General features: G+C 64.7%; 42 protein-coding genes, 1 tRNA gene and 4 pseudogenes. 22 read left to right on the top strand and 25 right to left on the bottom strand.

Annotated elements, in window-relative coordinates:
• Nucleotides 1-84: 84 nt before the first annotated feature.
• Entirely contained in the window at nucleotides 85-561 is a 477-nt protein-coding gene (locus QJT78_RS28560) for a hypothetical protein (protein ID WP_157790046.1), read from the bottom strand.
• Between the two features lie 224 nt (nucleotides 562-785).
• On the bottom strand, nucleotides 786-1,094 hold the full coding sequence (gene rpmB, locus QJT78_RS28555; protein ID WP_028151385.1) for a 50S ribosomal protein L28: 309 nt from the start codon (nucleotides 1,092-1,094) through the stop codon (nucleotides 786-788).
• 509 nt (nucleotides 1,095-1,603) lie between these two features.
• Here rpmB and QJT78_RS28550 point away from each other — a divergent pair.
• The 5 genes and pseudogenes from QJT78_RS28550 (at nucleotide 1,604) to QJT78_RS28530 (ending at nucleotide 8,484) form a co-directional block, all read left to right on the top strand.
• Entirely contained in the window at nucleotides 1,604-2,461 is an 858-nt protein-coding gene (locus QJT78_RS28550) for a DUF3108 domain-containing protein (protein WP_028151384.1), read from the top strand.
• A 794-nt stretch (nucleotides 2,462-3,255) separates the two neighbouring features.
• Entirely contained in the window at nucleotides 3,256-6,645 is a 3,390-nt protein-coding gene (locus QJT78_RS28545; RefSeq protein ID WP_028151383.1) for a helicase-related protein, read from the top strand.
• 10 nt (nucleotides 6,646-6,655) lie between these two features.
• Nucleotides 6,656-6,937 (top strand): annotated as a pseudogene (locus QJT78_RS28540) (RNA-binding S4 domain-containing protein); the annotation flags it as partial.
• A 132-nt stretch (nucleotides 6,938-7,069) separates the two neighbouring features.
• Nucleotides 7,070-7,408: a ferredoxin FdxA gene (gene fdxA, locus QJT78_RS28535; RefSeq protein WP_014490375.1), complete on the top strand. Its 339-nt coding sequence runs from the start codon at nucleotides 7,070-7,072 to the stop codon at nucleotides 7,406-7,408.
• Between the two features lie 146 nt (nucleotides 7,409-7,554).
• Nucleotides 7,555-8,484, top strand: a complete 930-nt coding sequence (locus QJT78_RS28530; RefSeq protein WP_085965208.1) for a CarD family transcriptional regulator — start codon at nucleotides 7,555-7,557, stop codon at nucleotides 8,482-8,484.
• Nucleotides 8,485-8,677: 193 nt separating this feature from the next.
• On the opposite strand, the gene QJT78_RS28525 is transcribed toward QJT78_RS28530, so the two are convergent.
• The 7 genes from QJT78_RS28525 to cyoA are packed head-to-tail and all read right to left on the bottom strand — an operon-like array spanning nucleotide 8,678 to nucleotide 15,573.
• On the bottom strand, nucleotides 8,678-9,211 hold the full coding sequence (locus tag QJT78_RS28525; RefSeq protein ID WP_028151379.1) for a response regulator transcription factor: 534 nt from the start codon (nucleotides 9,209-9,211) through the stop codon (nucleotides 8,678-8,680).
• The gene (locus QJT78_RS28520; protein WP_028151378.1) at nucleotides 9,201-10,580 is read right to left on the bottom strand and encodes an ATP-binding protein; all 1,380 of its coding nucleotides are present in this window, start codon (nucleotides 10,578-10,580) and stop codon (nucleotides 9,201-9,203) included. Before QJT78_RS28520 ends, QJT78_RS28525 begins: the two co-directional genes overlap by 11 nt.
• Nucleotides 10,552-11,400 (bottom strand): SURF1 family protein, encoded by an 849-nt coding sequence (locus tag QJT78_RS28515; protein WP_028151377.1) that lies wholly within the window; start codon nucleotides 11,398-11,400, stop codon nucleotides 10,552-10,554. The genes QJT78_RS28520 and QJT78_RS28515 overlap by 29 nt, the downstream gene beginning before the upstream one ends.
• A complete protein-coding gene (gene cyoD, locus QJT78_RS28510; RefSeq protein ID WP_028151376.1) occupies nucleotides 11,397-11,777 on the bottom strand; it encodes a cytochrome o ubiquinol oxidase subunit IV in 381 nt (126 codons plus the stop codon). Before cyoD ends, QJT78_RS28515 begins: the two co-directional genes overlap by 4 nt.
• Nucleotides 11,774-12,403 carry a cytochrome o ubiquinol oxidase subunit III gene (gene cyoC, locus QJT78_RS28505; protein WP_028151375.1) on the bottom strand — a complete coding sequence of 210 codons (630 nt, stop codon included), beginning with the start codon at nucleotides 12,401-12,403 and terminating at the stop codon, nucleotides 11,774-11,776. Before cyoC ends, cyoD begins: the two co-directional genes overlap by 4 nt.
• Nucleotides 12,404-14,401: a cytochrome o ubiquinol oxidase subunit I gene (gene cyoB / locus QJT78_RS28500; protein ID WP_028151374.1), complete on the bottom strand. Its 1,998-nt coding sequence runs from the start codon at nucleotides 14,399-14,401 to the stop codon at nucleotides 12,404-12,406.
• An 11-nt stretch (nucleotides 14,402-14,412) separates the two neighbouring features.
• A complete protein-coding gene (cyoA, locus tag QJT78_RS28495; protein WP_028151373.1) occupies nucleotides 14,413-15,573 on the bottom strand; it encodes a ubiquinol oxidase subunit II in 1,161 nt (386 codons plus the stop codon).
• 182 nt (nucleotides 15,574-15,755) lie between these two features.
• Between cyoA and QJT78_RS28490 the strand changes: the two genes are divergently transcribed.
• Both QJT78_RS28490 and QJT78_RS28485 read left to right on the top strand, forming a co-directional pair.
• Entirely contained in the window at nucleotides 15,756-17,084 is a 1,329-nt protein-coding gene (locus tag QJT78_RS28490; RefSeq protein WP_028151372.1) for an MFS transporter, read from the top strand.
• Nucleotides 17,085-17,156: 72 nt separating this feature from the next.
• Nucleotides 17,157-17,552 (top strand): cytochrome c family protein, encoded by a 396-nt coding sequence (locus QJT78_RS28485; protein WP_193375954.1) that lies wholly within the window; start codon nucleotides 17,157-17,159, stop codon nucleotides 17,550-17,552.
• Between the two features lie 180 nt (nucleotides 17,553-17,732).
• Here the strand turns inward: QJT78_RS28485 and QJT78_RS28480 are convergent, their stop codons facing one another.
• Nucleotides 17,733-19,124 (bottom strand): M48 family metalloprotease, encoded by a 1,392-nt coding sequence (locus tag QJT78_RS28480; protein WP_028151370.1) that lies wholly within the window; start codon nucleotides 19,122-19,124, stop codon nucleotides 17,733-17,735.
• A gap of 133 nt (nucleotides 19,125-19,257) precedes the next feature.
• A complete protein-coding gene (locus tag QJT78_RS28475) occupies nucleotides 19,258-20,031 on the bottom strand; it encodes a thermonuclease family protein (protein WP_080586663.1) in 774 nt (257 codons plus the stop codon).
• 414 nt (nucleotides 20,032-20,445) lie between these two features.
• Here QJT78_RS28475 and QJT78_RS28470 point away from each other — a divergent pair, with 414 nt between their 5' ends.
• The 3 genes from QJT78_RS28470 (at nucleotide 20,446) to QJT78_RS28460 (ending at nucleotide 23,334) form a co-directional block, all read left to right on the top strand.
• Complete coding sequence (locus QJT78_RS28470) at nucleotides 20,446-21,654, top strand: ABC transporter substrate-binding protein (protein WP_028151369.1); 1,209 nt, start codon at nucleotides 20,446-20,448, stop codon at nucleotides 21,652-21,654.
• 136 nt (nucleotides 21,655-21,790) lie between these two features.
• Nucleotides 21,791-22,579 (top strand): enoyl-CoA hydratase, encoded by a 789-nt coding sequence (locus tag QJT78_RS28465; RefSeq protein ID WP_038943861.1) that lies wholly within the window; start codon nucleotides 21,791-21,793, stop codon nucleotides 22,577-22,579.
• A gap of 2 nt (nucleotides 22,580-22,581) precedes the next feature.
• On the top strand, nucleotides 22,582-23,334 hold the full coding sequence (locus QJT78_RS28460) for a hypothetical protein (RefSeq protein ID WP_028151367.1): 753 nt from the start codon (nucleotides 22,582-22,584) through the stop codon (nucleotides 23,332-23,334).
• Between the two features lie 202 nt (nucleotides 23,335-23,536).
• Here the strand turns inward: QJT78_RS28460 and QJT78_RS28455 are convergent, their stop codons facing one another.
• Genes QJT78_RS28455 through QJT78_RS28445 form a run of 3 tightly spaced genes read right to left on the bottom strand, consistent with a single transcriptional unit; the run spans nucleotide 23,537 to nucleotide 26,610 of the window.
• Complete coding sequence (locus QJT78_RS28455) at nucleotides 23,537-24,349, bottom strand: enoyl-CoA hydratase/isomerase family protein (RefSeq protein WP_028151366.1); 813 nt, start codon at nucleotides 24,347-24,349, stop codon at nucleotides 23,537-23,539.
• Nucleotides 24,350-24,366: 17 nt separating this feature from the next.
• Nucleotides 24,367-25,527: an acyl-CoA dehydrogenase family protein gene (locus QJT78_RS28450; RefSeq protein ID WP_008133127.1), complete on the bottom strand. Its 1,161-nt coding sequence runs from the start codon at nucleotides 25,525-25,527 to the stop codon at nucleotides 24,367-24,369.
• 18 nt (nucleotides 25,528-25,545) lie between these two features.
• Entirely contained in the window at nucleotides 25,546-26,610 is a 1,065-nt protein-coding gene (locus QJT78_RS28445) for an acyl-CoA dehydrogenase family protein (RefSeq protein ID WP_028151365.1), read from the bottom strand.
• 260 nt (nucleotides 26,611-26,870) lie between these two features.
• On the opposite strand from QJT78_RS28445, the gene QJT78_RS28440 reads away from it, so the two are divergent.
• Entirely contained in the window at nucleotides 26,871-27,656 is a 786-nt protein-coding gene (locus QJT78_RS28440) for an SDR family oxidoreductase (RefSeq protein WP_028151364.1), read from the top strand.
• Nucleotides 27,657-27,836: 180 nt separating this feature from the next.
• On the opposite strand, the gene QJT78_RS28435 is transcribed toward QJT78_RS28440, so the two are convergent.
• Nucleotides 27,837-28,109: a GlsB/YeaQ/YmgE family stress response membrane protein gene (locus QJT78_RS28435; protein WP_080586664.1), complete on the bottom strand. Its 273-nt coding sequence runs from the start codon at nucleotides 28,107-28,109 to the stop codon at nucleotides 27,837-27,839.
• Nucleotides 28,110-28,151: 42 nt separating this feature from the next.
• A complete protein-coding gene (locus QJT78_RS28430; RefSeq protein WP_028151362.1) occupies nucleotides 28,152-28,754 on the bottom strand; it encodes a YidB family protein in 603 nt (200 codons plus the stop codon).
• A gap of 167 nt (nucleotides 28,755-28,921) precedes the next feature.
• Here QJT78_RS28430 and QJT78_RS28425 point away from each other — a divergent pair, with 167 nt between their 5' ends.
• On the top strand, nucleotides 28,922-29,929 hold the full coding sequence (locus tag QJT78_RS28425; RefSeq protein ID WP_038943862.1) for a 2-dehydropantoate 2-reductase: 1,008 nt from the start codon (nucleotides 28,922-28,924) through the stop codon (nucleotides 29,927-29,929).
• A gap of 29 nt (nucleotides 29,930-29,958) precedes the next feature.
• Nucleotides 29,959-30,174, top strand: a complete 216-nt coding sequence (locus QJT78_RS28420; protein WP_028151360.1) for a hypothetical protein — start codon at nucleotides 29,959-29,961, stop codon at nucleotides 30,172-30,174.
• A gap of 76 nt (nucleotides 30,175-30,250) precedes the next feature.
• Here the strand turns inward: QJT78_RS28420 and QJT78_RS28415 are convergent, their stop codons facing one another.
• Nucleotides 30,251-30,886 carry a hypothetical protein gene (locus tag QJT78_RS28415; protein WP_028151359.1) on the bottom strand — a complete coding sequence of 212 codons (636 nt, stop codon included), beginning with the start codon at nucleotides 30,884-30,886 and terminating at the stop codon, nucleotides 30,251-30,253.
• A gap of 208 nt (nucleotides 30,887-31,094) precedes the next feature.
• Here QJT78_RS28415 and QJT78_RS28410 point away from each other — a divergent pair, with 208 nt between their 5' ends.
• From QJT78_RS28410 to QJT78_RS28390, 5 genes and pseudogenes are all read left to right on the top strand, one after another.
• Nucleotides 31,095-32,123: an alpha/beta hydrolase gene (locus QJT78_RS28410; protein ID WP_028151358.1), complete on the top strand. Its 1,029-nt coding sequence runs from the start codon at nucleotides 31,095-31,097 to the stop codon at nucleotides 32,121-32,123.
• 96 nt (nucleotides 32,124-32,219) lie between these two features.
• Nucleotides 32,220-33,736 (top strand): annotated as a pseudogene (locus QJT78_RS28405) (AMP-binding protein).
• 23 nt (nucleotides 33,737-33,759) lie between these two features.
• Nucleotides 33,760-34,398 (top strand): RraA family protein, encoded by a 639-nt coding sequence (locus tag QJT78_RS28400; RefSeq protein WP_028151357.1) that lies wholly within the window; start codon nucleotides 33,760-33,762, stop codon nucleotides 34,396-34,398.
• Between the two features lie 27 nt (nucleotides 34,399-34,425).
• Complete coding sequence (locus QJT78_RS28395) at nucleotides 34,426-34,797, top strand: cupin domain-containing protein (RefSeq protein WP_014490346.1); 372 nt, start codon at nucleotides 34,426-34,428, stop codon at nucleotides 34,795-34,797.
• Nucleotides 34,798-34,843: 46 nt separating this feature from the next.
• Nucleotides 34,844-35,800, top strand: a complete 957-nt coding sequence (locus QJT78_RS28390; RefSeq protein ID WP_028151356.1) for a tripartite tricarboxylate transporter substrate-binding protein — start codon at nucleotides 34,844-34,846, stop codon at nucleotides 35,798-35,800.
• Nucleotides 35,801-35,857: 57 nt separating this feature from the next.
• Here QJT78_RS28390 and QJT78_RS28385 read toward each other — a convergent pair whose 3' ends face one another.
• Together QJT78_RS28385 and QJT78_RS28380 are read right to left on the bottom strand one after the other, a co-directional pair.
• Nucleotides 35,858-36,151, bottom strand: coding sequence for a GYD domain-containing protein (locus tag QJT78_RS28385; RefSeq protein ID WP_028151355.1), 294 nt, complete (start codon nucleotides 36,149-36,151; stop codon nucleotides 35,858-35,860).
• Nucleotides 36,152-36,233: 82 nt separating this feature from the next.
• Nucleotides 36,234-36,629 carry a VOC family protein gene (locus QJT78_RS28380; protein ID WP_049807740.1) on the bottom strand — a complete coding sequence of 132 codons (396 nt, stop codon included), beginning with the start codon at nucleotides 36,627-36,629 and terminating at the stop codon, nucleotides 36,234-36,236.
• 142 nt (nucleotides 36,630-36,771) lie between these two features.
• On the opposite strand from QJT78_RS28380, the gene QJT78_RS28375 reads away from it, so the two are divergent.
• Nucleotides 36,772-36,848: transfer RNA gene (locus QJT78_RS28375), tRNA-Arg, on the top strand.
• A gap of 231 nt (nucleotides 36,849-37,079) precedes the next feature.
• Here QJT78_RS28375 and QJT78_RS28370 read toward each other — a convergent pair.
• Nucleotides 37,080-37,595: a BA14K family protein gene (locus tag QJT78_RS28370; protein WP_028148346.1), complete on the bottom strand. Its 516-nt coding sequence runs from the start codon at nucleotides 37,593-37,595 to the stop codon at nucleotides 37,080-37,082.
• Between the two features lie 367 nt (nucleotides 37,596-37,962).
• Here QJT78_RS28370 and QJT78_RS28365 point away from each other — a divergent pair, with 367 nt between their 5' ends.
• Complete coding sequence (locus QJT78_RS28365; RefSeq protein ID WP_028148345.1) at nucleotides 37,963-39,102, top strand: amidohydrolase/deacetylase family metallohydrolase; 1,140 nt, start codon at nucleotides 37,963-37,965, stop codon at nucleotides 39,100-39,102.
• 42 nt (nucleotides 39,103-39,144) lie between these two features.
• Here QJT78_RS28365 and QJT78_RS28360 read toward each other — a convergent pair whose 3' ends face one another.
• The 4 genes and pseudogenes from QJT78_RS28360 to QJT78_RS28345 form a co-directional block, all read right to left on the bottom strand.
• On the bottom strand, nucleotides 39,145-40,755 hold the full coding sequence (locus QJT78_RS28360; protein WP_281460376.1) for an ABC transporter substrate-binding protein: 1,611 nt from the start codon (nucleotides 40,753-40,755) through the stop codon (nucleotides 39,145-39,147).
• 165 nt (nucleotides 40,756-40,920) lie between these two features.
• Nucleotides 40,921-41,349, bottom strand: a complete 429-nt coding sequence (locus QJT78_RS28355; RefSeq protein ID WP_240537643.1) for a TlpA disulfide reductase family protein — start codon at nucleotides 41,347-41,349, stop codon at nucleotides 40,921-40,923.
• A gap of 169 nt (nucleotides 41,350-41,518) precedes the next feature.
• Nucleotides 41,519-41,979: pseudogene (locus tag QJT78_RS28350) on the bottom strand (hypothetical protein).
• A 19-nt stretch (nucleotides 41,980-41,998) separates the two neighbouring features.
• The gene (locus QJT78_RS28345) at nucleotides 41,999-42,427 is read right to left on the bottom strand and encodes a DoxX family protein (RefSeq protein WP_028148343.1); all 429 of its coding nucleotides are present in this window, start codon (nucleotides 42,425-42,427) and stop codon (nucleotides 41,999-42,001) included.
• A gap of 103 nt (nucleotides 42,428-42,530) precedes the next feature.
• Between QJT78_RS28345 and QJT78_RS28340 the strand changes: the two are divergent.
• Nucleotides 42,531-43,414: pseudogene (locus QJT78_RS28340) on the top strand (LysR family transcriptional regulator).
• Between the two features lie 29 nt (nucleotides 43,415-43,443).
• Here QJT78_RS28340 and QJT78_RS28335 read toward each other — a convergent pair.
• Complete coding sequence (locus tag QJT78_RS28335) at nucleotides 43,444-44,169, bottom strand: alpha/beta hydrolase (protein ID WP_028148342.1); 726 nt, start codon at nucleotides 44,167-44,169, stop codon at nucleotides 43,444-43,446.
• Between the two features lie 158 nt (nucleotides 44,170-44,327).
• On the opposite strand from QJT78_RS28335, the gene QJT78_RS28330 reads away from it, so the two are divergent.
• A complete protein-coding gene (locus QJT78_RS28330; protein WP_028148341.1) occupies nucleotides 44,328-45,308 on the top strand; it encodes a helix-turn-helix domain-containing protein in 981 nt (326 codons plus the stop codon).
• Nucleotides 45,309-45,532 lie beyond the last annotated feature (224 nt).

The following is a 45,532-nucleotide window of genomic DNA, read 5'->3' as shown; positions in this document are numbered from 1 at the left end:
CGATTGTTCCATCGCCTTCAGTCTCCTCTCGGCTCTCTGACAAGCCAAGGATCGCAGAGCGAAAGCCGAAGCGAAACCAGTCAATCAAATGGGAGAAAAGCTCCGCTTACGATCAAATAGGTCGAGATTGTTGCGGGAGTATCCCTCTTTCCAGCGGACAAGTTGTTGAACTCGTTCGTGCAATTCGACGAACTTCTTCTCTGCCTTCTTCAACTGTTTGGTGGCTTCAGGTGACCGAATGTATGCGTCCAATATTGATGTTAGCGTTTGAGAGGAGAGTATGCTCATAGGTAGATCGACGGAATTCAGGGCCGCTTCGATTCTTGAATCTAAGTCTGCAGATATTCTCGACAGAGCGATCTCGTAACCGTCAACCTTGAGCCAGTCGCTAAGCGATACAACAGGGGCGTAGTTCAAGACGTTGTATTTATCTTGCTCAAGATCGCACCGTGCAGTGAGTACTACGCCGTGCACTATGCAGTTCGGGTACCGATCGGCTTTGGCACACGAAAATATCGACCCTTGATTTATCTGCCCCAAGAGGGGCTCCTTGATCGTCATCCCATCCCACTCAAAAATGCGGCTTTGAAAATAGTACTGATTGGCCGACACAACTTAAATGATCAATAGGGTGTAATTGGATGCGATCCTCCGGATCATTGGCTTACGAAGATATCCCCCACAACAAAAACGGCCGGATCTTTCGATCCGGCCGCAACGCAACTCTACTGGCTAAGACTACGCCACGCGACGCAACTTAGCCCCCGCCCGATTCCAAAATTGGATTAGCTGGCCTTCTTCGCCGGCGCGGTGTCGCCGACCTTCTTCTGGATGGCGCGCTTCAGCTCGAGGGCGCGCGGCGACAGGACGTCGGCCTTGGCCTTGAGCAGGAAGGGGTCGAGGCCGCCATTGTGGTCGACGCTCTTGACCGCGTTGGTGGAGACGCGCAGGCGCACGTTGCGACCCAGCGCTTCGCTGATGAACGTCACGTTGACGAGGTTCGGCAGGAAGCGGCGCTTGGTCTTGATGTTGGAGTGGCTGACCTTGTGGCCGACGAGGGGGCCCTTGGCCGTCAGTTCGCAGCGGCGAGACATGGTAGAAATCCTCTTCTGTCCCCCAAACGATTTGCGGCCGCCATTTTGGGCGCCACGGGGGCTAATTCTGTGTCCTTGCAGGGAGCGGGCGGACGTATAGGGGGGAAGCGACGGGACGTCAAGGTTTTGGGCTGGGATTCATGCTCCGCGGCATCCCCCACAACAGGTGTCATCGCCCGGCTTGACCGGGCGATCCAGTACTCCGCGGCGGAGCGGCTGGAGCCGAGGGGCTACGGCGTACTGGATGCCCCGGTCAAGCCGGGGCATGACGGCGGAATGGGCGGGGCGAGGTGCGCGTCCCTGACACACCCCCGATCACCAAAACGGCAATGATTGAAATGCCTTACCATCACATAAAGGGCGTATTCGCACCCGAAGTATCAAATGGAGTTCCGCAAGCCTCCGCGCCCGGACACATTGTTTACCGCGGTTTTTGGCTTAAGTAACAACCGTTCGCGCCCCGATTGGATTGTTTCGTGCTCGCATCCCCCCGACTTCGGCTCCAAGGCTTGGTCAGTCACGGCTCAGCCAGTCCGCGCTCTGCCGGCCGGCTGGCCTTCGCGGCCCTTTGCGGGCTCGTCGTGGCGTGGGGGGCGGAGCCCGTGGCGGCGCAGGGCAAGCTCGAGGCGCAATATGAGGCAACGCTGGCCGGCATTCCCGTCGGCAAGGGCGCCTGGAACATCGACATCGGGGACGACGTGTTCGCGGCCGCGGCCTCCGGCGGCACCACGGGGCTGCTGAAATCCTTCGCGGGCGGGTCCGGCACCGGCGCCTCGCAAGGCAGGGTGGTCAACGGCGCGCTGGTCGCGACCGGCTACCAGGCCTCCACCACCACCTCGAAGAAGACCGAACAGATCCACATCACGCTCGACAAGGGCAATGTGAAAGAGTTCGGCATCGTGCCGGAGCCGCCGGTTGATGCCGACCGCATCGTCGTCACCGACGCGCATCGCCGCGGCGTCTGGGATCCGATGACGGCCTCGCTGCTGCGTGTGCCCGGCACCGGCGATCCCGTGACGCCGGACGCCTGCCACAACGCCGCGCCGGTGTTCGACGGCCGCATGCGCTACGATCTGAAACTCGATTTCAAGCGCATGGAGAGCGTGAAGGCGGAGAAGGGCTACAGGGGCCCGGTCGTGGTCTGCGCGCTCTATTTCGTGCCGGTGGCGGGCTACATCCCCGATCGTCCCGTGATCAAATACCTCGCCGCGCAGCGCAACATCGAGATCGCCTTCGCACCCGTCGCGGGCACGCGCATCCTGGTCCCGTTCTGGCTGAAAGTGCCGACGCCGCTCGGCCCGGCCATGCTGGAAGCCACCAGCTTCATCACGTCAGCCCAGCCGCCAAAGGTCGCCAAGACGCAGTAGGCGCCGCTGCGCATTCCCCCTTAGAGACCGTCACCCTGAGGTGGCCGCTTCTTCAGCGGCCCTCCAAGGGCGACAGCCCGGCTGTTCCCGCAGGGAATATCCGTGCATGCCCGCCACATCCGGGCCGTCCATCCTTCGAGGCTCCCGGCGCGATGCTGCGCACCGCGCCACTCGCACCTCAGGATGACGGGGAGGCAATTTGGCTGGAAAGAAATGTAATCCTTTCAACGGCATGCCTACTGTGCATGGGGTTGTTTTCGCGAAAATGAGTTTGGGGGTCGTGATCCGGGAATCCATTTGACTCCTTCCCGATTCTGATTCGACTCCGCGCCGTCCCCAATTTTAAGGAACCGGTCATCGAAACGCCGCTTGTGCGGCAGGGCAAAACTCCATCTAGTGCACAACCAATAAGAGTCCCGCGACATGTGGCGTGAACGGAACAGGCTTCGGCGGGAGTCAGCGATTCGGCCGCGATTCGTTCTAGAGTCGTTCCGAAGCTTAAGGCCAACGGGAAAAGCGTCGCAAAGTGAGACAGTTCCGCGAGGTTTGGGGAGTGTTGCCGCATTCTCCGCTGTCATGCCCCGGCTTGACCGGGGCATCCAGTACGCCGCGGCTTCTCGGCATGAGCAGTGCCGTCTCTGGAATACTGGATCGCCCGGTCAAGCCGGGCGATGACAGCAGTGGGTTCGGCAGCCGCGTAGCGTTCGGAGACATGGCCGACACCTCCCAGCCTCCGGCCCGCCCCAAAGCAGCACTGACATTCGCCCAAATCGCCACTACCTAATCCCCCAGACATGGCTTTCTCCTCCTCCCCCTTCGCCTCCGAGCGCGCACCTGGCGCGGGCGTCACTGCGGTGCTCGGGCCGACCAACACCGGCAAGACCCATCTCGCCATCGAGCGGATGCTCGCGCATCCCTCGGGGCTGATCGGGCTGCCGCTGCGGCTGCTCGCGCGCGAGGTCTACAACAAGATCGCCGCACGGGTCGGCAGCGAGGCGGTCGCGCTCGTTACCGGCGAGGAGAAGATCAAGCCGAAGAACCCGCGCTATTGGGTCTCCACCGTCGAGGCGATGCCGCGCGACCTCGACGTCTCCTTCCTCGCCGTCGACGAGGTCCAGATCGCCTCCGATCTCGAACGCGGCCACGTCTTCACCGACCGCATCCTCAACCGCCGCGGCCGCGACGAGACGCTGCTGTTGGGCGCCGCCACGATGCGCCCCATCATCGAGCGGCTGCTGCCCGGCGTGTCCATGATCACGCGGCCGCGCCTGTCGCAGCTGGAATTCGCCGGCGACCGCAAGATCACGCGCCAGCCGCGCCGCACCGCCATCGTCGCCTTCTCGGCCGATGAGGTCTACGCCATCGCCGAGCTGATCCGCCGCCAGCATGGCGGCGCGGCCGTGGTGCTGGGATCGCTGTCGCCGCGCACGCGCAATGCGCAGGTGGAGATGTTCCAGAACGGCGACGTCGACTACCTCGTCGCCACCGATGCCGTCGGCATGGGCCTCAATCTCGACGTCGACCACGTTGCCTTCGCCTCCGACCGCAAGTTCGACGGCTACCAGTTCCGCCGCCTGACGCCGGCCGAGTTCGCGCAGATCGCCGGGCGTGCGGGGCGCGCCACGCGCAACGGTACTTTCGGGACGACGGGCCGCTGCGGGCCGTTCGAGCCCGAGCTCGTCAACGCGCTGCAGAACCACACCTTCGACAACGTGAAGATGCTGCAATGGCGCAATTCGAAGCTGGATTTCGCCTCCCTCGGCGCGCTCCAGGTGTCGCTGAACCAGTCGCCCGGCCATGAGGCGCTGACGCGCGCGCCGATCGCCGAGGACATGCGGGTGCTCGACCACGCCGCCCGCGACGTCGAGGTGCGCGATATCGCGCATGGCAAGGCGGCGGTGGAACGGCTGTGGGAGGCCTGCCAGGTCCCCGATTACCGAAAACTGTCGCCGGCCGCCCATGCCGAGCTCGTCACCACGCTGTACGGCTTCCTGATGCAGAAGGGCTGCATCCCCGATTCCTGGTTCGCGGCCCAGGTCGACCAGGCCGACCGCATCGACGGCGACATCGACACGCTGTCGGCCCGGATCGCCCAGATCCGCACCTGGACCTTCGTCGCCAACCGCCCGGACTGGCTGAAAGACCCCGAACGCTGGCAAGGGATCGCCCGCGAGGTCGAAAATAAATTATCGGATGCGCTCCATGAACGCTTGACTGAGCGTTTCGTTGATCGCCGGACCAGTGTATTGATGCGCCGCCTGCGGGAGAACACGAGCTTGAATACTGAAATCGGCAAGACCGGCGAAGTCATCGTCGAAGGCCATGTCATCGGCCGCCTCGATGGCTTCACCTTTGCACCGGATGCGGCGGAAGCAGGCTCCGATGCGAAAGCCTTGCAGGCCGCAGCGCAAGCGGTGCTCGCCGGCGAGATCAACGCGCGCGCCGAAAAACTGGGCAATGCGCCGGACGATCAGTTCGTGCTGACCTCGGAAGGCACGATCCGCTGGACCGGCGATGCCGTGGCGCGCCTGTCTGCCGCGGAGGAGGCGCTGCATCCGCGCATCCGCATCATCTCGGACGAGCGCCTCACAGGTAGCCCGCGTGAGAAGGTGCAGGCCCGGCTCGAGCTCTGGCTCAAGACGCATATCGAGAAGCTGCTCGGGCCGATGTTCGAGCTGTCGAAGGCCGAGGACGTCACCGGCATTGCCCGCGGCATCGCCTATCAGCTGGTCGAGGCGCTCGGCGTGCTCGAGCGCCCCAAGATCACCAACGAGCTGAAAGATCTCGACCAGCCCTCGCGCGCCGTGTTGCGCAAATACGGCGTCCGCTTCGGCGCCTATCACATCTATTTCCCCGGCCTGCTCAAGCCCGCCGGGCGTGCGCTGGCAGCACTGCTGTGGGCGCTGAAGCAGGACAATGTCGATCTGTCGTCGCTGTCGGGCGCGCAGCATCTGGCATCTTCGGGCCGCACCTCGTTCCCGGTCGACAAGCAGCTGCCGCGCGATGCCTATCGCGTGCTCGGCTACAAGCAGGCCGGCGAGCGCGCCGTGCGCGTCGACATTCTGGAGCGGCTCGCCGATCTGATCCGCCCGGCACTGGCCTGGCGCGAGAACTCGCCCGGCGAAAAGCCCGCCGGCGCGTTCGACGGCCGCAGCTTTGTGGTGACGCAGGCGATGACCTCGCTCACCGGCTCGGCCGGCGAGGATTTCGCCTCGGTGCTGCGCGCGCTCGGCTATCGCATGGAGAAGCGTGCGCCGCTGCCGCCGAAGCCGGTGGCTGCTGCCGTCGCGGAGACGCCGGCTGCCGAAGCAAGTGCAGAGGCTCCAACTGAACCGACTGCGACCGATGATGCCGCCGCAACCGCGGACACCGCGATCGAAGCCGCCGCCGAGCCAGTCACGGTCGAAGACGCGCCCGGCATGGAGCAGCACGACGAGCCCGCGCATGAAGAGCCGGCGCTCGAAGCATCGCCCGATGCCCCCGTCACGCCCGAGGATGCCCCCGGCATCGCGCCGCCGGCGGAAGAGGCTGCTGCGCCCACCGAGGCGGTGGAAGCCGCTCCCGCCGAGGCTGCTGCAACAGAAGCCGCTGCATCGGCCGATGCCGCCGCGCCGGTCGAGGCTGCCGCTGCACCTGCCGAGCCCGAGCTCGTCGAGGTCTGGCGTCCCGGCGGCCGTCACGAGGATCGCAAGCCGCGCCACGAGCGCCATCGCCATCAGCGTCACCACAATCAGCGCCCGCAGCAGGCCGGTGCTGAAGCTGGCGCCGCCCCCGCCGAAGGCGAGGCCGCGCAGTCAGCCGACGGCGAGAAGCGCAATGAGCGCCATCGTCACGGCGGTCATCGCAGGGATGGGGCCAGGGATTTCCGCAAGCCGCGCGAAGGTGGCGCCGAAGGTGCGCCGCGCCAAGAGGGGCGCGACGACAAGAACCGCCGCTTCGAAGGCAAGGATCGCGACAACAAGGATCGCGATCGCAACAAGGGCAAGTTCGGCGGAGATCGCGACAAGGGCCGCGACAATCGCGGTCGTGACCGCGACAAGGGCCGCGACCGTCAGGGCGGGCCGTCGCTGCGCCCCTACGCCTCGAGCGCCAATCCGCGCGAGCGCGATCGTCCGGCCGATCCGAACTCGCCCTTCGCAAAGCTCGCTGCGCTGAAAGAGCAGCTGTCCGGTCGCAAGGAGTGATCCAACGACCGAGCGGCAGCGCCTCGACAAATGGCTGTGGCACGCGCGGGTGGTGAAGGCGCGCACCTCCGCGGCCGAGCTCGTTGAGTCCGGCCACGTTCGCATCAACGGCACACGCGAGAAGTCGCCGGGCCATGCGATCAAGATCGGCGACGTGATCACCATCGCGCTCGATCGCACCGTGCGCGTGCTGAAAGTAACCGCTTTCAACGAGCGCCGCGGCGATGCCGCGTCGGCCCGCGTGCTCTACGAGGAGCTGAGCGAAGGCAATCAAAGTTCTCGGCGCAATTAATTGCGCTTTGAGTTCATTTCTTGGTCGATCAAACGCGTAAAGCCGTCATGATCGGCCGTTCCCGACCTTGCGGCGCCGGGCCATCCGCGCTACGCAAGCCGCGACTTTTAAAAGAGCTTTTCGGAGCGTTGGATGACTTACGTCGTCACTGAAAACTGCATCAAGTGCAAGTACACCGACTGCGTCGAGGTCTGCCCGGTCGATTGCTTCTACGAAGGCGACAACATGCTCGTCATCCATCCTGACGAATGCATCGACTGCGGCGTGTGCGAGCCGGAATGCCCCGCCGACGCCATCAAGCCGGACACGGAACCGGGCCTGGAAAAGTGGCTCCAGGTCAATGCCGACTACGCCAAAAGCTGGCCGAACATCACCCAGAAGAAAGAATCACCCCCTGACGCGAAGGAGTTCGACGGTCAGGAAGGCAAGTTCGAGAAATATTTTTCTCCGAACCCGGGCTCGGGAGACTAATTCTCGCCCAAACTTAACCCTAATACCTTCGTCAGCGCCGAAAACCAGTCACAAAAGTCCCTAAATCATTGATTTTTGCGGGAAATGTGCTATATTGAGCACATTAAGCTGAACCCGGTCAGCCCAGTTGGCCCCGTTGGGTTCCCGTGAAACCAAATGTCGAACAGGGGCGTGGCAGTTTCCGCGCGCAGGCTGTGTCACAGAAAACGCGTAAAAAGAGTACTTCAGCGAGGGCTTCCCATAAGGAGGCCAAAAAAGTCGCCGCGGCCAGCCGTAGCGCATCCAAGGGTCGGACCGCGACGAAGGCACCGGCTGCAAAGTCCTCGAAGAACAAAAGAAGCGCAATGCCTAACAAGACTGCCAAACCGGCCGCGAAAGCGACCGTTGCCAAGCCTGCTGCTGCCAAGGCTCCCGCTGCCAAGCCGGCCGTGAAGCCCGCCGCTGCCGCGCCGAAGGTCGAGGAAAAGAAGGTCGTGACCCAGCGTCAGGGCTTCAAGGCCAACGAATTCGTCGTCTATCCCGCTCACGGCGTCGGCCAGATCCTGGCCATCGAGGAGCAGGAGATCGCCGGTGCGAAGCTCGAGCTGTTCGTCATCAACTTCATCAAGGACAAGATGACGCTGCGCGTGCCGACCGCCAAGGTCGCGAATGTCGGCATGCGCAAGCTGTCCGACCCCGCGCTGGTGAAGAAGGCGCTGGAGACGCTGAAGGGCCGTGCCCGCGTCAAGCGCACCATGTGGTCGCGCCGCGCCCAGGAATACGAAGCAAAGATCAATTCGGGCGACATCGTCGCGATCGCGGAAGTCGTGCGCGACCTCTACCGGTCCGAGTCGCAGCCCGAGCAGTCGTACTCTGAACGCCAGCTCTATGAAGCGGCGCTCGATCGTCTCTCCCGCGAGATCGCGGTTGTGCAGCACTCGACCGAGACCGAAGCGGTCAAGGAGATCGAGGCCCAGCTCGCCAAGAGCCCGCGCCGCACCAACGCCAAGGCGGAAGCCGCCGATGGCGAGGGCGAGGCGGATGCCGACGGCGATACCGATGGCGACGATACCGCCGTCGCCGACGAGGCTGCGTAAGCGCCGCGCGTCGATCGCAAAAGATCAAAAGCCCGGCCATTTCGGCCGGGCTTTTTGTTTTGAGTTTCGTACTTCGTAGGGTGGGTTAGCGAAGCGTAACCCACCGCTTCTGTCTCCGCGGAAATTAAAGCGGTGGGTTACGCCGAGCGACTACGCTTCGCGCAGCCGCACGGCTAACCCACCCTACGTTTGCTTACTTCACCGGCCGCTTCTCGAGCTTCCTTGCCAGCGTGCGCCGGTGCATGCCCAGCCTTCGTGCCGCCTCCGAGATGTTGAAATCGGTCTCGATCAGCGTCTGGTGAATGCGCTCCCATTCCAGCGTCTTGATCGAGGTCGGCCGTGCATCGAGGGCGACTTCGGCGTTGCCTTCGGCCCTGTTGAAGGCGGCTTCGATATCGTCGGTGTTCGACGGCTTTGCCAGGTAATGACAGGCGCCGAGCTTGATCGCCTCGACGGCGGTGGAGATGCTGGCAAAGCCGGTCAGCACCACGATCAGCATCTCCGGATCGTGCGTGTGCAGGAGCTCGACGCAGGCGAGGCCCGAGGCGCCGCCGAGCTTGAGATCGACCACCGCGTGTCCAAAGGATCGCTCCTCCAGCACCTTCCGCACCTCTTCGATCGAAGCTGCGAGGACGACGTCGTAGCCGCGGCGCTCGAACGAGCGTTTCAGCGTGCGCGCGAAGCCGGCATCGTCCTCGACCACGATGAGCGAACGGTCAGGCGTCAAAATTTCCTCCGATCGCGAGCGTTGCGAGCGGCAGCGTCAGGCGGACGGTGGCGCCGCGCTTCCTGTGGTTCTCGGCGGTGACGCTGCCGCCGAGCTTGCGCACGACGTTCATCACCAGGAACAGGCCGAGCCCGCCGCCGGCGCGGCCCTTGCTCGAGTGATAGGGTTTTCCCAGCTGCGCCAGCATCTCCGGCGCAAAGCCCGGGCCGCGATCGCTGATCGACAGCACGAGATTGTCGCCCTCGCGCTCGGCCAGTAGCTCCACCCATTCGCGCGAGACCTCATAGGCATTGTCGAGCACGTTGAAGATCACCTGCTTCAGCGCGACGTCGGAGACGATCGCGACGTCCTCGCCGAACGTGTTGACGAAATAGAGCGTGCGGGCCGAGCGCGCGTCGCGCCACTCGTCCACCAGCGCGGTGACGAAGGCCGTCACCGTCGTCGGCGAGGAGCCTTCGCCGCGCGCTTCGCCCGCCGACACCAGGATGCCCGTCACGATGGTCTTGCAGCGTTGCAGAGAGGTTTCCATCTCCGCGAGATCCTCGGCAAGTTCCTGATCGGCGGCGAGATCGGGCATGCGGCGCCAGTCGCTGAGGATGACCGACAGCGAGGCGAGCGGCGTGCCGAGCTCATGCGCCGCGCCGGAGGCGAGCAGGCCCATGCGGACGATGTGGTCCTGCTCGGCCGCATGCTGTCGCAGTGCCGCCAGATGTGCATCGCGCTCGCGCAAATTCCTGTTGATCCGGGTGACGAACACGACAAGCAGCACGGCGTTGAGGACGAAGCCCAGCAGCATGCCTGTTACGGTGAGACTGTAGGCCTCGCTGATCGGGTTCGGCGGCAGGTCGAGCGGCCGGTAGGCCATGGTCAGCCATATGAAACTCGCGCAGGTCAGTGCGACCAGCGACCAGGTCGAGCGGGCATTAAGCAGCACCGCGCCCAGCGTCACCTGGAGCAGGAACAGCGAGGTGAAGGGATTGGTGGCGCCGCCGCTGAGGTAGAGCTGCGCGGTCAGCGCGGCCACATCGAGCATCAAGGCGACCAGCAGCTCGTTGTTGGTGATCGCGGCGCGATGGCGCACCCAGACGAGGCTGGAGACATTGAGCAGCAGCAGCGCGCCGATCACCGCGCCCATCCGCTCCAATGGCAGGGGAATACCCAGGCCGAAATGCACGCCGCCGATGGTCACGATCTGCCCGACCACCGCGGTCCAGCGCAGCTGGATCAGCAGCGCCATGTTCTTGCGGTTGGTCTCGTCGTCGGTCGGCGCAACGCCGATCAGCTCGCTGCGCGCGTCCGCCGGCGATTGCAGCGTGACGGCGTCATGCGTCATTCCGTCGTCAGGTGGATTCGACGATCGTTCCAGCATCTGATCCCGTCCTGCGGGCGGTGGCATCAGAGCCGCCGGCCGGTTCGTGGACGAAGCGCTTGCGGCGGAACAGCCCGCCACCGAATGTGACGAAAAGTTTACCCGCCAGCATGAAAGCCAGGGCAAACCACGTCAGCGCGTAGATCAGGTGGTTATTGGGAAAGCGGATCACGGTCAATCCGCCGATCGGCGCGCCGGTGGTTTGTGATCCGGCGTCGGCATCGATGAAGAACGGCGCGACATCGTGGAGGCCGCGCGCTGCCGCAATCGCGGCGACATCCCGCGAGTACCAGCGGTTGTGCTGGGGCACGTTGTTCCGCAAGAATCCGCCCTTCGGCTCGGTCATGCGGAGCAGGCCCGTGATCTCGACCTGGCCGTCCGGATTGCCGTTCTGGCGCGTCGATGCGTCGCGCCGCTCGGACGGCACGAAGCCGCGATTGACCAGCACCAGCGCGCCGTCGCCGCGCTGAAGCGGCGTCAGCACCCAATAGCCGGGGCCTTCCTCGGTGACCGCTTGAACCAGCGTCTCGCGGTCATGCAGGAAGCGTCCGGTGAGGCTGACGTGCCTGTATTCGTCGTTTGCGGTGGAGACGGTCGGCCAGGCCGCGGGCGACGGGATCGGCTGGGCCGGGGCATGCACGCGCTGCTCGACGCGGTCGATCAGCGCCAGCTTCCAGGCGCGCCGTTCGATCTGCCAGACGCCGAGTGCGATCAGAAGTGCAAAGGCCGCGAGCGAGAGGACCGTGAGCCACAGGCGCGGACGCGCAGCCTTGCGGCGCACGTCCTTTGCCTCGCTCGTCACGGTCCGGATCTCGCTCACTTCATTCCCGTCATCTCGTGCATCGGCATCATATTGCTGTTGAGGTGGTTCATCACCCACAGCGAGCCGGACAGCGCGATCACCACCATGACGATGGTGAAGATCAGCGCCATCATGCTCCAGCCGTTCTCGGACTTGGTGTTCATGTGCAGGAAGTAGATCATGTGCACGACGATCTGCACGACCGCGAAGGCCATGATGACGAGCGCGGTGATCTGCTTGCTCGGCAGCGCGCCACTCATCACCAGCCAGAACGGGATCGCGGTCAGCACGACTGAGAGCACGAAGCCGAGCATATAGCCCGAGAACGTGCTGTGGGCGTGGCCGTCGTCGTGGTGATGGTCGCCCGCGTGAGCGGCGTGGGTATCGGTGTTCATCGCAGAACTCCCAGGAGATAGACGAAGGTGAAGACGCCGATCCAGACCACATCGAGGAAGTGCCAGAACATCGACAGGCACATCAGGCGGCGCCGGTTGGCTTCGATCAGGCCGAACTTCCAGACCTGCACCATCAGGGTCACCAGCCAGATCAGGCCGCAGGAGACGTGCAGGCCGTGGGTGCCGACCAGGGTGAAGAAGGCGGACAGGAAGGCGCTGCGCTGGGGCGTCGCGCCTTCATGGATCATGTGGGCGAACTCGGAGAGCTCGATGCCGATGAAGGCGAGGCCGAACAGGCCGGTGATCGCCAGCCACATCTGGGTCTGGGCGATCTTGTTCTGCTGCATCGTCAGCATGGCAAAGCCATAGGTGATCGACGACAGCAGCAGCATCGAGGTGTTCACCGCGACCAGCGGCAGCTCGAACAGGTCCTTCGGGGCGGGGCCGGCGGCGTAGTTGGCGCCGAGCACGCCGAAGGCCGCGAACAGCATCGCGAAGATGAGACAGTCGCTCATCAGGTAGATCCAGAAGCCGAGCGAGGTGCTGTAGCCTTCCGGATGCGGGTGTTCGTTGGCGAGGTAGAACATCGGCTCGCCGGTCTGGGCAGGATTGACAGCGACAGTCATTTACTTGGCTCCGGCGAGCAGTTTGGTACGCGCGTCCTCGGTCCGGATGACGTCTTCAGCCGGAATGTCGAAGTCGCGGTGATAGTTGAAGGTGTGGCCGATCCCGACGACGAGCATCGCGATGAAGCTCGCCGCCGCCAGCCACCAGATGTACCAGATCAGGCCAAAGCCCATCGCGGTGGCGAAGCCGGCGAGGATGATGCCGGTGCCGGTGCTGCTGGGCATGTGGATCGGCCTGAACCCGGTGAGCGGACGCTGGTAGCCGCGCTTCTTCATGTCCCACCACGCGTCATTGTCGTGAACGACGGGGGTGAAGGCGAAGTTGTAGTCCGGCGGCGGCGAGGAGGTCGCCCATTCCAGCGTGCGCGCATCCCAGGGATCGCCGGTGACGTCCTTGAGCTGCTCGCGCTTGAGGAAGGAGACCGCAAACTGCATCAGCATGCAGAGGATGCCGAGGAAGACGAGGAAGGCGCCGATCGCGGCGATGACGAACCAGATCTGGAGCGAGGGATCGTCGAACACGCGCAGGCGGCGGGTCACGCCCATCAGGCCGAGCACGTAGAGCGGCATGAAGGCGAGGTAGAAGCCGACGACCCAGAACCAGAACGACAGCTTGCCCCAGAACACATCGAGCTTGAAGCCGAACGCCTTCGGGAACCAGTAGTTGATGCCGGCGAACGCGCCGAACACCACGCCGCCGATGATCACGTTGTGGAAATGCGCGATCAGGAACAGGCTGTTGTGCAGGACGAAGTCGGCTGGCGGCACCGCGAGCAGCACGCCGGTCATGCCGCCGAGCACGAAGGTCAGCATGAAGGCGATCGTCCACATCATCGGCAGCTCGTAGCGGATACGGCCGCGATACATCGTGAACAGCCAGTTGAACATCTTCGCGCCCGTCGGGATCGAGATGATCATCGTAGTGATGCCGAAGAACGAGTTGACGCTGGCGCCAGAGCCCATCGTGAAGAAGTGGTGCAGCCAGACCAGGTACGACAGGATGGTGATGACGACGGTGGCGTAGACCATCGAGGTGTAGCCGAACAGGCGCTTGCCGGAGAAGGTCGAGGTGACTTCCGAGAAGATGCCGAAGGCGGGGAGAACCAGGATGTAGACCTCGGGATGGCCCCAGATCCAGATCAGGTTCACGTACATCATCGGGCTGCCGCCGAAATCGTTCGTGAAGAAGTTGGTGCCGACGTAGCGGTCGAGCGAGAGCAGCGCGAGCACGACGGTCAGAACGGGGAAGGAGGCGACGATCAGGATGTTGGTGCAGAGCGAGGTCCAGGTGAAGACCGGCATCTTCATCATGGTCATGCCGGGGCACCGCAGCTTGACGATGGTGCAGATCAGGTTGATGCCGGACAACGTCGTGCCGACGCCCGCGACCTGTAGCGCCCAGATGTAATAGTCGACGCCGACATCAGGACTGTAGCCGATGTTGGACAGCGGCGGATAAGCCAGCCAGCCGGTGCGGGCGAATTCGCCGATGAACAGCGAGGCCATCACCAGCACCGCGCCGCCGACCGTCATCCAGAAGCTGAAATTGTTCAGGAACGGGAACGACACGTCGCGTGCGCCGATCTGGAGCGGCACGACATAGTTCATCAGGCCCGTGACCAGCGGCATCGCCACGAAGAAGATCATGATCACGCCGTGGGCGGTGAAGACCTGGTCGTAGTGATGGGCGTTGAGATAGCCTTCGGAGCCGTTGAAGGCGAGCATCTGCTGGCCGCGCATCATCAGCGCATCCGCAAAGCCGCGCAGCAGCATCACGATGCCGAGGATCATGTACATGATGCCGATGCGCTTGTGGTCCACCGTGGTGAACCATTCGCGCCAGAGATAGCCCCAGAGGCGGAAATAGGTGAGGCCGGCGAGCAGCGTGGCGCCGCCGAGTGCGACCACCGCGAAGGTGCCGACGACGATCGGCTCGTGCAGCGGCAGCGATTCGAGGCCGAGCCGGCCGAAGATGAGCTTGAGAAGATCAGGAGACATGCGGGATCTCTTTAGGAGTCTGACTTCGGACGTTGTCCGAGGAAGAAGGACGAGGACTTCAGCGGCGTGAAAGTCGGCCGCTTCAGGCCGGCGCCGAGCAGCGGCGCGGTGTCGGTGGGGGCCGTGATGGAGGCGGTGGTCTTGCCCTGCGGCGCATCGGGCGTGCAGGTGCCGGCGACGAAGGTCGGCTCCGGCCCGAGCGGGCTGCCGCGGCGGGCGTACTTGTCGTAGGCCAGCGGCAGGGTGTTGTTCAGGCCCTCATGGCCGTTGCCGCCCTTGGCGTCGATCGCCATCATCTCGCTCTGGCACATCTTGCCGGTCTCGACGCACATGTTGAGGATCAGGCGGTAGAGATCGGAATCGATGGTGCCGTAGCGGCGCACCGGCTCGTTCTGGCTGGGCTTCTCCAACTGGAGATATTCGGCGCGGCCGAGCGAGCCGCCGGCGGATTTGGCGCTGGCGATCCAGGCGTCAAAGCCCTTGTCGTCGAGGCCCTGGAAGTTGAAGTGCATGCCGGAGAAGCCGGCGCCGCTGTAGTTCGCCGAAAAGCCCTTGTAGGTGCCGGCGTGGTTCACCACGGCGTGGAGCTTCGTCTCCATGCCCGGCATCGCGTAGATCTGGCCGGCGAGCGCGGGGATGTAGAACGAGTTCATCACCGAAGACGCGGTGATGCGGAATTTGATCGGACGATCGACCGGAGCGGCCAGGTCGTTGACGGTGGCGATGCCGTAGTCCGGATAGATAAAGAGCCACTTCCAGTCGAGCGCGACGACGTCGACCTCAAGCGGGGCCTTGGACTGGTCCACGGCCTGCTCCGCTTTGATGCGGCCGAGCGTGCGATAGGGGTCGAGCAGATGCGTGCCCATCCAGGTCAGCGCGCCCAGGCAGATGATGATCAGCAGCGGCGCCGACCAGATCACCAGCTCGAGCTTGGTCGAGTGGTCCCAATCCGGCTCGTAGCGGGCCGAGGTGTTGGACTGGCGGTAGCGCCAGGCGAACAGCACCGTCAGCGCCATCACGGGGACGACGATCAGGAGCATCAGGACGGTGGAGATGATGACGAGGTCGCGCTGTTGCGCTGCGATATCGCCGGCAGGCGCCAGCACGACGTAGTTGCAGCCGCTGAGCGCAGCTGCCAGAGGTAGCAGCGCCAGGATCTTGAGACGGGACACGGGCCGAGCCTTATGAGAATGAGTTTCCTTTGCGGGCCCAAGGGGTAGCTGCGGCGCAGCAATCCGGACATTGGACAATTTGTCCAATGTTGCAGTGCGGAATGTTGGGTCAAACAGGGGGAGATTGCCTGGCGCCCCGCCGGGCGGTTGGCTTTGGTTTTCAGGACGTTAAGGGCGCACGAATGGCGACGGCACAGACCCCCGCAATGGCGGATATCCACTCGGGCGAGCACGGCCACGACCAGGCCAGTCCCGGCGAGATCGCCATCGGCGTCATCATCGGCCGCACCTCGGAATTCTTCGACTTCTTCGTCTACGCGATCGCCTCGGTGATCGTATTCCCGCGCTTGGTGTTCCCGTTCACCAGCGAGCTGACCGGCACCCTCTATTCCTTCATGATCTTCGCGCTGGCCTTTATCGCGCGTCCGCTCGGTACCGTCATTTTCATGACGGTCGACCGCGAATACGGCAAGACGGCCAAGCTGGTCTCGGCGCTGTTCCTGCTCGGCACCGCCACCGTCGCGCTCGCGTTCCTGCCCGGCTATCACGACATCGGCGTTGCGGCGATCTGGCTGCTGGCGCTGGCGCGTATCGCGCAGGGTCTGGCCTGGGGCGGCGCCTGGGACGGTCTCGCCTCGCTCCTGGCGCTTAATGCGCCGCCGTCCAAGCGCGGCTGGTATGCGATGGTGCCGCAGCTCGGCGCCCCGCTCGGGCTGATCGTGGCGAGCGCGCTGTTCGCCTATTTCGCCGGCAACCTCTCGGCTGACGATTTCTTCGACTGGGGCTGGCGCTATCCGTTCTTCGTCGCCTTCGCCATCAACGTCGTGGCGCTGTTCGCGCGCCTGCGCATGGTGACGACGGAAGAATATGCCTCGCTGTTCGAAAACCGCGACCTTCAGCCCTCGCGCATTTCCGAGACCGTCGCGCGCGAAGGCCACAACATCATGCTCGGCGCGTTCGCGCCGCTGGCAAGCTTCGCGTTGTTCCACATGGTCACGGTGTTTCCGCTGTCCTGGGTGTTCCTGTTCACCCGCGAAAGCCCGGTGCGCTTCCTGATCATCGAGATCGTCGCCGCCGTGTTCGGCGTCGCGGCGATCGTGGCCTCCGGCATCATCGCCGACCGCGTCGGCCGCAAATCGCTGCTGATGGGATCGGCGATCGCGATCGCGATCTACAGCGGTTTCGCTCCGCAGCTGCTCGATGCCGGCGCGTTCGGTGAGACCATCTACATGGTGATCGGTTTCATCCTGCTGGGTCTCTCCTTCGGCCAGTCCTCGGGCGCGATCGCCTCGAACTTCCGGCAGGCGTACCGCTACACGGCTTCCGCGCTGACCTCGGATATGGCCTGGCTGTTCGGTGCCGGCTTCGCGCCCTTGGTGGCGCTTCTGCTCGCCACCAATCTCGGCGTCATCGCGTCGGGTGCGTATCTGCTGTCAGGCGCGTTCTGGACCCTGCTCGCACTCTGGCTCAGCGGCCAGCGCGAGGCGGGCGACATGGACGCGGGCGCTTAAGCCGCGTCCAGCGGACGGGAATAAAATTCAGACCGGACGATCCTGTTTGCGGCGACGCAAGCAGGAGATCTCATGAACGTCCGGTCCAATCCCGTCCAACAGCAAAGTTTTGCAAGCCTGGTCCTCACCATCGTCGCGATCGTTTTCTCGACCGGGCTTGCCCACGCCACCGGCAACGTCGCGCGCGGCCAAACGCTCTACAAGGGCTGCGCAGATTGTCACTCCATCAATGAGAACGCTGTCGGCCCGATGCACAAGGGCGTGGTCGGTCGCAAGGCGGGCAGCGTGCCCGGCTATGACTATTCGGCCGATCTGAAGAACTCAGGGATCGTCTGGACCGAGGACAATCTCGACAAATGGCTGGCCGGACCGCAGGCCATGGTGCCGGAAACCAAGATGTTTTTCGACGTCCCGGACGCGCAGGATCGTGCCGATATCATCGCGTTTCTGAAGGAAAAGGCGCGGTAGGTCGGCAGAGCAGGTCTCGTAGGGTGGGCAAAGCGAAGCGTGCCCACCATCTGTCGCTATCATTGACGGATCGCGGGCACGGCGCTACGCGCCTTTGCCCACCCTACGGCACTGTCTTTGTGGCCCGAGATCCCGGGTTCGCGCCAAGCGCGCCCCGGGATGACGCGCGCTTGGCGCGCGTCAGTCCGCCACGACCTTCACGCGATCCCGCACCTTCACCTGCGCGTTGCGATCGAGCCCGTTGAGCACGCGGAAGCGTTCGGCGGGATGATCGACGCCGGCCATGCGGTGGGAGAGCGATTCCACGGTGTCGCCGGGCTGCACGGTGATGACCTTGATGCGCAGGGGGCGCGCGGCCTGGATCTCGTCGAGTGTCAGGCGGCGGAATGAATTGACGGTCTCGCGCGCGTTGCGCTCGCTCTCGGTCGATTTCTGCCGTGCCGCGAAGATGAAGCGATAGACGTCGCTGCCGAAGCGCAACGCATAGACCTTGAACTGCCACTGATCGCCCTTGGCGGTGGCGGACGCAGCCGGAAAACCGTTGATGGTGATGTCTTCGGTAGAGGCCTTCTCGACGCCCTCCATCCAGCCGGAATTCAGGTAATCGCCGAGCGACTGCTCGGCCGGCACCCTCACGACATCGAAGCGCATCGCCTGCGAGCCGCCGTCGCGCACGCCGATCACCGCCTGCGCGGTGTTGTCGAGCGTGAAATTGTCCGGCGCCTGGAAGGTGAAGCCGAGTTTCGGGTGCAGGAAGCGCCGGCCGCGCACAAAACCTTCGCTGGGATCTTCGCCATAGACGAGGTTGTCGATCGCGGCGAGGTAGGTCTCGCGGTCACGCTCGGCGCCCTCGGGCGCCGCATATTGCCGTGCGATGGTCTGCGCATTCTGCACGCGCTCGGGGGTGGCCGGATGCGACGAGGTGAAATCCTGCGCGCGCGGATCGAGCGAGGTCTTGCCGACCTTGAGTTCGGCATTGCGCTCCATCGCCGAGAGGAAGCGGGCGGCACCATAGGGGTCGAAATGTGCCTTGGCAGAAAGGCCGACGCCGATGCCGTCGGCCTCGAACTCCTGGTTGCGCGAAAAGCTCGCCATGGTGAGCTTGGTCTTGGCCAGCGCAAGCGCGGTGAGATCGGGATCGTTGCTCATGTCGGTGACGACGCGGGTGACGATCGCGGCCTGGCGCGCCTGGTCCTCGCGCATCGCGGCGTGCTTGGACAGCACATGCGCCATCTCGTGGCTGAGCACAGAGGACAATTCCGAGGTGTCGCTGGCGAGCGCGAGCAGGCCGCGGGTGACATAGAGCTGGCCGTTCGGCAGCGCGAACGCGTTCACGGCGCCGGAATTGAGAATGGTGACCTTATAGCCCTGGTCGGGGCGGTCGGACGCCGCGACGAGCCGGTCGACGGTCTTGCTGACGAGCGATTCGAGCCTGGGGTCGTCATAGGTGCCGCCATAGCTCGCCAGGATGCGCTCGTGCTCTTTTTCGGTGGCGGGGGTCTGCGCGACCGCCGGTTTCGGCTTGGGCATCGCCACGGTCGGCGGGGCCGCCGCGGTCTGGAACCGGTTCATGTCGCCGCAACCGGCAAGGGCTGAGCCCAGCACGAGGCACAGCGCCGCCGGCGCAGCCCGCAGGCGGCGGCGTTCACTCGATACGTGCCGTTCTAGCACCCCATCCACGTCGCTTAACCCGTGCCTGGCCCTTTTAGGGCCTTACCCCTGTCGGCTCGTTTGCGCCCAGCAACTCGACCTGCCCCGCAAGGCGCACATCGATGCGCGGCCCTGAATTCCCATCGACCCAGCCCCGGACACGAATCCGTCTATTTTCCAGGGACTTAAGAGTGATCCCGGCGCTTTCGAGCGCGGGTTGCGTACGCTTTGAAATAGTCACGGCAAAGCCGCGTGTCCAGTTTCGTCCGAAGTTGAGGTAGGTCATTGCCCCAGCTTGCCGGACCGACAGGACTTTGCCCTCGACCACCATAAAGCGCCCGATCCCCGCCAAAATATCGTCCGGACTTTCCGCGTTTTTTATGGCCGACGGGTCAGCCCAGTTGCCCTTTTTTTGGCGCCGCGCCTCGGTCTCCGCCGCCATCAGGGCCGCCGCGCAGTCCTTGTCCGCGATCTCGGCGGAGACGAGGGCGTCGCCCTGGGCGAGCAGCATGGCCTGGATGGGGGCCTCGCTTTCGCCGACGAAGAAGATGAGTGCGCCCTGACGGCCGTAGCGGTCGGGCGTGTCGTCGGTGCCGCGCAGCGTGACGTCGCGTCCGGTGAGCAGCGACGTCAGCGCCTGCTTCGTCGTTGCGGTCGGCTCGATCCCGGCGAGGCGCACCTCGCGGCCGTCATCGAGACGCACGCCACGCGCATCGACGATTGCGGCGACGCGGCCGTCGCCTTGGGACTCGAACTGGCACGGTGCGGCGAACGCGGTGTGACCGGCGACGAGAAGAAGTGCGACGATGAGATGAAGCAGTCGCGTCACGGTGCCCGGAAAGGTTGCGTTGTGCTCTAGTTCTAACGCAAACGTGGCGAACCGCGAAGGCTATCGTAGGGTGGGCAAAGCGAAGCGTGCCCACGTCTTTGATTTGTCGCGCGGGCTCGTGGGCACGGCGCGAAGAGCGCGCCTTTGCCCACCCTACGGCAGTTCGCGTGACGCGTCGCCATTGCCTCACACTCGATCAGCGAATTAATGAACTTGCACAGCAATGACGGTGGAAACATTTCGCCGCAACATGCCATTCCGCTTTGCGGAAAACATGTGCGGCAATCATGCGCCCGCAACGCCCTCGCGCTTGCTGCGCACTTGCGCATGCGGCATGATTGCGGCAACAGCTTCAACCAAGAGCAATAACCAAGCCGCCATCAGAGTACGGCGCGATAAGGGAGGTCTTTTTCGATGAAGCATATTTTGTCGGGCATTTTTGCCGCAGCGTTTGCCCTGAGTGCGAGCGCCGCCGCGCAGGCCCAGGACAAGCCGCCGCTGAAGATCGGCGGCATCCTCGACATGTCGAGCCTCTATGCCGACATCACCGGTCCCGGCAGCGAGACCGCGGCCAAGATGGCCGTCGAAGATTTTGGTGGCGAGGTGCTGGGACGCAAGATCCAGGTGCTAGCGGCCGACCATCTCAACAAGGCTGACCTGTCCGCCAACATCGCCCGCGACATGCTCGACAACCAGGGCGTCGAGATGATCTACGATGTCGCGGCCTCGGCCACTGCGCTCGCCGCCGGCGAGATCGCGAAAGCGCGCAACAAGATCATCATGTTCAACGGCCCGGGCTCGATCCGTCTCACCAACGAGGCCTGCGGTCCCTACACCATCCACTACGTGTTCGACACTTACGGCCAGGCCAACGTGACCGGTCTTGCCGCCGTGAAGTCCGGCCTCGACAGCTGGTTCTTCCTCACCGCCGACTACGCCTTCGGCCAGGACCTGGAGAAGGACACCAGCGCCGTCGTCACCAAGACCGGCGGCAAGGTGCTCGGCGCCGTGCGCCATCCGCTCAACACCTCGGATTTTTCGTCGTTCCTGCTCCAGGCTCAAGCGTCCAAAGCCAAGGTGATTGGCCTTGCCAACGCCGGCGGCGATACCGTCAACGCCATCAAGCAGGCGGCCGAGTTCGGCATCACCAAGGGCGGCCAGAAGGTCTCGCCGCTGCTCGCCTTCGTCTCCGACATCGATTCGATCGGGCTGGAGACTGCGCAGGGCCTGCTGCTCGCCGAAGCCTTCTACTGGGACCTCAACGACGACACGCGCGCGTTCTCGAAGCGATTCATGGAGCGCACCAAGCGGGTGCCGACCTCGGCGCAGGCCGGCGTCTATTCGTCCGTCACGCATTACCTGAAGGCCGTGAAGGCCGCGGGCACGACCGACTCGGCCGCGGTCATCAAGGTGATGAAGGAGACACCGATCAACGACTTCTTCGCCAAGAACGGCAAGATCCGCGAGGACGGCCGCATGATCCACGACATGTACCTGTTCGAGGTCAAGAAGCCGTCGGAGTCCAAGGGCCGCTGGGACGACTACAAGCTGCTCGCCACCGTCCCCGGCAACGAGGCGTTCCAGTCGCTGGAGCAGTCGCGCTGCCCGCTGGTGAAGAAATAGAGATCGTCATTGCGAGCGAAGCGAAGCAATCCAGAGATGTTTCCGCAGAGACGGTCTGGATTGCTTCGTCGCTTCGCTCCTCGCAATGACGGGTGTGGCTGAGGCCCGAGCAAAACAACAACAAGGGAGACGTCCCATGAACGACATGGTCCTGCAAAAGCTCGAAGGCGGGCTGCTCACCATCACGATGAATCGCCCGGAGCGGAAGAACGCGCTCAACCCCGATATGGTCGCAGGGCTGGTCGAGGCCGCGCGGCGCGCGGCTGACGATCCCGAGGTGCGCGCGGTGCTGTTCAAAGGCGCAGGCGGCTCGTTCTGCGTCGGCGGCGACGTCAAGTCGATGGCGGCAGGCCGTGCGCCGCTGCCGTTCGAAGTGAAAATGGCGAACCTGCGCCGCGGCATGGAAGTGTCGCGCATCCTGCACCAGATGCCGAAGCCCGTGGTGGCGCAGCTAGACGGCGCGGCAGCCGGCGCCGGCCTTTCCATGGCGCTGTCCTGCGACCTGCGCATCGCGAGCGAATCCTGCAAGATCACGACCGCCTTCGCCAAGGTCGGCTTCTCCGGCGATTATGGCGGCACCTATTTCCTGACGCAGCTGCTCGGCAGCGCGCGGGCGCGCGAGCTCTATCTGATGTCCCCGGTGCTCACGGCGAAGGAGGCGCATGCGATCGGGATGGTGACGAAAGTCGTTCCCGACGCCGAGATCGATGCCGCCGCGCACGAGCTCGCGCTGTCGCTGGCGCAGGGGCCATCGATCGCGCTCGGCTTCATCAAGCGCAACATCAACAACGCCGAGCATCTGGCGCTGGAAGATTGCTTCGACGGCGAGGCGATCCATCACACCCGTTGCAGCGACACCGAGGACCACAAGGAAGCCGCGAAGGCCTTTGTCGAGAAGCGCAAGCCGACCTTTAAGGGCGCATGACGATGGCGCCCTATATGCGGCTTCGGCAGATCTGCCTCGTCGCGCCGCAGCTCGCGCCTGTGGTCTCCGACATCGCCGGGATCATGGGCCTCGACGTCTGCTACCGCGATGGCAATGTCGCCAAATACGGCCTGGAGAACGCATTGCTCCCGGTCGACACGATCCTGCTGGAGGTGGTCGCGCCGTTCAAGGGCGGCACCACCGCCGGCCGCTTCATCGAGAAGACCGGCGGCCGCGGCGGCTATATGGCGATCTTCTGCTGCAACGATCCGGACGAGCGCGGCCGCAACGCCAATGCGATGGGCGTGCGCACCGCCAACGTGATCGACCACGCGCCCTATCACGGCGTGCAGCTCCACCCCCGCGACTGCCGCGCCGCCTTCATCGAATTCAACCATACCAAAGGCAGCGACGATATTCTGGGGCCGTATCCGCCCGCGGGGCCGGACTGGCAAAAATTCATCCGCAAGGATGTGACGCAGGCGCTGACGGGCGTGGAGATGCAGAGCCCGGATCCTCAGGGGCTCGCGGAACATTGGGGGAAGGTCATCGGGGTCGTGCCGAGTGGCGGTGCCGAATTGAAACTGCCCAATGCCACCTTCCACTTCGTGAAGGGCGCCAGCGAGATCATGAGCGCGCTGGAGTTTCAGGTGGCGGATGTGGCGAGCGTGCTGCATGCCGCGAAGGCGAAAGGGCTCGCGGTTGCGGGGAACGAGTTTCTGCTCGGCGGGGTGACGTTCCGGCTTGCGGCTTGAGCGATTGCCACACACACCGCTGTCGTCCCGGACAAGCGAAGCGCAGATCCGGGACCCATAACCACAGGGAGTGGTTTGGCGAAGACTCGTGTTGACCAGCTTCGCGCCACAACTCCTCCCTGTGGTTATGGGTCCCTGCTTTCGCAGGGACGACAGGGAGGTTGTGGCAACGCCAAAGTAATACGGCGAGCCGCCGCAGCGATCACCTTCCCCTAAAATTCGCCGTGCGCCGCTCTTCGGTGGCCTTGACGCCTTCCTTGAAGTCTTCCGTCGCGCGCAAGCGCGTCTGCTCGGCGAGCTCGTGGTTGGTCGCGGCCATCACGCGATCGGCGAGGTTGGCGCGCATCGTGGCGCGGGTGGAGAGGAGGCCGAGCGGGGAGCATTCGGCGATCTCGGCGGCGAGCTTCATCGCGCCCGCCTTCACCTGGTCCTGCGGCACCAGCTCGTTGGCTAGGCCCCACTTCACTGCCTCTTCGCCGGTGACGCGGCGGCTGGTGTAGAACATCAGCTCGGCGTTGTTCTTGCCGATCAGCTCGGGCAGCGTCACGGTCAGGCCGAAGCCGGGATGGAAGCCGAGCTTGGTGAAGTTCGCGGAGAAGCGCGCTTCCGGGCAGGTGACGCGGAAGTCGGCCGACACTGCGAGACCGAGCCCGCCGCCGATGGCTGCGCCCTGCACGGCCGCGACTATCGGCTTCTTGGCGCGGAAGATGCGCACGGCCTGGATGTAGAGATGGTTGATCGGGCCGAGGTTGTCGGCCGGGTCGCCCTTCTTCTCGGCCTCGCGCGCCTCCTGCGCCTGCCGCGCCGGATCGCCAAAATTGGCGCCGGCACAGAATGCCTTGCCTTGTGCCGACAGCACGGATGCGCGGATCTCGATGTCGCGATCGAACTCGTCGAGTGCGTCCGCGATCTGGTTGATCAGCGAGATGTCGAAGAAGTTCAGCGGCGGACGGCGGATCTCGATGGTGCCGACGTGGCCAACTTTTTCGACGCCGATATCTTTATAGGTGCTCATGACGATCCTCGATTGAATTAGCGCAAACCAAGTCCGCGCGCGATGATGCCGCGCAGCACCTCGGTGGTGCCGCCCTGGATGGTGAGTTTCGGTGCGGTCTTGATGGCGAAGTCGAGTTGCCGCTCCAGCGTCTCGCGGTTGGTCGCGGTCTCCTCGACGAAGGCGGCGAGATCGCGCACGCGATGCGGAAGCTGTTGCTCCCAGACCGTGCCGATGTCCTTGACGATGGACGCCTCCACCACCGGCTCCTTGCCGGCCTGCAGCATGCCCGCAACCGAGACCGACATGCGCCGCATGGTGTGGAGCTGCGCCACGAGACGGCCGATGCCTTCGGCGCTGCGCGTGTCCGGGTTGGGGCCGACCGCGCGGACGAGCTCGGTCAGCACGTAATAGGTCTCCAGAAAACGCTCGGGGCCGGAACGCTCATAGGCGAGCTCGCTCGTCGCCTGCTTCCAGGCGCCGTCGACTTCACCGAGCACGTGATCGTCGGGCACGAAGAAGTCGGTGAAGACGACCTCGTTGAACTCGTACTGGCCGGTGATCTGGCCGATCGGGTTCACCTGGATGCCCGGCTGCTTCATCTTGACCAGAAACTGCGTCAGGCCGTGACGGCGGTTTTCCTTGGTCGGCTGCGAGGTCCGGAAGATCGCGATCATGTAGTCGGCGATGTGCGCCGACGAGGTCCAGATCTTGGTGCCGTTGATGAGGTAGCCGCCGTCGGTCTTGGTCGCGCGCGTCTTGGCCGCGAACAGGTCGGAGCCGGAGTTCGGCTCGCTCATGCCAATGGCAAAGCAGATCTCGCCGCGGCAGATGCGCGGCAGGATGTCCATCTTGATATGCTCGGGCGCGTATTTGATCAGCACCGGCCCGCTCTGGCGGTCGGCGACGAAGAAACGCCGCGTCGGCGCGTTGGCGACGCGCATTTCCTCGGTCACCACGTAACGCTCGAGGAACGAGCGCTCCTGGCCGCCATATTTCTTCGGCCAGGTCATCCCGAGCCAGCCCTTGGCGCCGACCCGGCGGGAAAATTCCGGCGCGTCGGTGTCCTCGCGGTTGGGCTTGTGCGGATCGAAGGTGCCGGCCGCGATTTCCTCGGCGAGGAAGGCGCGCACTTCCTTGCGCAATTGCTCGCACTTCTCGGGCAGGCGGATCGGATCGAAACGAAGGGCAGCGGTCATTGTTGTCTCGTCCTCTGATCAGCGCGAAGCCACGAGCGGCCACAATTCGTCGGCGCCGCGGTTTGCCACCAGCTTGCCGAGCTCGACGGCCCAGTGGCTCTCCGAGCCGAAATCGTCGCGCCAGGCCAGCGCCCGCAGCGAAAAGCGGTGCAGGATGTGCTCGCTGGTGAAGCCGATGGCGCCGTGCACCTGATGCGCGATGGCGCCGCCTTTCTCCGCGGCTTCCGCGCAGCGGATCTTTGCCGAGGCGGCTTCGAGGTAGACCTCGTCGTCGAATGACTTTGCGTTCGCGATGGCGTCGGCCGCGGATGTTGCGGCCGCAAGCGCGGCGGCGGATTCGCCGGCGAGCCGGGCGAGATTGTGCTGCACGGCCTGAAACTTCGAGATCTTCTTCTCGAACGCGACGCGCTCGTTGGAATAGCGCACGGAGATGTCGAGCATCGCTTCCAACGCGCCCGCGATCTGAAGGCTGCGCGCGACGCCGCCCATCAGCATGAGCGTGGTCTGGTCAAGGCCCTTCGGCGCGGCCTTGATGGTGACAGGTTGGACCTTGTCGAGCGTCACGGTATCGCTGTGGTCGTAGCCGACATTGAGGCCGGATTCGATCCGGCCCTTGCTCGCATCGACCAAGGCAATGGAGATGCCATCCTTGCCGTGCGCCAGCACCGCAAAGTGCTTCGCCGCCTTGGCAAAGGGCACGCCGCGGGCGCGGCCGGAGAGCGCGCCGTCGGCATCGAGCGTGATGCGGTCCTTCGGGCTTGCCGGCAGCACCGTCATCTCACCTTCCGGTGAGGCGATCTTCGCCTGCGCAAGCAGCCAGCCCGCCAGCATGGTCTCGGCCAGGGGAACCGCGACTGCGAAGCGGCCGGCGGCGTTCAACAGCGCAAAACCGTCGGCCAAGCTGGCGCCGGAGCCGCCGAGATCGTCAGGCACCCAGGACAAGGGCAAGCCGGCTTCGCTCAGCGCCTGCCACAGCGGCGCCTGCCACGAACCCTTCTTGTCGTTGTTGATGGTCTGCGGATCGGCGAGATCGGCGAAGATTTTCTCCGCGGTCTCGACGACGATATTGTCACTCTCCGCCACAGCGTTCCCCGTGTTTTGCCATTGGCGCGTTCCGTCCGGTCGGTGCGGCGCGCGGTCTCTTCTTGCGCCCGATGATCCGAAAAAGCCATGGCCCTGACAAGCGTTGACCGCAGGCCCATCTGCGGCTCCGGCATGGGCGCAAGAGCTGCTATGGACTAATTCCGCTTAGCGGAGTTTGCTCGATTTGCAGGGCGCGGCAAACTCGCTAAACAGGGCCAGCTGTTTAAGGCTTGCATTCAATCAAGGGGAAGGAAATCCGGATGGCAAAAGACGGCTTGTGCGCAATCGTGACGGGGTCCGCATCCGGACTTGGTGCAGCGACTGCGGAGATTCTCGCGCGGAGTGGGGCGCGGCTCCTCATCAACTATTCCTCGAGCCAGAAGGAAGCCGAGGCCACGGCCGAACTCTGCCGCAAGGCGGGGGCGGCGGAGGTGCTCGTCGCGCAGGGCGACGTCTCAAAAGATGACGATTGCCGCAAGATCGTTGCGGCGGCCAGCGGCTGGGGCCGGCTCGACGTGCTCGTCAACAATGCCGGCATCACCAAGCATGTCGCGCATGCCGATCTCGATGGATTGTCGGCTGAAGATTTCCAGCGCTTGTACGCCGTCAACACGATTGGCCCGTTCCAGATGGTGCGCGCGTCGCGCAGCCTGCTCGAGGCCGGCGCGAAGGCTTCGGAGCGGCCGTCCGCCGTGGTCAACGTGTCCTCGGTTGCCGGCATCAGCGGCGTCGGCTCGTCGATCGCCTATGCCGCGAGCAAGGGCGCGCTCAACACGATGACGTTGTCGCTGTCACGTGCACTGGCGCCGCTGATCCGCGTCAACACGGTGTGCCCCGGCTATATCGACACGCCCTGGTTCACCAAGGGCCGCGGCGAGGCCGGCGCCAAGCAGGTGCGCGACAGCGTGGTGGCGAAGGTGCCGCTGAAGGTCGCTTCATCCGCGAATGACATCGCGCAGCTCGTCTGCTTCCTGGCAACGCAGGCGTCGAGCAATATGACCGGCGAGGTCGTGCGGATGGATGCGGGGATGCATCTGATTACTTGATTGGCGCCGCGCTCCGCGCGTCACACGCAGACGTCGTCCCCGCGAACGCGGGGACCCATAGCCACAGGAAGTAGTTTGGCGAAGACTCGGAGCTGCCGGTCTTCACCAAACTACTTCCTGTGGTTATGGGTCCCGGATCTGCGCGCGCTTAGGGCGCGCTTGTCCGGGACGACGAGGGACCTATCCTTTTATCACGCCGCTCGCGACCAGCCGGTGCCAGATGAACAGCACCACCACCGCGCCGATCGTGGCCATGATGAAGCCGGCGCCCTGGTCGGGGCTATAGTGCCCGATCGCCTGTCCGATGAAGGTCGCGAGAAACGCACCCGCAATTCCCAGGATGGTGGTGAGGATGAAGCCGCTCGGGTTGTTCGGTCCCGGCGCCAGCCAGCGCGCGATGAGGCCGGCGATGAAGCCGACGACGATGATCCACAACAGGCCGCCCATGCTCATGTCAGTGCTCCCCTTCCCGAGAATGCGTAGATCAAGGTTCGATTAAAGTCTGCCCGAGAGCTCGTTCTCGGTCGGCAGCCGTCCGTCCGGCGTCAGGTGGTCGATCACCTGTGGCAGATACTGGCTGAGGCCGGAGAGCAGCTCGTCGCGCGACAGGCCGCTCTGGGCGGACAGGCTTTGGATCTGGTCGGCACCGAGGGCGCTGGCGAGATCGCCGGGCGCGATCGCCTTGTTCTGGCCCTTGCCGACCCAGGAATTCGCGGCCTCGCCGTGGCCGCCCTGCTGAAGCTGGTTGAGGAGATCGCCGAGACCGCCGCTCAGCACGGTGCCGGCGGCGCCGCCCGCGAGCAGGCCGCCGAGGCCGCCCTTGAGCAGGTCGCTGAGGCCGCCGCTAACACCGGGGCCGCCGGGAACAGCGCTGCTGCCCGTATTGACAGGCGTCGGAGGCGGCAGCGGCGAGCGCTGCTGCGGCGCCGGCGCCGCGTCGGGCTGGCCTGCCGTCAGATGCTTGAAGGCCTTCCAGGCGATCAGGCCGAGCAGCGCCATGGTCATTGGCGACATGCCGCCGGAGGATTGCTCAGAGCTGGGCGTGCTCGGGCCGCGGGGGCCATTCTGCATGCCGTTGAGGACGTCGAGTAGACCCATGGTGCTCTCCTTTGGCGTTCTCGTCGGCGAGTTCTCGCCGGTGACAGCCCCCGGGGCAAAAACATATGAGGCTCTCATGACGGTTACAAGGCGAATGCACCGCAACCAATGGGCAGCAGGCGTTGCCTCTGCTATCGAGGGCGGGTCTTTCAAGGGAGCAAGGTCAGGTGGTTGCGGATCGACCGATCGTGGTGGCCGGCGCGGGCGCCATCGGCTGTTTCGTCGGTGGCCAGCTGGCGGCCGGAGGGCGCCGCGTCGCGCTGCTGGTGCGGCCGCGGGTCAAAACGGAGATCGAGCGGTTCGGCCTGCGGCTGACCGATTTCGACGGCTCCGAGCAGAAGCTCGGCGCGGGCCAGCTCGCGTTGTCTGAGGATCCCGCGATCTTCCACAACGCCGGCATCGTGCTGGTCACGGTGAAGAGCGCCGACACCGCCGAAGTCGCGGACCAGATTGCCCGGCACGCGCCGCAGGACGCCGTCATCGTCTCCCTGCAAAACGGCGTCGGCAATGTCGCGGTGCTGCGCGAGCAGCTCGGTAGCCGGCGCCTGCTCGCCGGCATGGTGCCGTTCAACGTGATCGCGATGGGCGAGGGGCGTTTTCACCGCTCGACGTCCGGCGACATCCATGTCGGCGAGGATGAGGCGAATACGGCCGCAGCGCTGTCGGTGCCCGGCCTCGCTGTGCGCGCAAGCCGTGACATCACCGGCGTGCAATGGGGCAAGCTGATCATCAATTTGAACAATGCGCTCAGCGCGCTGTCCGACATGCCGCTCGCCGCGCAACTGGCGAACCGCGACTGGCGACAACTGTTCGCCGACCAGATGGCCGAAGGCGTGACTGCGATGAAGGCCGCCGGCATCGCGCCGGTCTCGGCGACGCCGATCCCGCTGAGGTGGACGCCGACCCTGCTGAGGCTGCCCGATGTGATCTTCAATGCGATCCTGGGGCGCACGATGAAGATCGATCCCGAGGCGCGCTCCTCGATGTGGCAGGACCTGAAGCAGGGCCGCAAGACCGAGATCGACTATCTCCAGGGCGCAGTCATCGCGCTCGCCGAGCAGAACAACGTCGACGTGCCGCTGATGCGCCGTATTGTTGCGCTGATCAAGCAGGCCGAGACGGCAGGCAATGGCCCGCCGCGACTGACGCCGCAGCAGATCCGCGGAGCCGCCTGAGTGCGAGCCGGGCGGCGGGAGGAGCAACGATGACGCGTTGTCTGAAGATTGGGCTCGCGCTGGCCGCGCTCTGCGGCGCATCGACGCTGGCCTACGCAAGGCCGCCGACGGTCGTGAGCTCGCCCGGCTATGACAGGCGGTTGCAGGAGAGCAGGTCGCAGTTGGGCAATTCGCCGACGACCACAGAGCCCATGCGTGCACCGGTGGTCAAACCGAAGCGCAGCAAGAAGAAGCAGCCGAACTGACGCCACACTCTCGCTGTCGTCCCGGATCAGCGCTCCGCTTGTCCGGGACGACAGCGGAGTTTGCTGCGCGAGGAGCTTACCCCTTCTTCGCCGGCTTGCTTGGCGCCGGGGTGAACAGCTTCTTCAGATCGCTCAAGCTTTCCGATAGCCGCGGCCATTCGCAGGAGAACGAGCCCTTGGTGCAGGGCGCGCCCTTCGGTCGCGGGCTCACGGACTGCTGCACCTTCGGCCGCTCGATCGGGACAGGCACGCGCGCGACCGGGACGGACACGCGCTCGACCTCGGTTCGCAGTGCGACCTGCTGCTGCCGCGCTTGTTCCTGCTGCTCGCGCTGCTGACGCGCGGCGGCTTGGGCGGCTTCATTGCTGCGGCGCTGATTGGCGAGATAGGCGGTGTAGGATTCGTCGATCCTCTTCTGCTCCTCCGGCGTCGGATTGGGACCTGCGATGTCGAAGGTGCGGTCCTGGAGGAAATCGTAATAGGAATAGCCGCCGCCTGGCTTGCGGCGGCCGGCGAACTTGGCGTTGCAATCGGCAAGCGCAGCCGTCTTCTCGGTCTTGTTCGCGGCCTTCTCGGCGGCGTCGGCGCATTCCTCGAAATCGACCGGCGCGCGCTTCCACCATTGGGCGTGGACATGCAACGGCGTCAGCAGAAGAAATCCTGCTGCGGCAACGACTAGCGCCGCACGACGCGATGCAACTACGTCCGACATTCTACGAGAGCATTCCCTGCAAAACTCAACCCGAACTGAGTCGGGTCCGATTTTTGCCCCTTTATCGCCGGCTTGTCACCCGTGGAACTCGGGAATTTCATGGCTGGAATGCTGACATTTTTTGCTTGACGTGGCGCGGGAGTCACAGCCGCGCGGCACATGATCGGCTTAGACTTTATTGGTTTGAATTCGAAGGGGAATATCCGTCATGAGAGCGTTGGCCCGTCTCGCCGCAATCATATTGGCGTTCATTTCCAGCCATGCGTTCGCAGCGGACGAAGAGGCGCCCAACCGCAAGCCGGTGAGGGCGATCGCCGACGCGCGGCTCTCGGTCGGCGGCCAGGGAATGCTGCCGCTCTATCTCTCCAGCGACTGGTCGCTGCCGCTGCCGGCGATCTCGCGTGCCATCATCGTGCTGCACGGACGCCTGCGCAATGCCGACGAATATTACATGTCGGCCCATACTGCGCAGGTTGCGGCGGGCGACGACGGCAAGAGCGCGCTGATGATCGTCCCGCAGTTTCTGGCGGAGATCGATATCGACGCGCACAAGCTGCCCGCGGATACGCTGCGCTGGTCGCTGGAGGGGTGGGAGGGCGGCGACGCCGCGCTGGCGCCGAATCCGGTGTCGTCCTTCGATGCGCTCGATGCGATCCTCGCAAAACTCTCGGACCGGCGCATCTTCCCGAACCTGAAGCAGGTCGTCGTCGCCGGCCATTCCGGCGGTGGCCAGGTCGCGCAACGCTATGCCATCGCCGGCAAAGGCGAGGCGGCGCTGTCGCGCCAGCATATCGATGTCCGCTACGTCGTCGCCAATCCCTCCTCCTACGCTTATTTCAGCAACACGCGGCCCGTGCCGGCGATCGCCGCATCCTGCCCGGGCTACAACAACTGGAAATACGGCATGGACGGGCGTCCGCTCTATCTTGCGAACGCAACGCCGGCCGCGCTGGAGCAGCGCTATGTCGAGCGCGAGGTGATCTATCTGCTCGGCACGCTCGATACCAATCCGAAGCACTCCGCGCTGGACAAGAGCTGCATGGCCGAGGCGCAAGGTCCCACGCGCTACGCCCGCGGCCACGCCTATGCGGATGCGATGGCCAGGCGCGACCGTGGCACGCCCAATCACCGGGTCTGGGACGTCGCCGGCGTCGGCCATGACGGCGACAAGATGCTGACCTCGAAATGCGGCCTCGCGGCGCTGTTCGATATTCCGGGCTGCGGGGCGGAGCGCTGACATCGACATCTTGAAGGCTTGGCTCCGGCTGTTACACTTCGTCTCGCGACGCCTCATCCTGAGACGACGCCAAGAAGACGAAGTGGAAAACACCTGATGCTGCTGCCCCTGTCCGACGTGCCTCGCTGGTACGCTCAACGCAAACCGCAAGGCACGATCGCCGTCCGTCACGGGCAGGATACGCTGACATGGGACGAGCTCGAACGCGGCGCCAATCGGCGCGCGCGGGCGTTCATGGCCAAGGGCGTCAAGCCCGGCGACTTTGTCGCAATCGGTTTGCCTAACGGCAACGCGTTCTTCGAGACCTCGTTTGCGGTATGGAAGTGCGGAGCGACGCCGACATCACTGTCGTGGCGGCTGCCGCGCGGCGAGGCCGCCGCGGTGCTCGACGTTCTGAAGCCGGCGCTGGTGGTCGGCGGCGAGGCCGACTGGAACGCGCCGAACCGCCTGCCGGCGGACTTCGTGCCGGAAGGTTTTTCGGACGAGCCGCTCGACCCGCCGGTGGCCCGCTACTGGAAAGCCATGACCAGCGGCGGCTCGACCGGCCGGCCAAAGGTGATCCTCGATCATCAGCCGGCCGTGACCGACACGGTCGCCGCGCCGCCGCTCAACATTCCCTTCGGCGTTTCGCTGCTCAATCCCGGTCCGCTCTACCACAATGCGCCGTTCATCGTGTCGCACTACGCGCTGTTCACCGGCGGCCAGCTCACCGGTCTCGTCAAGTTCGACGCCGAGGAGACGCTGCGCCAGATCGCGCGCGAGCGCGTGCAATGGGTCAATTTCGTTCCGACCATGATGCACCGGATCTCGGCGTTGCCGGAGAGCGTGCGCAACTCTTACGACGTGTCGAGCCTCCAGACCGTGTTTCACATGGCAGCTCCGATGCCGCCCTGGCTGAAAGAGAACTGGATCGGCTGGCTCGGGCCTGAGCGGGTCTGGGAGCTCTATGGCGGCACCGAGCGCCAGGGCTCGTGCATCATATCAGGCACGGAATGGCTGACCCACAAGGGTTCGGTCGGCAAGATCGGCGAGATGGCGCGCTTGCGCATCGTCGGCGAGGACGGCAAGGACGTCGCGCCCGGCGAGACCGGCGAGATCTATTTCCTCAACAATGACGGCAAGGACGCCACCTATCACTATCTCGGGGCCGAGCCGAAGCGTCGCGCGGACGGCTGGGAATCGCTCGGCGATATCGGCCGACTGGACGCCGAAGGGTATCTCTATCTCGGCGACCGCCTCGCCGACATGGTGCTGCGCGGCGGCGCCAACATCTATCCGGCCGAGGTCGAGGCCGCGGTGTCCGAATGCCCGGGCGTGCGCTCCTGCGTGGTGGTGGGATTGCCCGATCCGGAATTGGCCAGCGCGTGCATGCCATCATCGAACCGGAGCCGGACGCGGACCGCCAGGCCATCGCCGACGGCATGGCGGACTTCTTGAAAGACCGGCTCAGCCGCTACAAGCACCCCGAGAGCTTCGAGATCGTCAGCGCCCCACCGCGCGATGATTCCGGAAAAGTTCGCCGCACACTGTTGCGCGACGAGCGCGCGGCGTGGATGAAGGAAGGGCGCGCCTTCCGGATTCGGCCGGCGAAGGCGCTGGCGCACGCCGAATAAGAAGAATACAGAAGGATTGAGACATGACGATCACCATCGCAGCGAACAGCGTGCCGAAGCCGCCGGCCGAGATCATCGAGGGTTTTCGCGGCGCGCCGACTTCGGTCATTTCAGACAATCTCGCCCGGTTGCCCGGCGCGGTGGGGCTAAAGCCCTATCATCGCGGCGGCAAGCTGGTGGGGACGGCTTTCACCGTGCACACCCGTCCCGGCGACAATCTCGCCATCCACCGCGCACTTGAACTGGTCGGCCCGGGCGACGTCATCGTGGTCGACGGCGGCGGCGACGAGACCCGCGCGCTGGTCGGCGAGATCATGAAGAACATCGCGCAGTGGCGCAAAGCCGAGGGCTATGTCATCGACGGCGCGATCCGCGATGTCGCGGCCTTCGCCGCTGACGACTTTCCCTGCTACGCCCGCGCGGTGATCCATCGCGGCCCCTACAAGAACGGGCCCGGCGAGATCAACGTGCCCGTGACGATCGGCGGCAGCGTGATCTCGCCCGGCGACATCGTGGTCGGCGATGAGGACGGCGTGGTGTCGTTCCCCGCCGCCGGCGCCGCGGCGCTGCTGGAAGCCGTCCGCGCCCAGGTCGCGCGCGAGGAGGAGACCATGAAAGCGATCCGCGAGGGCCGCTACCAGGGCTCCTACGGCAAATCCTGATCAGATCAGAATGAAGGGGAGGGCGGTGTGAGCCAGAAGGACGAATTTCACAACATCAACGATCCCAGCGACGGGCTGTTCCGCGAGCTCGCGGCGGGTGTGACCACGCGCATCTTCTCCGGTGAGCAGGCGATGCTGTCGGTGGTGACGCTGGCCCCGCATGCGCAAGGCACGCTGCATCATCATCCGGAGGAGCAATGGGGCGTGCTGCTCGACGGCTCCGCCATCCGCGTCCAGGGCGATGAGGAAATTCCGGTGAAGAAGGGCGATTTCTGGCGCACGCCCGGCAATGTGCCGCACACGATGCGCGCCGGCCCCGATGGGGCCCGCGTGCTGGACATTTTCAGTCCACCACGGCCAGAATACAAAAAAGCAGGGTCGGGCTTCGGCACGACCTAGGCGCCAAAGAGCAAAAAGCCAGGCGCAAAACAAAGGGGAGGGGACCATGACGATCACACGACGCACGCTGCTGGCAGCGCCCGCTATTCTCGCAATCGCGCCAGCGGTGGCGCAGGCCGGCAAGATCACGCTGGTCGTGCCGTTTCCGCCGGGCGGATCGACTGACGCGATGGCGCGGCTGTTGCAGGCCAATCTGCAGACAAAGCTCAACCGCATCGTCGTGGTCGAGAACAAGTCGGGCGCCGCCGGCGCGCTCGGCGCGGCGCAGGTTGCCAAGAGCCCGCCGGACGGCTCGACGTTCCTGGTCACCTTCGATTCCCACGCGGTGATCCCGTCCATCCTCGACAAGCCACCGGTCGATGTCGAGCGCGAGCTGATGCCGGTGCTGCTGGTGGGCACCGCGCCCTACGTGATCGCTGCCGGCGCGGGCCGTCCCTACAAGAGCTTTGCCGACGTGGTCGCCGCCTGCAAGGCGACGCCCGGCGCGGTGAAATATGCCTCCGTCGGCATCGGCACGCTCGGCCATCTCGCCATGACGGTGCTCGGCACCAAGGCCGGCGTCGAGATCATGCACGTGCCTTATCGCGGCGGCGGCCCGGCGATGAACGACGTGCTCGGCGGCCATGTCGATCTGATCGCGGGATCGGCGGCGCTGGTCTCAGCCCAACTCGGCACCAACATGCTGCGGCCGATCCTGCAACTCGGCCGCGAGCGCCTGCCGGCGTTGCCGGATACGCCGACCGCGATCGAGGCGGGCTTTCCGGATTTCGAGACGCTCGCCTGGTGGGGCATTTTCGCGCCCGCGGGCACGCCGCCCGACATCGTTTCGGCCATGGCGACGGCGTCCAAGGAGATCCTGAGCGAGCCCGCGACCGCCGCGCAGCTCAAGGAGACGCAGCAGATGACGCTGCTGCTCCAGGATGGCGCCGCGTTCAAGACCTTCTTCGACAAGCAGGTCGCCTATTGGGGCAAGGTGGTGAAGGACAACAATATCAGGGCATGAGAGGCCCCTGCCCGGGATTTCCATCCCAGGTTCGGTGCGCTCGCGCGGGCTTGAGCGTCAGAGCATCTTGCCGACGATCTTTGTCATATCTGCCGCCGAAAACGCGCGCAGCGTTTCGGTGCGGACATTGCCGAGTGCGCTGAGACTAAGGCTGAGCGACATCGCGGCAGTCTCGTCTGGAGCCTCGAGAACGGTCACAACGTCATATCGTCCCTGCGTCCAGACGATCTCTTTCACGGTCACGCCGAACGTTTTGGCCATCTCCTTGAAGGCGTCGGCCCGCTTCGGCGAGTCCTTGACGTTGCGGGCTCCCTGGTCAGTGAAGTTTCCCAGCACGACATAGGTTACCATGGTCGTCCTCCCTGGTTAGAACCCAGATACAAGTCTGGCTTGAGGCAACCGCGCCGAGCTTGCCACGGCGGCTGAGACAGCGCTACTTGCGCGTTGGGAACGTCAGCCGGTGTGACTTATGCGCCCAGGACAACGGTCGCGCGAAACTGAGCTCATGGCCGTCGGGGTCGGTGAGATGGAAGTAGCGCTCACCCCATTCTGCATCGCGCGGCGTGGTCGACGGCTGCCATCCGGCGGCGCGTGCGCGCTCGTAGGTCCCGTCGACATCGGCGACGTAGAAGATGATGCGACCCCACCAAGACCAGCGCTTGTCGTCCGGCTGCGCCGTCAGGTTGAGATAGCCGCTGCCGGCGCGAAAGCTGGTGAATGCGGCGGTTTCGCCGCCATACAGGAGCTCGAACCCCAGCGACCGGTAGAAGTGCACGGCGCGCCCCATGTCATGCGTGCCGAGCGTGATGGCGCTGATGCTTTCGATCATGTGAGCTGCTCCGCCGAGAGGGGCCTGGACGCGATTGTATAGCCGCCTTGTTCAGGTTGACGATGGTCTGGCCCGCCTGACGGCTGGCGAACCGCATTTTGCTCTGCTATGACGGGATCGAACCCGTACCAGCGGGTTCCGCGGTCCCGTAGCTCAGCCGGATAGAGCGGCGGTTTCCTAAACCGTAGGTCGCATGTTCGAGTCATGCCGGGATCGCCAGCTTTTCGATGGCTTAGCTTGATGCCGCCAGGGGCGGAGCGTGGTGGTTTCGTAACGCCACGCATCATGAGCTGATTGATCAGCAGCCTCCCAAAGACATTCGTCACAACCATATTGCTCTGGGGAGACTGGCAACAGCAACGCGCCGGCAATTCGGGCCGTGCGTCGTCAGCGATCTCAGGGATTCCCAAGGTGCCGGCGAGCACGGCTCGAAGACATCATCCCATCGAGCTATGGGCAGGGGTGTCGCTTGCCATCGTAGCCGAGATACGTTCCCGAAGCCGGGTCGTACGAGCGATATTTTTGTTCGCAATAGGACGTGCCATCAGCAGAGTCGTCGTAATCGCCGTAAAAGCCGTCGTCGTAGCCGCCATAGTAAGGCCAGCCCGAATAGGCGCCCAGCGCGAAGGCGCCGCCAAGGCCAAGACCGCCGCCGTAAGCCCATGCGTGGCGATAGCGATGCCGGAACCCGGCATGATGGAATTGGCCGCCATGGAAGCCGGCGCCGGCCGCGACGGGACGTCCGGCCTGATGGAAAGCGCCGGGCGCATGGAAGCCGCCGGCGGCCCGGAAATGACCAACTCCGCCGCGGAAGCCTCCGCCGCCTCCGAAATGCCCACCACCGTGAAATCCGCCGCCTCCGAAATGTCCGCCACCCCCATGTCCGCCGCCGCGCGCAGAGGCAGCCGTCCCCGGCGCCAAGGCTGCGCAAAGAGCGATCACGCCAAGCAATTTCAGTCGTTCCATCGTTTTTCTCCAGCTACATGGGGTCGGCCACGGCTCAACTTTTGCCGGGCACTCATTGGCCCGAGACCTGCCGACGACGCCATGTTTGCCGGATGCGCGCTTGCCGTCTTTTCAATAGGCCGCGGATGTTTCAGCTTCGCACGTGAAGCCGGAATCCGACCGAACAGGCCGCTGATATTGTTGACCTGAAAGCGGTTTCGTAAAACATGGGTTGAAAGTTCGAGCCGTCCCGGGATCGCCATTTTGTCATGGGCAATCGTCGCTGTTTGCCACACTCGTCGGCGCAAAAATTGCTAGAGTCGAAAGACTTCCTTCCTGGCCTTGCCGACGTTCCGGCCACGCCTCGCTACCCCATCCGGAGACAACAATGCCTTTCGACTTGATCCTGCGCGGCGGCCGTGTGGTCGACCCGTCCCAGAAGCTCGATGCCGTAACGGACATCGCCTTTGCCGGCGGCAAGGTCGCCGCCGTCGGGACCGGGCTCAAGGCCGATCCAAGCACCGATGTGCGCGACGTCTCGCGCTACATCGTGACGCCGGGGCTGATCGATCTGCACACCCACGTCTATTGGGGCGGCACCTCGCTCGGCATCGACGCCGAGGAATTCTGCCGCCTCTCCGGCGTCACCACGGCGGTCGATACCGGCAGCGCCGGTCCCGGCAATTTCGCGGGCTTCCGCAAGCACGTGATCGAGCCGAGCCAGGTCCGCATCCTCGCCTATCTGCACGTCTCGCATGCCGGCATCTTCGGCTTCTCGCACCGGATCATGGTCGGCGAGAGCGAGGAGCTGCGGCTGATGAATCCGATCGAGGCGGCCAAGGTGGCCGATGCCAACCGCGACCTCATCGTCGGCATCAAGGTACGCGTGGGGCTGCACTCCTCGGGCACGTCGGGGATCGTGCCGCTCGACATCGCGCTCGAGGTCGCCAACGAAGTCGGCATGCCCTTGATGGCGCATATCGACCATCCGCCGCCGAGCTACGAGGAGGTGCTGGGCCGCCTGCGTCCGGGCGACGTGCTGACCCATGCGTTCCGCCCCTTCCCCAATACGCCGGCAACCGCGCAAGGCACGGTGAAGAAGGCGGTGCTGGACGCGCGCGAGCGCGGCGTGCTGTTCGATATCGGCCACGGCAAGGGCTCGTTCGCCTTCAAGACCGCGCGCGCGATGCTCGCCAACGGCTTCTATCCCGACACCATCTCTTCCGACATCCACCAGCTCTGCATCGACGGCCCGGCCTTCGACCAGGTCACGACCATGTCGAAGTTCCTGTGCATGGGCATGGAGCTGTCGGACGTGATCGCGGCGTCGACGGTGAACGCGGCGATGGCGCTGCGGCGTCCCGAGCTCGGCAGCCTCAAGCCCGGCTGCGTCGGCGACGCGACGCTTGTTACGGTCAGGCAGGGCCAGTTCGACTACGAGGACGTCGTCGGCGAGCACCTGATCGGGGATCGCAAGATCGTCTCCGAGGGCGTCGTGATCGGCGGCCGCTGGTGGCATCCGAATTAGGGCTTTGCCTCTTCCCGTGAGAACGGGGAGAGGGAGAGCAGGCTACTCGTTCTTGTCCACATTCCAGAACATCGGCGTCGCCGGGCCGTCGATCACGCCGGTGAGCGATTTGCGCCATGCGCTCGGCGCCTGGAATTGGCCGAGCGGGACGTAGATCACCTGATCGTAGGCCTCCTTCTGCACGTCGAAGGCAATGTTCTTCCGCTCTTCCGGTGAGGCGGCGCGGGCAAAGGCGTCGCGCAGCTCTTCGAGCTTGGGGTCCTCGGACCAACCGAACCAGCCGCCCTCCTTGCCCTTGCCGACCATCGCGCCATTGACGAGCGGGTTCATCGAATCGGCGGCGCCCTGATAAGTGAAGAACATGTTCCAGCCGCCTTCCTTCGGGGACTTCTGGTTGGCGCGGCGGGTGACCACGGTCTGCCAGTCCATCGCCTGAAGGTCGACCTTGAAACCGGCCTCGCGCAACAGCTGCGCGACCACGACCGGCTGCGCCTTCAGCAGGATCTGATCGGTCGGTGCCAGGATCACCACGGGCGTGCCGTCATAACCGGCCTCGGCCAACGCCTTCTTGGCGTCCACCATGCCGTTGCCCTTGATCAGGGTCTCGCCGCCGGCGTCGCTGGCCAGCGGCGTATCGCAGATGAAGAATGCGCCGCAGAGCTTGTAGTATTTGGGATTGCCGATCTGTGCGTCGAGCACGTCCTTCTGATTGATCGCGAGCAGCGCGGCGCGGCGGATCTTCACATTATCGAACGGCGGATGCAGGAAGTTCATCCGGCCGAACGATTGGAAGCCGAACTTGTTCAGGATCGTCACGTTGATGTCCGGATTGGACTCAAGCGCGGGCAGCAGGTCGAACGGCGGCGTCTCGACGAAATCGACATCACCGGATTGCAGCGCGTTGAGCGCGGTCTGCGCGTCCGGCATCGTCAGCCACTCGACACGGTCGACCTTGACCACCTTGCCGCCCGACGTCCATTCGGCCGGCTCCTTGCGCGGCACGTAATCGGTGTTCTTCTCGTAGACGGCCTTCACGCCCGGCTGGAATTCGGCCGCGACGAATTTGAACGGGCCAGAGCCGATCTGCTCGGGAATCTGCTTGCTGATCGGGGTCTCCGCGAGCCGCTTGGGCATCATGAAGGCGCAGATCGACGACGGCTTGGCGATCGTCTCCAGCACCAGGCCATAGGGCTCCTTCAGCTTGAAGACGATTGTTTTGGCGTCCGCGGCTTCGATACCGGCCGTGAAGTCCATCAGCTTGCGCGCCATGCCGTCGACGCTCGGACCCCAGCGCTTCAGCGAGGCCACGCAATCCTCCGCCGTCACCGGTGCGCCGTCATGCCACTTCAGGCCGTCGCGCAAGGTGAAGGTGTAGGTCAGCCTGTCCGCGGACACCGTCCAGTCGGCCATCTGCGGCTGCACCCTGAAGCTGGAATCGATGCCGAGCAGCGTATCGTAGACCATGTAGCCATGGTCGCGGGTGATGATGGCTGTCGTGAAGCCAGGGTCGGTGACGCGAAGGTCCGATTGCATCACCGCGTTCAGGGTCTTCTTTCCGGTCGCGGCAGATACAACCGACGTCCAGGTCAGAGGAAGTGCCGATGGCGCAACAGCCGCAAGCTGAAGCAGTTTCCGTCGCGAGACGTGAACCATTCGCAATTCTCCCGATGCAAGCGAGACCAGACGGCGGCCGCCGATGATGGGAAGCGTATGGTTTGCTGCCGCACCTTGCAATGACGGTTGTCTCGCAAGTCTGACGTCGTTTGCGGTCGACCAGGGACCGCCGGAACCGGCGGCGCAGCAGCCGGCTGTCTCGTTCTAGCCTTGTTCGCGATAGAATGTCAGCAGCCGCGCGCCTGCCGGCGAGAGCCACTCGGCCGCGCCGGCGATGTAGCCTTCGACGAGATTGCTTGTTCCGACCAGATAGGTGATGGGCATGCCAATGAGCGTGAAGACCGAGGTGGATGCTTCGGCTGCTGAGCCACGCGCGTCGACATAGCAGGCGAGGTTCTGCATGGCGAGGCCGCCGAGGAACGCGCGGATTTTTCGCAGGTCCTTGGTGTCGGTGCAGATCGCCACGACATCCAGCTGGTCGCGCTGCGATCCGGCGAGGCTTGCGAGCACGGGCAGATCGAGCCGGCAGGCCGCGCACCACGTCGCCCAGAAATTGATGAGCGTGATGCGTCCCGGCTTCGCCGTCACCAGGGCGTCCTTTCCATGCAGGTCCTGAAGCCGCAGCGGCGGCATCGCGGCGCGCGGCCGCACCAGCGTGAACTGGCTGCGGCCGGTCTCGAACACCGGTGGCCAGGCGGGATTGCCGCCCTGCGCGCGGCTCGCACGCGGAGAAACAAGGATCGCAGGCGCGGCCATCAGGAGCGATCGCCGGGTCAGTGCTGCGCCGACCTCGCGAGGTGTCTCACGCATGGATATAAGCAAAACCCTTGGTTGCAGATCGACCACGCGTCCGATTCCGAAGGGGACGAGGCTCGCGCCTGATATCAGCGGAATCGGGATCTGCTCCTTGGCCTCCGCGATTGCTTTGGACGAGGCACACATGCTGTAGGTGAGGTTGGGCAGCGACTGCCGCAGCGTCGCAAGCGGCTCGACGAGCGGGGTCTTGTCTGCCCGGAAGACGTCGATGCCCTTGCCGTTGGCGACGACCTCGATCAGCAATCTCGCTCGCCTGTCGGCAAAATGCCTGGAGAGGTTGGCCGAGTAGCTGATCGCATGACCCATGACATAGGGTTCGTTGCTGTCGATCAGGATCACGACGCCGTCGGCGAGACGATCCTCCTTGGCCGCGGCGGTGCCGCCGGCCGTGAGGATCGCTGTGCCCGCAAGCAGGCCCCTCCGGGACCATCCATTGGCTGAGATCATGGCCGCATTGTCCTGCCGCTCAAAATTGCCGGGCAGCAATCGGCGCCTTGCGGCCGCGTCCCCACAGGACGAACAGGCTGAGCGCGAGCAGAACGACATTGAGAGGCGTAACTGGCGCCTCGCCGCGCGAGAGGTGGAAGACGAGCGCGAACACCTGCAGCACCGAACAGCCGAGCGCGGCCAGCACCGTCAGCCGCGGCAGGATCCGTGTCAGGGCCGGCAGCAGGATGCCAATCCCGCCGGCGAGATCGACCAGCCCGATGAAGCGAACGAACGTTTCGGAATACTGGCCGGCCCAGGGCATCATCGCGGCAAGCTCGGGAATCGGCGTCAGCAGCTTGACCAGCCCAGCCGAGCCGAAGGTGAGGAAGATCAGGCCCTGCGCGACCCAGAGGCCGATACGAAGGGCGCGGCCGGGAGTGGCGGTCTCGAAGGTCGTGGTGGACATGGTGGTTCTCCGGAACGTGAGGGTTGCCACCATTTGATGGTTTCGCATCATTTGATCATTATGTGCCCCGGGATGAGTTCCTTTCCTGGATGTTGATGATTTCATGGATTCCCTGGTCAGCATGAGGGTGTTTTGCCTGGTCGCGGAGCTGAAGAGCTTTGCGACCGCGGCGCAGCGTCTGCGCATTTCGCCCGCGATGGCGAGCAAGCATGTGATGCAGCTCGAGAAGCGGCTCGGCACGCGGCTGCTCAACCGCACCAGCCGGCGCGTCAGCCTGAGTGAGAGCGGTGCGCTCTATTTCGAGCAGGCGCGGCAGATGCTCGATTCGCTCGACGAGGTCGAAGCCGCCGTCAGCAACGCGACCGTCGTTCCGCGCGGCACGCTGCGGCTGACCGCGCCGGTATGGATGGCGAACACGATCTTCGCGGGCGTGCTCGCGGACTATCAGGCCCGCTATCCGGAAGTTTGCCTCGATGTCGATCTCAGCGGTCGGCTGGTCAATCTGGTCGAGGAGGGATTTGACCTCGCGCTGCGTGCGACCGGGGCGCCCGACGAGGCGCTGATCGCGCGCCCCATCACCAGGGTCGCATTCCACCTGGTCGCTGCGCCTGCCTTTCTCGATCGCGCCGGACGCCCGGCCAGGCCGGCCGACCTCGCCGGCCAGGCGCTGCTGCACTACGCGCTCTATCCAGGCGAAAGCTTCTCCTTGAACAGGAACGGCACGGTCGAGACCGTCAAGCTCACCCCGGTCCTGCGCAGCGGTAACGAGACGCTGCTGCACATGGCCGCGCTGGAAGGCATGGGCTTCGCCTTCCTGCCGAAATGGCTGGTCACCGAGGACATCGCCGCCGGGCGTCTCGTGCACGTCCTGCCCGACGACATCGTCTTCGACGGGCGGCTGTTCGCGGTCTATCCGAGCCGCAAATATCTCTCCGCGAAGGTGCGGACCTCATCGACTTCGTCGCCGCCGACAAGCGGATCAGGTGACCGGCGACCGCGCGATCAAGCCGCGCGGCTCAGTCGCGCCCCGCCTCCATGATCGCCTTGGCCAGCCGCGCCGGATCGGAGAAGCACAGTTCGTGGCTTCCCGGCACCTGCACCAGACGGAACAGGCCGAGCTTCTCCGAGAGCCGCGGATGCCAGGGATGGCTGTGCGGCATCGCGACGTCCTCGGTGCAGTTGATATAGGACTTTGCCAGCGGCATCTCCGCCGGATTGGTCTTGAGCGCGATCTTGTCGGTGAAAGTCGCGAACGGATGCGGGTTGAGCACATCATAGGCGCGCTGCGCGGTCTCGAGATCGGCATCGTTGATGAAGACTTCGCGCCAGATCGGGAAGGGCAACACCACAGAGCTGTCGCCGCGTTCGGCCGCGATGGCGTCGAACAGCCCGATAAAGTGCGGCGGCACCATGTCATTGAGGCATTCGCCGTTGTTCGGCACGAAGGCATTCCAATACACCAGGCGACGAATGCGTTCGGGCGCGACGTCGGCGACGCCGGTTATGATCATGCCGCCATAGGAATGGCCGAGTAGGATCACGTCCTTGAGATTATTCTCGGCGAGATAGTCGGCGATCGACTGGATCGCGTCCTTCAGCCCGGTCGTCTTGGCATCGCCGGGGCGATTGCCCTTGATTGTCGGCGTGTAGACCTTGTGGCCGGCGGCGCGGATCGGGGCCGCGACGGGTTCGAACTCGGCACCGGTGTGCCAGGCGCCATGGACGAGAACGTAGGTCGACATGTTGTAGCTGCTCCCGAGGGTGTGGTTAGATCGGCATGACGTGGGTCCTTTGCGGCGCTCGCGAGGCGCGGCGGACAATTCTTGTTGTGCGAAGTGTGAACCGGCCGGCCATTTTCCGCTTGGCTGGCGCTGAACCGGATTGGTCTCGGAGCGAACTGATGGAGCAGGTCAGTCCCACAAGCCGGCCGCGGCACGTCATCTGGAACACCGCAGTGACCCGGCCGGACGAGCAGTTTTCCTATTACCGCGAGGCGATCTGCCAGGCATTCATGAACCTGACGCCGGAATCGGCGACGACGTCGCGCTTCCCGGCCAAGGTCGAGGCCATCAAGATCGGCACCGGCGCCATCAATCGCGTGGTCTTTCCCGAGCATACCGTGCATCGCTCGCGCGCCGATATCGCGGCGTCGACCGAGAGCTGCTTCTATCTCAACTTCAAGCTGGCCGGGCGCTGCCGCATGCTCCAGGGCGACAGCGAGGTCAGCCTGTCGCGCGGCCAGGTCGGCATCGTCGACAGCGACCGCGAGGTGACGCTGCTGCACGATCGCGGTCCGATGCTGGAGGTCGCTTCGTTCTGGGTGCCATCGCGCGCCTTGCGCGACCGGCTGCCGCCGTCGTTCGATTTCAGGGCCGAGCGCGTCTCCGACGATCCCCATGTCGGTCACCTCATCGTCGAGACCGCACGCTCCCTCAACGCCGGCGCATTGCGGATGGCGGAAGAGGACAGCATTCGGCTGTTCGACGTGCTGCTCGATCTCGTTGCGCTCAGCCTGTCGCGCCGCTCGCGGGCGCAGACGGCGGAGGCCGCAAGCTTTGCGGACGCGACCGTGCTGGCGCTGCGCCGCGCCATTCACGAGCGGCTGCGCGAGCCGGGACTGACGGTCGCGGCGGTCGCCGGCGCCGTCGGCATCAGCGAGCGCTATGTCCACAAGCTGTTCGAACGCTCCGGCACGACATTTTCGGACTATTTGATCGATCGCCGTCTCGTGGGCGCGGCGGCCGACCTGAGGGATCCGGCATCGGGCGGCCGCGCGATCGGCGCCATCGCGTTCGACTGGGGCTTCTCCGATCTCTCCCACTTCGCGCGGCGCTTCAAGCAGCGCTTCGGCTGCCGCCCACGCGATTGGCGTGCGCGTTGAGAGAGCTAACCCGTCCTATTCGTGAGAGTGCGGCTTTGGGGCCCGATTGATGCGGCCGAACATCTTGTCTGACGAGGCGCACAGGATTGCCTTCGGCTTTTCACCGCCTGACCACCCGTACTTTGCAACGCGCTTGAGGTATAGGTTGGGCGAACGGGGGGCGGACGCCCCGCCGGTCAAGGACCGAGCGGCAGCAGCGCACCTGGCAAGCAGCGGATCAGGTC

Origin of the sequence: Bradyrhizobium sp. Mp27 (genome assembly GCF_029953005.1) — a bacterium.
Lineage (GTDB): Bacteria > Pseudomonadota > Alphaproteobacteria > Rhizobiales > Xanthobacteraceae > Bradyrhizobium > Bradyrhizobium barranii.
The sequence above is the reverse complement of the archived record's forward strand: the minus strand, read 5'-3'. Positions and strand labels throughout refer to the sequence as shown.

Coding starts and splice junctions, on each gene's coding strand:
- QJT78_RS28560 (WP_157790046.1), bottom strand. CDS start 561: ATGACGATCAAGGAGCCCCTCTTGGGGCAGATAAATCAAGGGTCGATA.
- rpmB (WP_028151385.1), bottom strand. CDS start 1,094: ATGTCTCGCCGCTGCGAACTGACGGCCAAGGGCCCCCTCGTCGGCCAC.
- QJT78_RS28545 (WP_028151383.1), top strand. CDS start 3,256: ATGGCTTTCTCCTCCTCCCCCTTCGCCTCCGAGCGCGCACCTGGCGCG.
- fdxA (WP_014490375.1), top strand. CDS start 7,070: ATGACTTACGTCGTCACTGAAAACTGCATCAAGTGCAAGTACACCGAC.
- QJT78_RS28520 (WP_028151378.1), bottom strand. CDS start 10,580: ATGCTGGAACGATCGTCGAATCCACCTGACGACGGAATGACGCATGAC.
- cyoD (WP_028151376.1), bottom strand. CDS start 11,777: ATGAACACCGATACCCACGCCGCTCACGCGGGCGACCATCACCACGAC.
- cyoC (WP_028151375.1), bottom strand. CDS start 12,403: ATGACTGTCGCTGTCAATCCTGCCCAGACCGGCGAGCCGATGTTCTAC.
- cyoB (WP_028151374.1), bottom strand. CDS start 14,401: ATGTCTCCTGATCTTCTCAAGCTCATCTTCGGCCGGCTCGGCCTCGAA.
- QJT78_RS28490 (WP_028151372.1), top strand. CDS start 15,756: ATGGCGACGGCACAGACCCCCGCAATGGCGGATATCCACTCGGGCGAG.
- QJT78_RS28485 (WP_193375954.1), top strand. CDS start 17,157: ATGAACGTCCGGTCCAATCCCGTCCAACAGCAAAGTTTTGCAAGCCTG.
- QJT78_RS28480 (WP_028151370.1), bottom strand. CDS start 19,124: ATGAACCGGTTCCAGACCGCGGCGGCCCCGCCGACCGTGGCGATGCCC.
- QJT78_RS28470 (WP_028151369.1), top strand. CDS start 20,446: ATGAAGCATATTTTGTCGGGCATTTTTGCCGCAGCGTTTGCCCTGAGT.
- QJT78_RS28465 (WP_038943861.1), top strand. CDS start 21,791: ATGAACGACATGGTCCTGCAAAAGCTCGAAGGCGGGCTGCTCACCATC.
- QJT78_RS28460 (WP_028151367.1), top strand. CDS start 22,582: ATGGCGCCCTATATGCGGCTTCGGCAGATCTGCCTCGTCGCGCCGCAG.
- QJT78_RS28455 (WP_028151366.1), bottom strand. CDS start 24,349: ATGAGCACCTATAAAGATATCGGCGTCGAAAAAGTTGGCCACGTCGGC.
- QJT78_RS28450 (WP_008133127.1), bottom strand. CDS start 25,527: ATGACCGCTGCCCTTCGTTTCGATCCGATCCGCCTGCCCGAGAAGTGC.
- QJT78_RS28440 (WP_028151364.1), top strand. CDS start 26,871: ATGGCAAAAGACGGCTTGTGCGCAATCGTGACGGGGTCCGCATCCGGA.
- QJT78_RS28435 (WP_080586664.1), bottom strand. CDS start 28,109: ATGAGCATGGGCGGCCTGTTGTGGATCATCGTCGTCGGCTTCATCGCC.
- QJT78_RS28430 (WP_028151362.1), bottom strand. CDS start 28,754: ATGGGTCTACTCGACGTCCTCAACGGCATGCAGAATGGCCCCCGCGGC.
- QJT78_RS28420 (WP_028151360.1), top strand. CDS start 29,959: ATGACGCGTTGTCTGAAGATTGGGCTCGCGCTGGCCGCGCTCTGCGGC.
- QJT78_RS28415 (WP_028151359.1), bottom strand. CDS start 30,886: ATGTCGGACGTAGTTGCATCGCGTCGTGCGGCGCTAGTCGTTGCCGCA.
- QJT78_RS28410 (WP_028151358.1), top strand. CDS start 31,095: ATGAGAGCGTTGGCCCGTCTCGCCGCAATCATATTGGCGTTCATTTCC.
- QJT78_RS28400 (WP_028151357.1), top strand. CDS start 33,760: ATGACGATCACCATCGCAGCGAACAGCGTGCCGAAGCCGCCGGCCGAG.
- QJT78_RS28390 (WP_028151356.1), top strand. CDS start 34,844: ATGACGATCACACGACGCACGCTGCTGGCAGCGCCCGCTATTCTCGCA.
- QJT78_RS28385 (WP_028151355.1), bottom strand. CDS start 36,151: ATGGTAACCTATGTCGTGCTGGGAAACTTCACTGACCAGGGAGCCCGC.
- QJT78_RS28380 (WP_049807740.1), bottom strand. CDS start 36,629: ATGATCGAAAGCATCAGCGCCATCACGCTCGGCACGCATGACATGGGG.
- QJT78_RS28370 (WP_028148346.1), bottom strand. CDS start 37,595: ATGGAACGACTGAAATTGCTTGGCGTGATCGCTCTTTGCGCAGCCTTG.
- QJT78_RS28365 (WP_028148345.1), top strand. CDS start 37,963: ATGCCTTTCGACTTGATCCTGCGCGGCGGCCGTGTGGTCGACCCGTCC.
- QJT78_RS28360 (WP_281460376.1), bottom strand. CDS start 40,755: ATGGTTCACGTCTCGCGACGGAAACTGCTTCAGCTTGCGGCTGTTGCG.
- QJT78_RS28355 (WP_240537643.1), bottom strand. CDS start 41,349: ATGCCGCCGCTGCGGCTTCAGGACCTGCATGGAAAGGACGCCCTGGTG.
- QJT78_RS28345 (WP_028148343.1), bottom strand. CDS start 42,427: ATGTCCACCACGACCTTCGAGACCGCCACTCCCGGCCGCGCCCTTCGT.
- QJT78_RS28335 (WP_028148342.1), bottom strand. CDS start 44,169: ATGTCGACCTACGTTCTCGTCCATGGCGCCTGGCACACCGGTGCCGAG.
- QJT78_RS28330 (WP_028148341.1), top strand. CDS start 44,328: ATGGAGCAGGTCAGTCCCACAAGCCGGCCGCGGCACGTCATCTGGAAC.